Source organism: Flavobacterium olei (genome assembly GCF_039749035.1).
GTDB lineage: Bacteria > Bacteroidota > Bacteroidia > Flavobacteriales > Flavobacteriaceae > Flavobacterium > Flavobacterium olei.
Map to the genome: position 1 here is coordinate 576,713 of NZ_JBDKWC010000004.1, position 57,671 is coordinate 634,383.

The window sequence follows — 57,671 nt, forward strand, 5'->3', positions numbered from 1 at the left end:
CCTTCTTTTCCGAACCAGAAGGTAACTTCATTATCGCGTTGCACATAAGCGCGAACCAATCCATGTTTTATAAAATAAATATTCGGTTCTACTTTATTGGCTTTTAGCAATATATGACCTTTAGTAAATGCTATTTCGGTAATATTTTCCTGTAAAGCAAGTTGCGACTGCTCAGGAAGAGGGTGGATATGATGAAGAATATCTGAAATATTCATGCTGCTATATTTTGAAATTTTGAATAAAGATACTCGAATTCAAAAAAAAATCCCATTTCTAAACAGAAATGGGATATAAAATGACCTCTGCGATGAGCTATTATAAACAGAAACCATTTTTGACCAATATATAAACTAATTAACTCCTCCGCCTAAAGCTTTGTAAAGCAGTACCTGCGAATTGGCATTTCGCAACTGAATGTCCACAAAATCAAGTTCTGCCTGTAATTTATTTTTCTGCGCATTAATGATTTCCAAATAATTAGCGTAACCGCTTAAGTACAAATCATTAGAGACATTGACGGCAATTTCGAGATGGTCAATTTCTTTTAATTTGTATTTCAGAACATCCTGATACGCTTCATTTCTATGCAACAGAGCACTTAGTTCGTTAAATGCAGTGGTAATTGAATTTTGATACTGAAGAAAAGAAATTTCCTGTCTTCGGTTTGACACGTACATTTCCTGCTTAATCTGACCTTTGTTCAAAACAGGCGCTGTTAGTCCGCCGAGAATCTGCCAGGCAAAAGAACCGGCATCAAAGAAAGTATTGAAAGAAAAGGAGTTAAAACCGGCATATCCTCCTAGATTTAAAGTTGGAAAAAATGCTGCACGCGCTGCTTTTGCGTCAGCGTTGCTGGCCATCAATTCAAAATAAGCCTCAGAAACATCAGGTCTTTTATGAATAATAGAATCAACGCTTATTTTTTGATTTAAAACGTCTAAATGTCCGGCTAAAAAGTCGTTGCTTCTTTCGATTTTTCCGCCATATTCTCCTAACAATGTCAATAAAGCTTTTTCTGTCTGATCTATGCTTAATTTTAATTCTGAAGTTTCGGCATGAATATTATTGTTTTGGGCATTAAACTGCTGCACAGCCAATTCTGTAGCTTTTCCCACAGATCTTTGTGCCGAAACGATGTCCAGTGCGCGTTCCTGTGTTTTGAGGTTGTCGTCGTAAATCGCCGCCTGTTTGTCCAGGGCAATCAGTTTAAAATACAAATCGGCGACGTCTCCTAGAAGTCTGGTCTGCAACAATCGCATTCCTTGCTGAGAAGCAAAAAAACGTTGCTGTGCCGCCTTTTTTCGATTGCTTAATTTTCCCCAAATGTCGGCTTCCCAGGAAACTTTTCCACCCAGAAACAGGTTAGGAGTTACATCTTCATTTATACGTTGTCTTTCGCTAATATTTTGCGAAAAATTGGTATCATAATTACCAACTCCGTCCATGGTGTATTTCCCGTAATGTGTTCCGGAAGCATCTGCCACAAGATCTAAAGAGGGAAGAAGGGCTAGTTTTGCCACTTTTAAATGTGAATTGGCAATTAAGATTCGTTCCTGCATCATTAAATAATCAGGATTTTGGGTAATCGCCTTTTTTAATATTTGTTCCAATTTTGGATCTTTAAAAAAGGTTTCCGTCTTGAGCGGAATAAAGGCTGTCAGACTATCCACAGATTTTTTTGTTTTGACATCAAAATTCTCCGGTAATTTGGCAGCGCTTAACTTATCGCTGATTTTAGGTGCAGAACAAGCGGCAAAAGTGAGAACGCAGGTTATCACTAATGCAGTTGTTTTATATTGATTAAGTATATTTTTCATTATTAGATTTATTTATTCAATCTTCGTTTTTAAGTTTTTATTAAACACATACAACATAGATTTTTACTTTAAAAAGTGTCAGAAGGAAAAGTCCTAAAACATACTTTGTCTAAACTCGATTTTTACTTTATCAAAGTTTTAAACTTTGACAAAGTTTCTAACTTATAATTCGGTTTATTTGAACAGATGAAACGCCGTAACACTTTCAAAATTCTATATTCTATGTGTTTGAAAACTACACTAAGATTTATTCATTCTTTTTTCCAGTTTGGCAAATAAGATGTAAAGTCCCGGAATAATCACAAGACCAAACACAGTTCCAATTAACATACCTCCTGCGGCTGCCGTACCAATGGAACGGTTCCCTACAGCACCGGCACCACTAGCAATACAAAGCGGAATTAATCCTGAAATAAAAGCAAAAGAAGTCATCAAAATTGGCCTGAAACGAAGTCTTGCCCCTTCTATAGCGGCCTCTGTAATATCCCTCCCGATTTTGTGCTGCGCCATTGCAAACTCCACAATCAAAATTGCATTTTTGGCGAGCAGACCAATCAGCATGACGAGTGCCACCTGCGCATAAATATTATTGTCGAGTCCGACGGCTAAAAGTGCCAGATACGAGCCAAAAACTCCGACAGGAAGACTCAATAATACCGGAAACGGAAGCAGTAAACTTTCGTACTGTGCAGCCAGTAATAAGTATACAAATAGTATACATAATGCAAATATGTAGATAGTCTGGTTTCCGGACAAAATCTCTTCGCGTGTCATACCGGACCATTCCAGTTCAAAACGGCTTGGCAGTTTTTCTGCTGCGATTTTTTCTACTGCCGCAATTGCTTCTCCAGAACTAAAACCTTCTGCAGGTTCACCGTTAATCATTGCCGACATGTACATATTGTAACGCGTAAGAACTTCGGGACCGTAAACTCTTTCTAATTTTATAAATGTGGAAAAAGGAACCATTTCACCGGCATCATTTTTCAGGTACATGTCCAAAATGCTTTCCGGATTTTTACGAAACTGCGGACTCGCCTGAACCATCACTTTATACATTTGGGAAAAACGAATAAAATTGGTTGCATAAAACGAACCCAACATGGTCTGTAAAGTTGCCATTGCATTGTCTACAGAAATTCCTTTTTTCGCAGCCAGATCATAATCGATATGAATTAAATATTGCGGAAAAGTGGCATCAAAACTGGTAAAAGAGTTTTGAATTTCAGGCGAGGCATTCAATTCTTTAATGAAGTTTTTTGTCACTTCATCTGTATTGGTAATACTTCCTCCTGATTTATCCAGTAATCGAAGTTCAAAACCACTGGTATTACCAAAGCCGGGAACCGTTGGCGGAGCGAAAATCTCGATTTGTGCGTCACTAATTCCTTTTGTTTTTTCGGTTAGCTGTGCAATAAATTCTGTTACAGAGATATCACGCTCACTCCAGTCTTTAAGGTTGATCATCCCCATTCCGTAAGAAGCTCCGGCGATTTCGGTAACAATACTGTAACCTGCAAGTGTTGTTACATTGTCTACACCTTTAATTCCTTTTGCAATTCGGGTTACTTCGTCCAGCGCTTTTTCGGTACGTTCTACAGTGGCACCCTGTGGCGTAGTGATACTCACATAAACCATTCCCTGATCTTCTGAAGGAATAAATCCGGAAGGCAGGAACTTGCTTGTTCCCCACGTTAAAATGCAGAAAAGAACCAGCAAACCAACCGTAATGGAAGTTCTGTCTGCAAACTTTATTAATACTCTGATGTATTTTGAAGTCACATTATCAAACCAATTATTGAATCTCGCAAAAAAGCGATCCAGTACTGATTTTTTCTCCTTGTCAGGATCGTGTGGTTTCAGCATAATGGCACAAAGGGCAGGAGTAAGTGTAAGGGCATTGATTCCGGAAATGACAATACTAATTGCCATTGTCAGCGAAAATTGTCGATAGAAAACACCGACGGGACCACTTAAAAAAGCAACCGGAATAAATACCGCAGCCATAACAATAGTAATTGCGATAACAGCACCGGTTATTTCTTTCATAGCGCTTATGGTAGCTTCTAAAGGCGCCATGTGTTCTTCGGAGATTTTTACGTGAACGGCTTCGACGACTACAATTGCATTATCGACTACAATTCCGATAGAAAGTACTAAAGCAAAAAGTGTTAATAAATTGATTGAGAATCCCATCATCGACATAAAAGTAAACGAACCAATAAGTGCTACGGGAACGGCCAGTACGGGAATTAATGTTGATCTCCAGTCCTGCAGGAAAATGAAAACAACGAATGCGACTAATAAAAAGGCCTCAATTAAAGTTCTGATAACTTCATGAATAGAAGCATCAAGGAAACGGGACACGTCGTAAGCAATATTAAAATCCATTCCCGGCGGAAAAGAAGAGCCTTTCAATTCAGCCATTTTTTCTTTTACGCTTGCAATTACTTCAGAAGCGTTAGAGCCCGGACGTTGTTTCAGCATGATGGATGCCGATGGTTTCCCGTCGGTTTTAGAAACCATTCCGTAACTCATGGCACCAAATTCGATGTTGGCAATGTCTTTTAATCGCAGGATTGTTCCGTCGGCGTTTGCACGTAACGGAATCTCTTCATATTGTTTGGGTTCGAAGAATTTTCCTCCGTATTTAATTACATATTGAAGCTGATTGTCAAGCTGTCCGGAACCTTCACCGACTTTTCCGGGTGCTGCAGAAATGTTTTGTTTTTGCAGGGAAGCAATCACTTCATTGGCCGAAATGGTATAAGAAAGCATCTTTTGCGGATCCAGCCAGACACGCATCGAGTATTCTTTCTGACCCATGATTTCGGCTCGACCGACACCATCAATACGTTTTAATTCCTGAAGGATATTAATGTCCGTAAAGTTAAAGATAAACTGCTCATCCTGAGTTTTGTCTATACTGGTAATATTCAGATACATCAGCATACTGTTGACCTCTTTTTCGGTCGTAACTCCGGCACGAATTACTTCTTCGGGAAGTTCATCCAAAATGGTGGTCACCCTGTTTTGTACGTTTACGGCTGCCAGATCGGGATCTGTACCGACTTCAAAGAAAACCTGAATCAAGGTTAAACCGTCATTTGAAGTTACTGTAGACATATACGTCATTCCGGGAACACCATTAATGGCTCTTTCCAGGGGAAGCGCGACGGCATTGGCAGAAACCTCTGCATTGGCTCCCGTATATTTTGCTGTAACCGTTACAGAAGGTGGTACAATATCTGGAAACTGGGTAATAGGAAGCTGGAACAAAGCCAGTAATCCCAAAAGTACTATCATAACCGAGATGATTAATGACAATATTTTTCTTTTGATAAATAACTCTATCATTTTGTATATTTTAGGTAAATAATTGGATTTTTGTTAACGGCTTAAACCTACATTTGTTTAATGTTGATTTTATCGCCGTCTCTTAATGACTGGGTTCCTTCCTGAACAATCAGGTCATTGCTTTTTAGACCGTCGTTTAGAATGTAAACATCATCGAGAGTACTGCCAATGGTAACATTGGTCATTTTAACAACTCCATCTTTTTGTACCAGAAATACATATTGTTTGTCCTGAATGGAAAAAACAGCTTTTTGCGGAATTAGAATCGCAGCTGTTTTAGGCTGGGAAATAATTAGTTTTCCCGAAGTTCCGTGTTTGATAAATCCCTGCGGGTTATGAAATTTAGCTTTGTATTGAATAGAACCTGTTTCCCTGTTAATTTCTCCATCGGCAGTTCGCAGTTCTCCTTTTTTATCATAAACCAATCCGTTTGGCAGAACGAGTTTTATATCGCCTTGGTTGTTAAGGCTTTTGTCTTCCATCATCTGGAAATAAGTATTTTCGGGAATGGAGAAATACGCATAAACGTCATCCAGTTGGGAAACTGTGGTAAGCAGCGAACCGTTTTCTATTAAACTTCCTTCCTTAAACGGAATTCGGTCAACGGTTCCGGCAAACGGTGCGCGGATTGTGGTAAAACTAATTTGCTGGTTGATTGCTTTTTTTTCTGCGACAGCGTGGGCCACTTTCGCAGAAGCGGCTTCATATTTTGCTTTAGATAATTCTAATTCTTTATCTGCAATTACTTTTTTATTGAAAAGTGTCTGAGCCTGTTCCAGTTCGACACTTGCGATTCGTAAGTCGGCTTTGGCGCTTTTAAAAACGGCTTCTGCTTTTAAGAGCTGAATCTGAAGTTCGACATCGCTGATCTTGAAAAGTATTTGACCTTTTTTTACTTTTTGTCCTTCGCTAACATAGACTTTGTCCAGTAAACCGGGAATTCTTACGTGAATTTCGACATTGTTTTTGGCATGAACGTCGGCAACAAATTTACTTGAAACGATTGTATCTTTTAAGGTTACTTTATAAACGGGAACTGTTTTTATATTGTTTGAATTCTTTTTAGACTTATCCCCGCACGAGACTAAAACAAATAAGGCAAGTGTGCATAAAAGAAAATGATTTTTATATGTGTTCATAATTAGGCTTTTAATTTTTGAATAAATAAATGCTCTCCCATTTGTCAGACAAGGGAGTTGAATTTTGATTTTGAATTTGGTGCGTTTAGAAGGTTCTCCTTGAAGAAGAACTGTTTAGAAGTTATTTTATATGAGTATCAAAGGAAGAATCCGGAAAGATTTCACGAATTAGGTGTACATGAAAGTCTGTTCCAAAAGAAACTTCTGAAAAATTGAATTAAATAAAATAACGAAATGCTGCAGTCTAGAAAAGTTGATACAAATGAAGGTGCGTATGCCTTTGTATCTGGTATGTTGAAACTATACCATAAAACAAGCTCTTTTTATAAAGCCTGAAATTAATAAGGTTGCTAAAATATGGAGCCCTGATAGTACTTTGTTCTAAAGTGGTAGCTCTGTTTTTTATTTTCTTTTTAAGCTTGTAATGAACTTCAAGATTTTTAGAAGAAGAATAATCTGAAGACGGAGTGAAGGCGTCGTCTGCGGCAACGCTGTCTAAAGTAATACAATGATTAGAATGTAAAGGCTGCTGATACGTTTCGGTGCCTCTGAAAAAAGAAAGCAGCGAGAGTAAAACGATATATATGAACTTTTTGGGATTCATTTACAGTTAAGCAGATTTAATTTTGTTTCTAAAAAGTGGGCTTTTAGTTGTTATAGTGCGCCAAATATAGCAATTTGAAAAGTAAGGAGTCTTAAAATTTTTCTAAAAAGGACAAGATTTAAAAATTTGATAATAATTGATGTTGGTTTTTAGTGTTTTGATAAATGAAATAATTTCAGATTTAAAAAAAATAAAATTGCTACTTTTTACCTTCGCCGTTTCAAATTCTTCAATACGGTTGGTGTAAAATAAAATCATTAATTTTAAATTCATTAATCAAAGAACAGAAACATGTCAAATCAAAACGAACAAGTAATTACAAAAGCCTATAATGCTTTTAACGAAAGAAATATAGACAACTGCCTGTCAACCATGAGGGAAGATGTGCAATGGTCAAAAGCCTGGGAAGGCGGTTATATAAGCGGTCATGACGAGATTCGCCAATACTGGACAAGACAATGGACAGAGATCAATCCGAAAGTAGAACCGGTTGGTTTTGATGAAAGAGAAAATGGAAGTCTGGAGGTCACAGTCCACCAAAATGTAAAAGATCTGCAAGGCAATTTAATGTTTGACGGATTTGTAAAACACGTTTACACATTTGAAAACGGATTAATTAAAACAATGGATATTGAGTTGATCGAAAATTAGATTTATCTTGATTATATCTCTCTATAAAGCAAAAAGGTTATACTCTTATTTTGGAGTATAACCTTCTTTTTTATTGTAAAATAATAACCTTTTAATTTGTTCCGGCCGCCACTTTATCGACCAAAAACAATAAATCTCCCGAAACCGGTTTGATCAGTTGCATCGGATATAAAGCAGGATTGTATGCTCCGCTGGTTACTTCTTTTAAAGCGTTTATTTTTTTCTCTCCAAAAGCCACCACTACAATTTTTTCTGCTTTGTTAATTAAGGGAGCAGTCAGGGTAATGCGATACATTTTTTGTGGCGCTAAATAATAAGCGTCGACCCATTTAGTTTGCTCTTCTAAGACAGCTTCGCCAGGAAAAAGAGAAGCCGTGTGTCCGTCGTCTCCCATGCCTAACAGAATAAGGTCAAATTTTCCTTCTTCGCCTAAAATTTTTCGGATCGTCTGCTCGTACGTAGCAGCATATTCTTCGGGTGTTACGCCGTCTTTGTACATTTCAAAAATATTTTCCTGCGGAACAGGAACGTGGCTTAACAAAGTAGCATAAGACATTTTTGCATTACTCAAATCATCGTCAAGCGGAACCCATCTTTCGTCTCCCCAGAAAATATAAACGTTGCTCCAGTCTATTTTGTTTTTATAATCATCTGAAGCCAAAAGTTTGTAAATTCCTGCAGGAGAGGAGCCTCCTGTAAGAACTGCTGTAAATTTGCCTTTTGCAGCAATAGCTTTTTGGGCTAATTCTACAAAAAGTGCGGCAGCCGTAGTATTTATTTCGTCTGTATTATTGTAAATCTGTATCATTTAAAACTTCTTCTTTTGTTTGTGTATTCGGGATCCATTTGTGTCCCTGGCGTGCCAGTAATTCATCGGCTTCTGCCGGGCCCCAGCTTCCTGCTTTGTAATTTGGGAAATTAGTTGGTGCCGTAGTTTTCCAAACCTGCTGAATCGTATCTATTGCATCCCAGGCTTCCTCAACCTGATCCCAACGCATAAATAGGGTAGGATCTCCTGCCAAAGCATCAGCGATAAGAGTTTCATAGGCTTCAGGAGACATTGTAGAGCAGGCAAAATAATCAAAAACCATTTCAGCAGGTCTCAGCGCAAGCGAAAGTCCCGGCTTTTTGGTCATAAACTGCAATTTAATATCCATTGCAGGCTGAATATTAATAATAAGACGGTTTGGCGTCATGCCTTCTTTTCCATATGAAAATGAAGAATGCGGAACTGGCTTAAACTGAATGATAATAGAAGATTGTTTTTCTTCCATTCTTTTTCCTGAACGAAGATAAAATGGAATTCCCTGCCATCTCCAGTTGTCCAGATAGATTTTCATTGCCACGTAAGTTTCGGTATTAGAATCTGGTGCAATTCCTTTATCCTGACGATATCCCGGAACCGGAACACCTTTGATTTCACCGGCAGCATATTGTCCTCTTACGATATAATGATCCACTTCGTCGGGTTTGATGCGGCGAATGGATTTTAAAACATCGGCTTTACGATTTCGGATATCATCTGCATTTAAAGACGCAGGCGCTTCCATAGCGGTCATGCACAAAATCTGAAGCAAATGGTTCTGAATCATATCTTTCAGTGCTCCGACACCTTCGTAAAAACCGCCACGTTCTTCAACGCCGACTTCTTCTGCAACGGTAATCTGCACAAAATCAATAAAATTACGGCTCCATAAAGGCTCAAACATCGAATTTCCAAAACGGAAAGCCAAAATATTCTGAACCGTTTCTTTTCCTAAATAATGATCGATTCTGTAAATCTGTTCTTCTTTAAAAGTCTGCGAAAGCATTTCATTCAGTTCAATAGCAGAACTTTTATCATAACCAAATGGTTTTTCGATAATGATGCGATCCTGTTTCGGATTTGCCGCAAGACCGATTTTCTTGATATTGCTTGAAATCGTAGAAATGAAAGAAGGTGTGATCGAAAGATAAAAAAGACGATTGGCACGTTCGCCAAAAGCCAGGTCAAAATTGTTGATTTTTTCGTTCAGTCCGATATACGAATCTTCTTTATCGATGTCCAGGCTGTGATAGGTAATATGAGAAAGAAATTTTTCTGTCTGAGGATCAGAAAGTCCTTTTTTTCTTGAAAATGTATTTAGGTTTTCTAAGACATAGCTGCGAAAATCCTCATTGGTTTTTTCTGCTCTTCCCAGTGCAATAATCTGAAACTTTTCAGACATACGTCCGTCAAGGTACAGATTTTGAAAAGCGGGAAAGAGCTTTCTCTTGGCTAAGTCTCCGGTTCCTCCAAAAATAACAATGATTGTTGGATTCTTTAGTTTATTTTTAGTCATTGTATGTAGTTGTGTTGCTTTAAATTCTTATTCAGACCATTGTGTATGGAAAACACCTTCTTTGTCGATACGTTCGTAAGTATGTGCGCCAAAAAAATCACGTTGCGCCTGAATTAAATTTGTGGGTAGATTTGCAGATCTGTAAGAATCAAAATAAGCCAGAGAGTTCATAAGTCCGGCAACCGGAATTCCCTGCTGAACCGCAAACTGAACTACATTTCTCATTCCGGCCTGATGGTTAGAAAGGTCAGCAGCAATTCCGTCATCCAGAAGCAGGTTTGGTAAATCTGCTTTGACATTATATGCTTTTCTGAAATCCTCTAAAATTGCAGCACGAATGATACAACCTCCGCGCCAGATTTTGGCAACAGTTTCCAGATTTAATCCATAGTTGTATTCTTTTGAAGCCGTGTGAAGCTGAGCCAGACCCTGGGCATACGTTACAACAATAGCAGAATATAAAGCAGATTTTAAAGCTCCTATTGCCTCGCTTTGTTCAACTGCAGATTCATTTGGCGTCCAGACTAATTTTTTAGCAGCCTCCATTCTTTCAGGTTTGGTTTTAGACATGTCACGCATGAAAACCGCCGCATCGATAGTCGGAACCGGAACCTGTAAATCCATCGCATTTTGCGAAGTCCATTTTCCTGTACCTTTCGATCTTGCCCAGTCTGAAATTTTATTGATTAGCTGCGTTCCGTCTTCGTCTTTTTGTTTTAGGATTTTACCGGTAATTTCAATCAGATAAGACTTTAGTTCATGACTTTGGTTCCATTCTTCAAAAGTTTTCTGAATCGTATCATCATCCATTTTATAGCCTCTTTTCATCAGGTCATAAATTTCAGAGATCAACTGCATGATTCCGTATTCGATTCCGTTATGAACCATTTTTACGTAATTTCCGGCAGAACCGTTTCCAAGATATTCTACACAAGGTTCTCCGTCTACTTTTGCCGCAATAGCTTCAAAAATAGGACGCAGTCTTTCATATGCTTTCTGATCGCCTCCCGGCATCATTGCAGGACCAAAACGGGCACCTTTTTCTCCGCCTGAAATTCCCATTCCAAAAAAGTGGATTCCTTTTTCGGATAATTCTATAAATCTTCTGTCTGTGTCTGTAAAGTAAGTGTTTCCGCCGTCGATAATAATATCGCCTTTGTCCAAGTGAGGTAATAAGCTGGCAATAGCACTGTCTACCGGTTTTCCGGCAGGAACCAATAACATAATTGCTCGTGGTTGCTGAATAAGTTCTACAAAATGTTTAACATCTGTAGTGGCTTCAATGGTATGTTCAGAATCGGCTTCTTGTTGAAGAGAGTTTACTTTTTCGGTATCTAAGTCTAAACCTGCAGCCGCAAAGTTATGGCTGGCGATATTTAAAAGCAGGTTACGGCCCATTACCCCAAGTCCTACAATTCCAAAATCAAATTTGCTCATAGTTTTTAATTAACTAAATTATTAGAAAGATGTTTTTTGCAAAAAAGTAAGAGAAAAAACAGTAACGCTTTTTTATTCAGTGTTTTGCAGAAAAACAATGTTTATTTTAATCTTACATTTCAAAATGTAGTGCGTAAAGTTAGAGAAAAATGATGAAAAATGATGCAATAAATAGTTGTCTTTAAGCCTTTATTGTGATACTTTATACGTGTAAAAATCACGCTTATTTTGAACTCAGATTTACAAATCTTTACTTTTTTAGGCTATAACGAAATGGTTTTTGGTGTTATATGTAGAGGATATTTTTTGACCTGATAATATACATTTTGTATATTTAAATTGTCAAAGTTTATAAGTTTGAGATAATAGTAATCTGTAATTCTAATTTTGTCTTTTGATAATTAATTTACGGAGATTTGAAAGATCAGAGCCAATTTTGCAAGCTGAAATCAGTTCTAATTCTTCATTTATATAAACTATCACTTTAAGTGAAAAAAAATTAAGGATAAATCATCAGAAACATAAAAGCAAACAGATTTACCAGAAGCACAACACCATACACAATATTGGATTTTCCTTTACTTAGAGAAAGCATAACCGTAAAAACAGATAGTGCCAGTAAAACAATCGATTTAATGTCCAGACCCAAAACAATTGGCATATCCAGAGCAATACAAACAGCGGCAACACTCGGAATCGTAAGTCCGATACTGGCCAGAGCTGAACCCAAAGCCAGATTCAGACTCGTTTGTAACCTGTTTTTTCGGGCTGCAATTATAGCTGCAATTGCTTCCGGAAGCAGGATAATAATAGCAATGATTACTCCGACCAAAGATTTAGGAAGATTATAACCCACAATAATAGTTTCTATAGTAGGCGAGAGGGTTTTGGCCAGTAAAACTACAATTCCGAGACTCACTAATAAAAAAAGTAAACTGGTATAAAATGTCTTGTTGCTAATTTCGATGGGATGCGATTTTTCAGTTTCATCATCTCCATTGGCCAGAAAGTACTGTCGATATCCTTTGGTTTGTGCAAACAGAAAAGATCCGTAAATGACAATACAGGCAATCGAAGCAAAAATAAGCTGCGGAGTAGAATAAAAAGAACCGTGTACACTCTCGGTAAAAGTGGGAAAAACCAAAGTAAATACAATAATAGAAATTAGCGAAACCAAACCAATAGTAACAGACGAAGTAGAAAAATTCTGCTCGTAGTGTTTGATGCTTCCAATTAACAGACAGAGACCGATAATACCATTTAAGATTAGCATGGTTGCCGCATAAACCGTGTCTCTGGCCAGTGAAACCGCATCGGCGCCTTCAGATAGCATAAGTGAGACAATAATCGAAACTTCAATTACGGTGATCGAGATGGCCAGAATAATAGTTCCGTACGGTTCTCCAACACGTTCTGCAATAATCTCAGAATGATGCACTGCCGACATAACGCTTAAAATAAGTAAAATACTGGCAACAATTTGAAAGATACTGCTGTTTTCGACCCATCCGCTGAAGAAAAGAACCCACGATACAACGGGAATAATAACAGTCCACTGAAGTAATTGTTTCATTTTATAATTTTTAAATTTAAAGCAATTGTAATATAAGGATTTATTGCTAAAGATTACTGTAAAATTGCATTGAGAGTATATTTTTAAGGAGTTTTTAAGGAGCTTTCTAAACAAACAAAAGCGATCCGTGGAGATCGCTTTTGTATTTCAAATTAGTTTATTTTGAAAAAACATCCTTTAGAAAATGATAAATCCAATATGCTCCAAAAACTACTCCATTTGGATTTACAGCATTCCTTTAGTCCGTTTTGTTTATGTACGATAAGTTGGATATTATGGATCTGTTTTTTTCGTTAAAAAGATGCTAATTTTTCTTGTTATAAAAATAGCTAGTGTAAATTAACTTTGTCAAAGTTTTGAACTTTGACAAAGTTTTCATTAGAACTAAAAATAAAAACTCAGTACCTTAGCATCTTAGTACCTTAGAAACTATAAAAAATGACCATTCAGCAATTAAAATATATTGTAGCGTTAGATGAAGAGCGCCATTTTGCGAGAGCTGCCGAAGTTTGTATGGTAACACAACCCGGACTTACGATTCAGTTAAAGAATCTCGAAGAAGAAATCGGGATCAAGATTTTTGATCGCAATAAAGTACCATTGACACCCACAGTTCTTGGAATTGAAATTATAAATAAAGCCAAAAAAATTCTTCGTGAAGTGGATGAAATTCGTGATTTTGTCATTAACGAAAAAAATCTCTTAGAAGGAGAGTTAAAACTTGGAATCATTTCCACTTTATCGCCTTATTTGATTCCCCTTTTTATTCAGGCCATGAAGGAAGCGGCGCCAAATGTACATTTTATTATTAAAGAAGGATATACCGGGCATTTAATGCGCGATTTAGAAACCGGCGCCATTGACGTTGCCATTATGGCGACACCAACCGGAAACCCAAATTTAATAGAACATGTTGTTTTTAAAGAACCTTTTGTGGCTTATTTAAATCAGACCCATCCCATGGCGAATGAGGAGTTTTATGAAATGCAGCCCGGAGACAAAACCGAATTGTTATTGCTGCATCATGAATATTGTTACAATGCACAGCTTTTAGACATTTGCGGATTAAAAACATCTGATAAAATAAAAGAACAATTTACCTACGACATCAATTCGATCGAAACCTTAAAAAATCTGGTTCGGGCGCATCTCGGATTTGCGATTATTCCGAAACTTTCTACTATAAACGAATCAGGCGGACTTTTTAAACCTTTTAAAGAACCTGTTCCGGTCAGAGAAATTAGCTTAGTAGTTTCAGATTCCTTTTCGAAAAAGTTATTGTTAGAAAAAATGAACGAGGCGATCTGGAATTGTCTTCCTGAATCGCTCAAAAAAGATTTCAAGTATAAAAAAATCCGCTGGAACGATTCGCCTTATTTTATAAAAGCAGTTAGTAAGGTTTCATAGAAATTTAAAAACAAAAAATCCAAATTTCAATCTTAGCAGCGATCGGAATTTGGATTTTTTTTACTCTTAATATATGTGCTCCTGAGCGGAGTCGAAGGATCTCATGCTATATCCGCACCGTACTTTGCGCATCCTTCGACTTCGCTCAGGAAGACAAACTATTCAATTATGTTTGCCTGAAACTTAGAATTTGGAATTAATTTTTAGAAGCTTCAATAATCACATTTGCCACTTTTTGTGGTTGAGAAATAAACACTACGTGACTTCCTTTTATTTCAGTAATTTTTGTGTTAGAACGTTTGTACATGGCGTGTTGAATACTTGGAACAATACTTTTATCTTCAGTCGCTACAATTCCGTAAGAAGGCTTAGTTCTCCAGGCCGCTTTAGTTATAGGTGTTAAAAAACCTTGTGCATAAAAAGCACCTTGCGAAGCGAACATAAAATCAGCCTGTTCTTTGCTTAGATCTCCCGCAAAACCAGCGTGAAATTTCGCTTTATCATAATAAGCAATTCCTTTGTCATCCGGAGACAATACACCATTTTCGGGAGCAGGAGGCGCAGTCTGCAACCATTGAACAGAGTTTTCTCCATTATCAGGCTGTAAAGCCGCCACGTAAACCAAAGCGGCTACTTTTGGGTGATTTCCGGCTTCGGTAATTACAGTTCCGCCCCAGGAATGTCCGACTAAAACCGTTGGTCCGTCTTGTTTGTCCAAAGCCAGATTTGTCGCTCTTACATCGTCTTCCAAAGAGCTTAACGGATTCTGAACAATCGTTACATTATAGCCTTTTTTAGTTAAAATCTGATATAAACCCTGCCATCCGGAACCATCTGCAAATGCACCGTGAACTAATACCACATTTTTAATTTGATGAACTGTTTTTTGTGCGTTTGCATTTACTGTTGAAAGTAAAAAAGTAAAAAGTAGGACTGTGATTGCTAAAAAGCTTTTATATGTTGTTTTCATTTTTATTTATTTTAGATTGTTGATTATAGATTTTAGATGGAATAAAAATCCAATTTCTCACGATTTTGTCATTTCGACGGAGGAGAAATCTTCGCAAGTAACTCTACAAAGATTGGCTATATTCTTTGTGGAGTTTCTGGCGTGTCCTTCGACTTCGCTCAGGAAGACAAAGCCTTGTGCGAATTTGGAATTTTTGTATTGAAATTTAATTAAGTGTAACTGATAAAGTAATTTCAGTATTCAACAGCTTAGAAATCGGACAAATCTCTTTTGCTTTTTGTGCTGCTTTCTCAAAATCTTCTTCAGAAATTCCAGGTACTTTTCCGGTAAGTTCTAACTGAATTAAAGTAATCGTTCCGTCCTCAAAAGTTACTTTGGCCGTTGTGTCTAAATCTTCCGGTACAAAACCAGCTTCAGACAATAAAAAGCTCAATTGCATGGTAAAACAGCCAGAATGCGCCGCTGCGATTAATTCCTCAGGATTGGTTCCGACACCTTGCTCAAAACGGGTTTTAAAAGACAATTGTGCATTATCTAAAGTTGTGCTTTGTGTACTAACGGTTCCTTTTCCTTCCATTCCTGTACCTTTCCAGTTTGCGTTTGCTCTTCTTGTAAATTTCATGATTTTTATTTTTTAAGTTATTTTTTAAGATGTTCAAATCATTTCTTTGATTTTGATGAAGCAAAGGTATAGGGAAGGTGGTTATTAATCAAATTAATAATTTTTTGTAGTTATAAAAATAATTTATAATTATTAAAATTTAAGGAGGTGCAAGTTTATTGTAGAGAATAAAAAGCTCAAAGTTTAGAAACTTTGAGCTTTTATAAACATTATTTTCTCAACTTAATGGAATTAAATAAAGAGTTTTGTAATTCTGTTATCAGTTTTGTTTCCATTTCTAAACGTCCATAGTTCATGTGAACAAATGAAACGGATAAACTTTTTTCAAAGATATCGTCAAGTTGTTTTTCTATATCGGGATGATAAATGTTTTTTACTAATGTGCCATTTAATGAACGTCCTAATTTTCTTCTGAAAGAATGGTTATAAGTTTTGTGTAGTTCTTGCATTCTAGCTTTAAAATTAGCCGTTTCACCAATATACTTTAAATCATTATCAATAAAAATTCCATAAATACCCGGCAATGGTTGTAAAGATTCGCACCATTTTTCAATTTTATTAAATTTAAATTTTTGATTAGACAGTAATTCTAATTTTGCTTTTTTAAATTGATTTTCAAATTCTTGCTTAGTTAAGATCATTTTTTTTAAATTATATATATTAAAAAACTGCTTTTTAATGTCTTTCAATTCCTTTATTGAATGTTTATTAATATTTTATTAGAAATAAGACAAGTATGAAGTCTCAAGATTTGACACATTTATGGACGATATTATCAGGCACTAACAATTACATTAAGCTTTATTCCTGCATATTCCATTAAAAAATTTTCTGTAACACCTAATAAGGTAAGTATATTTTCTGAAGCATTCTGTTTAGATAAACTAGGTTGTACAATAAAAATTTCAAATTCCATCGGGATTTTAATTCTAGCAATATTTAGTAATTTTTCTATATCATCGGAAGTTCCTTTTATGATTCTTGAGCAAGTTTCATTATTTTTTGTTTTATTTTGTCTTCTTAAAAGATGTTCGAAAAAGTCTTTTCCGCTTTTATGCTTCCAATGAATTGATTTTTGTGCTTGTCCACAAACTTCATAAAAATTGCTAATTTGATTACTTACTTTACCATCTATCGCAAATTTCAGGTGATAAAAATTTACCTTTAACCTATCATCAAATCGTTTAATCGTTATTACATCAGCAATTTCTCCAGAATAATCATCATCATAAATTATATCCCAATCATCATTTGAAAGTTGAGAAATTACTTTGTATTGGATTGAATCATTTATTTTAGGATTAACTCCCTGCGATTCTTTTTTGAGATCAACATTACTCCAATCCCATATAATTAAGTTATTTTTTGGGTAAGGATTTATGAGCTGTTTTAATTCAATAAAATAATTACCAGTTAAAGATGAGCCATCTGCGAACCAAATGGTTGGTGTGTATTTGTAAAAGAAATCAGTTGACAAAGTACTCTTTGTTCCATATTCAAAATTGACTTTTTCATTGGAAACTTTAATTATTTCAAAATCATAAATTTCATCTTCAGCAGTTTTTGTAGTGAATAATTTTAATTTATAAATTATTGATTTTCTGTCGGTTTTTAATTCAAAAAACAATTCTCCAGATTCAGAAGGATTGATAATATTTATTTGAGTATTAGAAAGGTCTGTTTTATATCCATCAATGTTTATTTTAAATTTGATTTCAGAATGTTGATACAATTCTTCGTCCCAATCGATCCAAACCGGAAATGTATTAGGTCTTTTTGAAACAATTTTTGGAATTAATGTGTCTTTTAAAATCTGATTTGCATCAATAGTTGGGTCAGAAAGTTTATTTCCAATTTTTACACACCAATCCATAAACTGTTTTAAATCTCCTTTTAGATAACTCCAAATACGCCCCTTATAAGAACATCCTAAGGTGATTTTCTCTCCATTTTCATATCCTACACCAAAGACAAATGCTTTTTGACCTTTTTCCTTTTCTGCTATGCTAAGGGCTTCTTCGACATCTGTGCCTACACTCATTCTAAATCTTATATGTTTGCCTAAGAATTCCTTTAAACCAACATTTTGTAATGAAACTCTTTTTATATCATGAAATGCTTTAAAAACATTAATTTGATTTATTAACTCTGCTCTCTTTCCAATAATAGCTTCCGCGAGATCTTTGTACATTCCTGATTTGTCTGAGCCATGAATAAATAATAAATTCTTTTTTATTTCCCAAAAAACTATAGTAATATTCCATTCTAAACCATAAACTTCTTTAAAATTTCCCCATTCAACAGAAGTTTTTTGTGCAGTAATAATTATTAGAATCTTTTTTTCATTATTTAGGTCGTGAAATTTATAATCATAATTTTCATAGTCTGCAAAACCTTCTTTGAAATTATTAGGAAACCAATCTTTGGTATGGTTTTTATAAACTACAGTACTTAGTGCGGTCCTTATGTTTTGAAAAGGTATTGTTGAAGTATTTAAATTTTTAAATCCTTTAATAAAATCTTCATAATTTATTTCTTCATTAATCTCCTTAGTGCTTAATGTTGATAGTAATAAATTCCAATCAGCATCTTGCGCATATAATTCACTTAATTCATTATTAACATTAATATCGGCCAGATTTGCAATAAATGTTGCTTCTCCTAATTCTTCATCAAATTTTGTACGAGTAAATCTTCCTGCAAATTGAAGAGTTATTGGAAGACTTTTTCTTATGTCATGAAAAGCAGCAATTTTTAGTTCTGGCAAATCAAATCCTTCACCAAGCATATCTACTGCCACAATTATTTTGTGCTTTTTCTCAACTATGTTTTTTAAGACATCGTTTTTACCTGCAATATCAGAATGAACAATGATAGGATTTAAATCGGTGTGAACTTTGTAAAAGTTGAATATTTCTTCGGCTCTGGGCTTATTACTGCATCTTGCCATTAAAATATGGTTCTTTCCAACTTTTATATCATTCCTTAATTGCTCAACCGCGTTATCGGCAATTATTTTGTCCGCTTTAGATAGATCATATTCTCTTATAGGTTTAAAATTGATTTTTTTAAAATAACCCTGCTCTTGAGCTTTTTTAAGTGGAAAATTAAAAATTATTTTGCCTTCAAGTCTCTTTCTGTCATTTCTAAATGGTGTTGCTGTAAATTGAACTACTTTTTTAGGTAAGAATTTGTTTCTAAAATTATCCCAAGAAATAGCTCGAACATGATGAGCTTCATCAATAAATAAATGTGAGCAAATTTCAGATATTTTATCTTGATGAGAAGGACTACTATCAGCAACGATTGCCATCGAGCTTACTATCACATTGCATTTTTCAAAAAAAGATTGTAATTCTTCAACACTATTAAATTTCTGACGAATAATTCCAACTTTTGGATTGATCGCTTTTTCATTTATTACGTTGAATTTTTTTAATAATCCAAGAGTCAAAAATTTATTAAAAATTTGACTTCTTAAAGCATCGGAAGGTACTGTAACCAAGAGTTTAGTACATTGATTTGCTATAAGGGCCGAGAGCATCGTTTCGGTTTTTCCTGTTCCCGTTGGCATTACAACTGTGGCTGTTTCGTCAGATATTTTTAAATGCCCAAGCAACGAATATAATGCTCCTATTTGAGGTTCTCTAAGTCCCTGTGTTTTAGTTACAATATCTTCTTCTAAAAAATTAAAACTAGCTTTCCAACTAGAGATTATCTCATCATTATTACTATTCTTAAGTTTTGGATGTTTTATCCAATTTTTAAATTTAATTTCTCCTAATTTTAATTTTTCAAAGGTTGGTTTCTTATCTGATAGTAGTACAAACTCGCAATCTGGATGATAAATATTTTTATTACCTGTTATGCAATAGCAAATTGTTTCATAATTTATAACTATATAAGATTGAGTATCTTCAATTAAATTTAGTTCAATATTAATTTCATTAGCTAAATGTTGCTTAATAAAGTTCTTATTACCTTTTTCAGACCAAATCAAATTTTCAAGAGAGGGAAGAGTAATGTTCATATTTTATTAAATATTTAGAAAGATTAAACAACAAAGATTACTTTTTCATAATCAATTACTTTACGGAAATCCATAAAATGGGAAAAATAAAATTATACAATTGTAATAATATTAAACCCCAAAACAACAAGTACTTCTACGGGATTTTTTCAGGAAGAAGTAAAAAAACAAAACCCTCAATCTTAAAAAGATCAAGGGTTTTACTTTTTCAAAAAGAAACCTTATTCCAAATCCAGATAAGGATTTAAAGTTTCGGCTAATTCATTGAGCCAGATAAAGCTCTCGCGCAATGTTTTTTCGGGTGCGACGGTTGGTTCGCCCATTGCATTTAGGGCAAGATTAAAATTAACGAGTCGCAATGCTTTTGCCATTGAAACAGGATCAATTCTGTCATTGAAAAAAGTCAACAGCCTGATTTCGGCTTCTTTTGAAAGGGTGTTGGTACTCATAACTTTACTTTTAGGGAAATATAAAACCCGCATAGCTTAGGTGTCCTACGCTGTAAAGTGAGCGTTGCGGTTGTTTCCAATACCGCCACCATACCACACGGGCAAACTTTTTCTGTGTTCATAACTTTACTTTTAGGACTGTAAAGATATCAAAAAAGTAAAAATATTGAAAGAAAAATAATACGTTTTTAAGTTGTTTGTTTAAGAAAAGAGAATCTTTATCTGTAGTTTATGGAATTCTTTCATACTCAAAACTCTTTCCTGAACTTTCTACATTTAAAACCAATTTTACTTTCGTAAGCTCTTTAATTTTAAAAGTCAGGCTTTCATTTGGAAGCGTGATTGTGAGGTTATTATCTGATCTTAAAAAAGTTCCTTCGGCAGCGGTAAGATTACAGTTAGATTCTGAAATTTCTGCAGCTTTTGTAGTCGCTATTTTAGTACCTTCAAAAAACATGTTTTCATTCAGACGGCATTCGCTCAAAGGTTGTCGAACCATTTCATGATATTCGGCTTTCAATATCCATCCTCCAGAAATGTTTCCAGAAGTATCGTCGGGAATTATGTCGCTGTCTCCTGAGCAAGACAATAAGACGCTAAAAAACATTGACAGCAACACTGTTTTTTTCATGGTATTTGATTTTTGAGGATTTGATCCAAATATAGGATAAATCTTGTAATCAATACAAGCAGTTTAAACTTTAAACAAACTCATGAATACTTCAAAATAAGAATCTCAATTTTTTATAACTTAAACCCTGTCCACTTCAACCCAAAATCTGTCCGTTTCACCTATTTTCTGATTTCGTTAGAACCCTTGTCGAGATACTTTTGACGAAGAAATTAACGAAAAACAAATAATTTAAATCAGAAGTTATGGAAACGAAAAAACAAAAAACAGGAGTTATTATCGCGATTATCATTTTAGGAATTATTGCTTTCCTGGTTCCGAATCAGATCGCGGCACAAACAGGAATAAAACGTACTGATTTGCAAAAGCACGATCTAAGCGTTCCGGGACGCGAAACGATTCAGGCCAGAATCGATTTTGATGCGCATTCCGCATTTGGAAAACATTTTCATCCGGGAGAAGAAGTGATTTATGTTCTGGAAGGTTCTTTAGAATATCAAATTGAAGGTGAAAAACCAGTTACGCTAAAAGCAGGAGAAGCACTTTTTATTCCGGCAGGAGTGGTGCATTCTGCCAAAAATAATACAAATGTAAAAGCTACAGAATTGGCAACTTATATTGTAGAAAAAGGAAAACCCATCCTGACGTTGAAAAAGTAGTTTCAAGTTTAATGTTTCAGGTTGCATGTTGAATGCGTGTGAGTTTTAACCAGAAAGTGCGCAAGGTTTTTTTACCTATTGGACTTTGTAAAAACGCAAAGAGCGCAAAGCCAGACGAAATAAAACTATGCGTCCTTGCGACTTTGCGATATTAAAAAAACTTGCGAACCTTGCGTAAACCTTAGCGTGCTTTGCGGTTAAATTATCACAATGTAAAGCCTGTCCGTTTCAGCCGCTACTTTGTCCAATTCACCTTTTTTATGCTTTTAAAACAAGCATTGTCAAGATACCTTTGACGAATAAATTAACTGATAATCAAGTAATAAAAAACTAATAATTATGAAAACGATAGTAAAAATCACCAACAATATTTTAGCAAAAACATTCTTAATCGCTATTCTTTTTATGAATGTAAATGTAGCTCAGGCACAAACTTCAACACAGAAAACGATTGAAGTTAGCAGTTCATTAGGAACTTTAAAACAAATCAATGCCGGATTATTAAATGTGGGTTACACCGAAGCTGGTCCGTCAAACGGAACGCCGGTGATTCTACTTCACGGCTGGCCTTACGACATTCACAGTTATAATGAAGTGGTTCCGATTTTGACAGCAAAAGGGTATCACGTTTACACACCTTATTTACGCGGATTCGGAACGACGACTTTTCTTTCCAAAGATACGTTCAGAAACGGTCAGCAGGCGGCTTTGGCAAGTGATCTTATCGCCTTTATGGATGCTTTAAAAATTGACAAAGCCGTTATTGGCGGTTTCGACTGGGGCGCGAGGACGGCAGTTGTGGTAGCGGCGCTTTGGCCGGAACGCGTAAAAGGGCTGGTTTCGGTAAGTGGTTATCTGGTGGTGAATTTAGAAGCAAATCTAAAACCGCTTATTCCAACAGCTGAACTAGGTTGGTGGTATCAATATTATTTCGCAACCGAAAGAGGAAAACAAGGTTACACACAAAATACCTACGATTTTAATAAACTGATCTGGAAAATCGCTTCTCCGTTATGGAATTTCGACAAAGCGACGTACGATCAAACGGCACAGTCTTTTGACAATCCGGATCATGTGGCGATTGTGATTCACAATTACAGATGGAGACAATCTTTGGAAGAGGGAGAATCGAAATACGATAATCTGGAAAAACGACTTTCTGCAAGACCAGAAATTAAAGTTCCAACGATTACAATAGGAAGTGATTTTGACGGCGCTTTCGCGGATGGAAAAGCATATGCCAATAAATTCACAGGAAAATACGAACACAGAATCTTAAAAGGAATCGGACATGATGTACCGCAGGAAGATCCAAAAGCATTTGCACAGTCGATAATTGACGTTGCTCAGCTGAGATAATTAACGAATGAGATAATTAGATAATTAGTCAATTGGAAAATTCATTAGCAAATCAATATTAATAAACATATAAAGACATAGCTTTTAGCATAAAAGGCATTTCATTTTATATAAATACACTAGCTATGTGTTAAAACAAAAATCGATATAATAAACATTTCACTTTTTTACAAATAACATTTTACACAAAAAACATGGAAACAAAAGTTTTATACACAGGAAAAACACACACAACAGGTGGCAGAGAAGGAGTTTCTCAGAGTTCAGACGAACAATTGAATATCAAATTAAGTGCGCCGGGATCTTCGGGTCCGGGAACCAATCCGGAGCAGTTGTTTGCTGCGGGATGGTCGGCTTGTTTTATTGGCGCTTTGGGAATCGCAGCATCTAAACTTGGCGTTAAACTTCCGGCTGAAACTGCCGTTGATGCTGAAGTAGATTTATGCCTAACGGAAGGCGAATATTCTTTACAGGCTCGCTTAAACATCAGCTTTCCCGGAATAGATTTTGAAACTGCCGAAGCTTTGGCAGCGCAGGCACATCAGACTTGTCCGTATTCTAAAGCAACAAGAGAAAATATAAACGTAGAGATTAATATTCTTTAAAATAGTTATGAATTATTGGTTATGAGTTATGAGTTTTTGAAAAGCTTAACTTTTAGCTCTTAACCTTTAATTATTAATTTAAATAATTTAAAAATGAAAAAATTACTAATCGTTTTTGTAGTGCTTTTTTTCCTGGATGGAAATAGCATTTTTAGTCAGAACGCTGAGAAAAAAAGTTTTGCACTTTTGGAATTGTATACTTCTGAAGGCTGTTCGAGTTGTCCGCCGGCAGATGAATTGCTGGGGAGAATTCAAAACGAATATCACGATAAAAATGTTTTTGTACTGGCTTATCACGTAGATTATTGGGATAAACAGGGATGGAAAGATGTTTTCAGCAATGCCAGTTTCACTAAAAGGCAATACGATTACGCACAATTTTTGGGAAAAGAACCCATTTATACGCCTCAGGTAATTATTAACGGAAAAGCAGATTATATCGGCTCTCAGGAAACGAGTCTGAGAAACGGAATTAAATCCGCACTTTCCAGACCTGCCGTTTTAGAATTAGCTTTAGAAACGAAACAGCTAAATGATAAATTAACGCTCCATTATACTATCAGTGGAGCTTTTAAAAACAGTCGTTTAATGGTCGCTGTGGTTCAGAAATCGGCTAAAAGTGATGTAAAAAGAGGAGAAAATGCGCATCGTGTTTTATCGCATTACCAAATTGTACATCGTTTGCAGGCTATTGATTTAAAAGCTGTGAAAGGAAGCTCAACAATTGCATTACCCAAAAATTACAATTCACCGGATTTTGAAATTATTGGTTTTGTGCAGGATTTGAAGTCTGGAGTTATTTTGGGAGTTAACAGAATTTAGATTTTGTTTGCTCAGATAATGTGAACTGCTTCGTGCAGTTGTCATTCCGAGGAACGAGGAATCACACGCGGGATTCGACAAAGATTGGAGATTAACTTTGCGGAGTTTCCAGTGTGATTCCTCGTTCCTCGGAATGACAAACCAGACTTATAAATTGTAGATATTTAAATAATAAAAATCTGCTGAATCTGTATAAATCTTTTTAAATCTGCGTGAAATATTTTTTTCAAAATAAAACTATCTTTGACAAGCAAGAACAATAAAATCCAAATTATGGAAAAAACAAAACGTTTTCAGGTTTCCCGCAAAGTCATTTGGGGAAGTTCTGTTTCGCTCGCGATTCTTGCCTCTATTCCAAAATTATTCGATACCGTTTCAACGCCTCGTGATATCGTGATCAATTCTTCGATCACCCTGATGTTTTCCCTTTTTATATGGTATTACAATATTTACAGTCTTCCAAAATTTTCCTCGCAGCGTACAGGCCAAAAACTATTTAACGGAAAACTTTTACTGAGTGTTCTCCTGGGAATCGCAATAATGGTGGTACTGGTAATTGCGCATCAGGAATTGTTTCAGGTGGCCCAAATGGATGCTCCGATTATGTTTGAGCTTCGCGGAATTTTGATCAACCTGATCGTGTATATGTTTCTGCATCTGCTTTTTCAAAATTATCAGACACAGCAAATGGGAGTTGAACTGGAACGGACCAAAGCTGTAAATCTCGGTGCTCAGTACGAATTATTGAAACAGCAGGTCAATCCGCATTTTTTATTTAATAGTCTGAACACCTTAAAATCAATGGTGGATATGCAGGATCCGCAGAGTTCTGATTTTATCTTAAAATTATCTGATTTTTATCGTTTTACATTAGAAAGCCGTAAGATGGATCTGATTTCGCTTCGCGAAGAACTGCAGATTCTGGACTCGTATGTTTTTTTGCTAAAAGCCCGTTTTGAGGATGGATTTACTTTAGAAAATGAAATCGAGCCTAAGCAATATGATTTGGCTATTCCGCCTTTTTCTTTGCAGTTGTTAGTAGAAAATTGCATCAAACACAACGTAGTTTCTTTAGATAAACCTTTAAAAATAAGACTGTATACAGAAAATGAATTTGTAGTGATCGAAAATAAAATTCAGCTGAAAAGAGGGGCAGTTTCCACCGGAGTTGGTCTGGATAACATCAACCAGCGTTTTATCCACCTGATTCACAAAGAAATTGAAATCGATAAAGATGAAAGCACTTTTAAAGTAAAAATACCACTCCTTTATGACTATCATAATAATTGAAGATGAAGTAAAAACGGCCAAAGCTCTTGGCCAGCTTATTCTGAGCATCAGACCGGATGTTCAGATTTTGTCTTACATACAAAGTATTGACGGCGCTGTCGAGTATCTTTCGGAAAACGATCAGCCGGATTTAATTTTTATGGATATTCAGCTCGCAGACGGACAGTGTTTTGAGATTTTTAAAAACGTTGAGGTTTTATCGCCGGTTATTTTCTGTACAGCTTTTGATGATTATGCAATCGAAGCTTTCAAGTCAAACGGAATTGATTATGTGTTGAAACCTTTTTCGAGAGAAAGCATTTCCCAGGCTTTAAAGAAGGCAGGAGAACTGAAGAACTTCTTCCAGCGAAATAAAAAAGCCATGACCGATTTTGAATATCTGTTAACCAGAAATGGCGAAAACAAAGGAAAAAGCAGTTTTTTGGTTTTCAAAAACAATAAATACCAAACGGTTTTAACAGAGAATATTGCGTTTTTCTATATCAAAAATGAAACGCCGACGATAATGACTTTAGATAAAAATGAATATCCGTTAACGCAATCGTTAGACGAAATTCATAAACTTTTATCACCCATTCAGTTCTTTAGAATCAACAGGCAATATTTGGTCAATTTTTCGGCAATCAGAGAAGCAGAGCATTATTTTTCGCGTAAAATAATCGTGAAATTAAGTGTTCCCACAGAAGAAAAATTATTGGTGGGAAAAGAAAAAGCAACTGCGTTTTTAAGTTGGCTGGAAAACAGATAAAACCAATTAATTTATCTCAGAAACAGATAAATTAATTGGAGATTTTTTATAACCACAAATCGACTCCGGGAAACATAAAACAGCTCAAAAAGAAAAGCGCCGATAGTATAAAACAGATGATGAGGATGATTTTTTTCATGATTTTACGAAATTATAAAATGCCTGATACTATTTTATCAGGCATTTTTGTTTTATTTAGTTCTTAATTTGATGCTGTATAAGTTGCTGTGTATAATTTTCTAAACATAGCATATGTGACACTCACCATTACAAACGCAATAATCGCATCGATTGTCGCACCGAAACCTAGAACGGCCAATTTAGAAAAGAAGGCAAAAATGATATCGAAAAAGACACCTGCGAAAACCCACTCTTTCAGTCGTAATAGTTTATTCGGAATCAAAAGCGTGATAACACCCGATAATTTGAAAACACCGAGGATATAAATAAAATGTGCCGGATATCCCAATTGTTGTGTAATTCCCCAAACCAATGGATTTTTTGTTAGTTCGAAAAAACCGCTTGCACCTAACCATAAAGAAGTTAGTACAGCACCGGTCCAATAGATAATTTTTGTTGTTTTTGAGTTCATGATTTTGATATTTAAAGTTATTTAACGGTACAAATGTGCGTTGAAAGCCTTAAAAACGAAATCGAAAATATGTTGAAACGGACAAACTTTAGGGTGAAATGGACAGTGGTTTGTGTGAGGGTTTTACCGCAAAGAGCGCAAAGGATCTTTCGCAAAGAGCGCTAAGCTTTTAAGCAGATTTGAAGAAAAGTTCACAAAGCTTGGTATGAATAATCGATGAGTTTTTAATCTCGCAAAGTCGCGAAGTCGCAAAGTTTTTTAAGATTATTTCACGCTCCCGATAGCTATCGGGATAAAAAGATCCAGGCAAATGCAATTGATTATTTATAAAAATCTTTTATATCTGCTCAAATCAATAGAATCTGCGTGCAACAAACTTTGCAACTTCGCGACTTTGCGAGCATTTTCTCTTAAGTTTTGTTCACAAAGCTTTGCGAACTTAAAATAAACTCAAAGTATATAAAAAATATCTTAGCGTGCTTTGCGTTAAGAAAAATGCCGCAAAACTAAAGCCATCAATCAAGGCCTGCATCAATTCGGCAGCTTTATGGTGTTTTAAATTGCTTGTATTTTGTCCAGACCAAAAACTAATCATATCGGTTCTTCCCTGCGCAAGTGCAGCGACTTTTAGAGGTGCAATTAATTTAGTCTGAAGCAGAAACGGGAGTACTTCTTAAGTGCGCAAAGTTTTGTGTTTACTATTGGTAAGTTTTTAATCTCGCAAAGTCGCGAAGTCGCAAAGTTTTTATATTCTTTGCGACTTCGCGACTTTGCGAGCATTTTCTCGTCAGCGTATTCATAAAGCTTTGCGAACTTAAAATAAACTCAAAGTATATAAAAAAAACTTAGTGCACTTTGTATTAAAAAAAATCGGACGTTTCGCTAATCAAAGCCTGCATCAATTCGGCAGCTTTATGGTGTTTTAAATTGCTTGTATTTTGTCCAGACCAAAAACTAATCATATCGGTTCTTCCCTGCGCAAGTGCAGCGACTTTTAGAGGAGCAATTAATTTAGTCTGAAGCGGAAACGGGAGTACTTCTGTCTCAAAAGGTACAGCATCAGAAATTTTGTTCGAAATCATTCGGCCCATTTTTTAAAAGTTTCCGTCTTAAAGTGCGAATAAAAATAATCAAACTGTTGCTCGGTCAGTTCAACATTTTTAGTATTATGTTCTTTTAAAAGAATTTTGGCGTCCATCAGAAAAATGTATGATTCAGGTAAAAGTACTAAATATTAGAATAGTCAAATGCGTTTATTTTTTCTGGTTTTTTAAGTACGAAAAACAAAATGGGAAAGCTTGTTTTTTCGGTAACGAAATTTTACGGTTGAGCAACGAATAGTGTCTGTTCGGCTATTAAAAATAGAAGAGAAGGGATTAAATCGGCAATTTTGCACTATATAATACCAAATACAATTTTATGATTTCACCTCTTACTATAATCGCCGCGACTAACTTTTCTGCTATCGCCAACAATGCAGTCTCTTATGCAGCTGGACTTGCAAAATCTACAGGATCAAAATTAGTTTTGTTCAATTCGTTTTCCCTAAGCGTGCACAGTGCTAATTCGCATATAACAGCAGATGCGATGCAGCAACAAATTAATAAAGCAACTTCCAAACTTGGAAATTTAGCCAAAGAAATAGCCGATTCTTTTAAAATCGAAGTTGATTATATCTGTAATTTTTCTTTTTTGGAAGATGAATTGCCAAAAATAATCGATCAGACAAAAGCAGATGTCGTGGTAATGGGAATGGCAGAACGCTCTTTCGAACAGGAATTGTTAGGTAATTCTACTACTTCGGCCATTAAAAACCTTAATATTCCCGTATTGGCTGTTCCCGGAAATGCACGTTTTCAGGATATTAAAAAGGTATTGTTTGCCTGTGATAATCTGAGCTTTTCGGCTATTAATAAATTCAGCTGGATCAAAAATGCACTCGGAGATTTAGGATCTGAAATAGAATTTTTTAGTGTAGATGATAAATTAGACGACTTAAAGGAAGAACAACACAGAATTTTAATGAATTCCAACCTTGAAAAAGAGTTCGAAGATGTAAAATATTTATATAAAACGGTTAAATCGAATGCTGTAATTAACGAAATCAAAAAAGAAATCAAAAATTATGAAGCAGATATCCTGATAATGATCCCGCAGAAGTACGGATTCTGGGACTCTTTGGTTCATAAAAGCAAAACCAGAATTATGGCTGCAGGATTAGACATTCCTTTATTATCGTTTCCGAATTATTAATAGTATTTTTGCAGCGTTTAAATTCCAAGACAATGAATGCAGTTATAACAGCTATAGGTGGTTTTGTACCATCATCCATCCTTACCAATAAAAAGATTTCAGAAACTGTTGATACATCCGAAGAATGGATTATCAAAAGAACCGGAATCAGAGAGCGCAGAATTGCAGACGATGACACCGCCACGTCTGATCTTGCCGCTGCTGCAATTGAAAATCTTTTAGAAAACTATAATGTTGACCGCGAAGAAATTGAGGCTTTACTGGTTGCAACAGCAACTCCAGACCATATTCTGGCACCAACGGCCAGCATTGTATGCGATAAAAGCGGACTTACAAATGCTTTCGGAATCGATATGAATGCAGCCTGCAGCGGTTTTTTATACGCACTGGAAATGGGTGCTAACATGATCGAAAGCGGACGCTACAACAAACTAATTATCGTTGGCGCCGACAAGATGAGTTCAATTGTTGATTATGAAGACCGTAATACCTGTATTCTTTTCGGAGATGGAGCAGGAGCAGTTTTACTGGAAAAAACAGAATCGGATAACGGATTGATGAAAACCATTTTGAAAACAGATGGAAGCGGAACTTCTTCTCTGGCAGTGCCCGCAGGTGGTTCCAGAAATCCTACTTCGATGCAGAGTCTTTTGCACAGAACACATTACCTCAAACAAGACGGCGCTTTTGTATTTAAAAAAGCTGTTTCTGCAATGAGTCAGGTTTCTCAGGATGCATTGCTTAAAAACGAATTAGAGGCAGAACAAATTGACTGGGTAGTTCCGCATCAGGCAAATTTAAGAATAATTACGGCGGTTAGCGAAAGCCTTAATATTGATTTTGAAAAGGTTAAAGTAAATATCGACCGTTACGGAAATACAACTTCGGCAACAGTTCCTCTATGTTTATGGGATTTTGCAGCCGATTTTAAAGAAGGACAAAATATACTGATCACTACTTTTGGTGCGGGTTTTTCATGGGGAGCGACGTGTTTGAAATGGGGCGTTATGCGCGAAAAAAAAGCAGTAAAAGTGAACACATCAGAACATAAATTAGAAAATGTTTTAGTTGAGCATTAAATAATATCAGCTTTTGCAGTTGAAGGATAAATGAAAGGTAAAAAAGGAAATAAAAAATCAGGCAAGAATTTTTTCTATAAATATTACAGGGTTATAGTAATTCCGGCTGTTTTTCTGGTTTATCTGGCTTCATATTATTTTTTAAATCCTTATCGGAATTTTGAAGAAGATGGCCTGCTCGATTTAGATCAGACCTTTGATATCTTTATTATTCTATTGTACTGCGCCATATTAACAGAACTAACCCTTTTTGTTGGAAGAAGGTTAAATTACTACATCAGATGGGAACAAAATCCTGCATTTAGGGCAATTTTACAATTTGTTTGTCTTATTGCCGGGAATATTATACTTAATTATTTTTTTTCCTGTTTATGGGATTATTTCTATCCTCGAACAACTTTGCAGGAAAACGAATTGGTAATTATCTGGCAGTCTAAAATTATGGCCGCTGTTATTTCGTTGTTTATCAGTGCTATTCATACAGGGATATTTCTTTTGAACAGGTGGCGTCTCAATTCTGAAGAAACAGCCGAATTACGAATCAGGGCTTCTGAACTTCAGGAAGCCGTGACCAGATCGAAACTGGAATCCCTTAAAATGCAGCTGGATCCGCATTTTGTTTTTAATAATTTTAGTACGCTAACCGAGCTGATTTATGAAGATCAAAACGAAGCGGGTTCTTTTTTAGAAAACATTTCAAGGGTTTACCGATATATGATTTCCAATTCAAACAAGGATACAATTACGGTTAAAGAGGAAATAGAATTCTTAAACGCTTATTTTTATTTATTAAAGAAAAGATTAGGAGATAAAATTGATCTTAAAATCCAGATTGATCAGTTGTGTCTTGCAATGCACATGCCGCCTTTAACGTTACAATTACTGGTAGAAAATGCTGTAAAACACAATATGGCAACATTGGCTAGTCCGCTTACCATTTCTGTCTATTCTGATTTGGGAAATATAGTGGTTCGAAATAATTTGCAGCGAACAGCAGGAAAAAGTCTGACTTCTACCGGAATCGGGATTAGAAATATTGAATTCCGATATAAAATATTATCAGACCGCATGCCGGTTTTTTGCGAGTTTAACGGGTTTTATTACGTACGTCTGCCATTAATGTAAAAGTTATGAAAATTTTAATTGTAGAAGATGAAAGCATAAATGCCAGCCGTTTAAAAAGACTGCTGGAAGAACTGGAACCTGATTGCGAAATTTTAGAAATTATTGATACTGTTGTAGAAACTGTTGCATGGTTAAAGTCTAATCCCGCTCCGGATTTGATTACAATGGATATCCGTTTAGCAGATGGATTGAGTTTTGCCATTTTTGATGAAATCAAGATCACTTGTCCTATTATTTTTACCACCGCTTATGATGAATATGCAATACGTGCTTTTAAGGTAAACAGCATCGATTATCTCATGAAGCCAATCGAGAAAAATGAACTCAAATACGCCCTGAAGAAGTTTAAAACTCTTTCTAAAACAGAAAATACCGTTACCGATATTGCAGGAGTTCTTAAAGAACTTATTCACAAACCGGTTTACAGGCTTCGTTTTCTGGTCACTTTTCGGGATGGTTATAAAAGTATTGATGTTACTGATATCGATTTTGTATATTCTGAATTTAAAACAAGTAATCTTGTTTTAAAATCAGGAACTGTAATTGCAATTCCACAAACAATGGAAGAACTGGAAAGCGAATTAGATCCGGATATCTTTTTTCGGGCTAACAGACAGTTTTTTATCCGTGCAGAAAGTATCAAATCTATTGCAAACTATTTTAATGCAAAACTAAAAGTCCACCTTAAAGCAGATCCCGACCGTGAAGTGATTATCAGCAGGGAAAAAACACCTTTCTTTAAACAGTGGATGGATAGGTGAGGTTCTTAGGCTGGAGATGTTGAGGTCCTCAGATCCCGAAATTCTGAGAATTGTTACAGTTCTTTGTGCAGCGAAACTTTATTAACATATAAAACAAAAAAGCTGTCCTTTTCAGGACAGCTTTCAAAAATAGTTGTGTTGGGATAAACCCGATTTAGTGTGAATTAATTTAATTTAACCAAATGTGCCTCAATTGCAGCTCTTTGAGATTCATATTGAGCAGGAAGTTTTAAGTTTTGACCCAATTCTTCCAAACTTTCATCTACTGTAAATCCGGGATTGTCGGTTGCGATTTCAAACAAAACTCCGCCTGGTTCTCTGAAATAAAGAGAATGGAAATACTGTCTGTCGATTTGTGGTGTAATGGACAATCCGTAAGTTTCGATTTTTTCACGGAAGTGCATTAAAATTTCATCATTCTGAACTCTGAACGCAACGTGATGCACAGATCCGTTGGCAACATGGCCTCTTTTTTCGTCTGTCAGTTCTACTAAATCCACAATCGCTGCATTATCTACCGCGGTGGTCGCATAACGGTAACGGTTTACGTCCTGATCAATTAATTTATAACCAAAAATCTCGGTTAAAATTGCTGCAGTTGGCTTAATATCGTTTAGGGTCAAAGTAATGTTATGGAAACCTTTTGTCGCAACATCTGCTTTTACTTCTTCTGTTTCCCAGCCTTTTCTGGTATCGTCTGTTTTAGACTCTATCAGCTCTAATTTTAAACCATCCGGATCTAAAAAAGTAAGATATTTTTCTCCGAATTTTTCAGCCGGTTTGTTATAAATAACATTATATTGCTCAAAACGTTTTTGCCAGAAATCCAAACTTCCTTTTGGAACAGAATAACCAATTTCAGTTGCCATTCCCGAACCTTTTCTGCCTTGCTGAATGCCTTCTCCCCAAGGGAAAAAAGTTAAGATTGTTCCCGCACTTCCTACTTCGTCACCAAAGTAAAAATGGTACGTTCCCGGATCATCGAAATTGACCGTTTTTTTGATAAAACGTAATCCTAAAATTTTTGAATAAAAGTCGAAATTGCGTTTCGCGTCACCTGCAATTGCAGTAATATGGTGTAAACCTAAAATTTTATTTTCCATGGTATTTTATATTAAATTGTTATTGATTTTCTTTTACAAATTTACGTCCGTTATGGCTGTGCATCGATTAACCTAGATTAAGAAATGAAAAACCAAAATTTTTCCGGAATGCAATGGAGTAACCAAATAATATTCCTATTGTTTTAAGTTATTGAATAACAAGGTTTTTGACACGAAATCCGTTTTTCAATTATACGATATATCGTAATTTTATGATTCGAATTCAATTATTTAAACAATATGATAGTAATTTAATTAAGCCTGTTTCTTAAATTTACCTTTTACTTCAAGAAATACCACCAGATTACCACTTATGGAAAAGCCAACTGATAAAACTGCAATTCTGATTAACAGGCTGCAGGAAAGAGAAAGAGAACAAACGCTTATTTTAGCTATTTGCACAGCGCTTTCTCAGGTTTTAAATAAAAAGGATTTTAATGATGTGGTACATGGGATATTACAGGAAAATTTTCAATTTGATGATTTTGTTCTGGCTTCATCCAATGAAACAGAAACAGAATATCTTCTTTTTTATGAGTTTTCCGCTAAAGCTTCACAACAAAAAAATTATATCCTAAACGACGGTTTTTTTGATCATTGTATGAATTCTGCTGAAAGCGTTATTTTTGACCTCACAACTTCCGACAAAAAGAATCCTGACTTTATTGAGGCAATTCATAAAAAAGGTTTAAAAAACGGAATCGGGATTTGCCTTCCTTACATAAAAGACAGCAGAAACGTACTTTTTCTATTTTATAAAAATCACGTGACCTTTAGCAGGGAATCGAATCGGATATTGAAAGGAATTGCGATGCAGCTTTCGATCACAATCCGGAATATTCTTTTAACGGAGGAAAATGAAAAGAATAAAGAAGGACTAAAAGCATTGAAAATTCCCGAAAACACAAATGAGGAAAAAGCTTTTAGTCTTCAGGGTTTTAACGGAATTATCGGAAACAGCGATTTGATGCAGGAGGTTTACGAATTGATTTCGAACGTAGCCGCTTCGCAGGCAACGGTTCTAATTTTTGGTGAAACAGGAACCGGAAAAGAACTGGTTGCCAGCGCTATTCATAATTTATCTCCGGTTTCTAAAAACAGGATGATTAAAGTAAATTGTGCTTCCATTCCCGAAAATTTGATTGAAAGTGAATTATTCGGACATGAGAAAGGGGCTTTTACCGGAGCTTCAGAACAAAGAATCGGGAAGTTTGAACAAGCGCAAAACAGTACCATTTTCCTGGACGAAATAGGAGAGCTGCCTTTAGAATTACAAGGTAAATTACTTCGTGTCTTACAGGAGAGAGAAATTGAAAGAGTAGGTGGAAATAAAACCATAAAAATAAATGTCAGGGTAATTGCAGCTACTAACAAATCACTGGAAAAAGAAGTGGCTGAAGAACGATTCAGAAGTGATTTGTATTACCGACTGAATGTTTATCCTATTCCATTGCCTGCCTTACGCAACCGTTCTGAAGATATTGAAGTCCTTGGTCATTTTTTTCTTAAAAAACACACCGAAAGAACCGGAAAGAAAATAAAAGGATTTTCTAAAAAAGTACTTAACAGCATGATGGCATATTCGTGGCCTGGCAACGTGCGCGAGCTAGAAAATATGATCGAACGAAGTATTCTGTTTGCAAAAGAAGATGTGATCAAAGAAATGGCTTTTCCTGAGATTTTTACATCCGAACCTGCTGCTTCTGAAAAAGATTTTCAGATTAAAACCCTGCGAGAAGTAGAGAAGGAGCATATTCTGAAAGTGATAAAAAAGTGCAACGGACGAATTTCCGGTCCGCAGGGCGCAGCAGTTTTATTAGGTTTGCCGTCAACTACTTTAGCATCACGAATACAGAAACTCGGAATTAAAAAAGAACATTTTTTAGATTGAATTTATTCTTTAACCATATTAATTTTGCCGGAAGAAATGGCCCAGTAAACTAGTAAAAGCATACAGATTACTAAAGCGATTGAAGGAAATTCAAATGAAATTCCAAAGGCCATCAGATACGTTGGGAAGCCGTACAAATAATTATTCCTGATCTTTTTTATAGCAGAATTGGTAATGCCCGGACGCAAAAGCTTTTTGTTCTGACTGGCAACGAACCACAATAAATTGTACGAAATACTAATAAGAACAAAAATTCCGGTATAGATCGCAACCGCAATATTCGAAGCTTCACCGCCAAAGAAACGCGCCAGTAAAGCTGTTGGATAAGAAACGGCGGTAACCAGAAAAAGAATCAGTCCGTTAGAAAACATGATGGCTGTATTACGGCTGTATATTTGTTTAAAAATTTTATGGTGATTGACCCACATGATAAAAATGCTGAAAAAAGAAAGGGTAAAAGCCAGATAAGCAGTCCATTCTGTTTTTAGATAAGTCAATAATTGTGAACCCGTTTTTACTACATCTGCGTCCGGCGCATGAAGATCGAGTACCAAAAGTGTAATTGCAATTGCAAATACACCATCGCTGAATCCTTCAATTCTTCCCGTTTCCTTTTCCATTTTTATAATTTTATAAATATTGATTTTCTAATTTTATCTTCAATATTTTTTGTTTTGTGTCCTTTACCGATTGTATCTTCTAATAGTAAAACCGAACCGGTATTAAATGTTCTTTTTTCTCCTAATGAGGTCTCTATTTCAACTCCGCCATCCAGCAAAATAATATACTGACGATCGGGAGCATTGTGAAAATCGTAATCGTAAGAAGGATTTACTTCTCTAAAAACGATAGATTTAGCAGTTTCATCTTCAGATAAAAATCCGATTTCACCCTTGTTTTGCAACGGGACTTCAAAGTCTTCAAAATGACTGTCTCCGTTGCTGTCGCTGTAAACTCTTGTAATGGTTATCATTATTTATTGAAGATGAATTCGTTTGCCAGATTAATTTCATCCTGGCTAATAGTGTGCCCCATATTTGGATAGATTTTTTTCGTCACCGAGGCGCCCATTTTACTCATAAGTGTTTCAGTATCATTAACTCTTTCTACCGGAACATGAAAATCAGGATCACTTGTCCCGATAAAAACAGGTGTGTTTTCAAAGTTTCCGTGATAATGTTCTTCGTAGACTTTATCGCCAATTAAGCCGCCGGTAAAAGCGACGATTCCGCCATATTTCGAGGCATTTCTGGTAGTAAATTCCAACGCCAGACATGCTCCCTGAGAAAATCCGAGAAAATAGATGTTTTCTTTTTCAATTCCGTTTTGCTGAATTGCGACCACAACCTGATGAATAGCTTCAATAGAATTTGAAAAAGAAGGTTCGTTTTGGGTAATTGGAGCTAAAAACGAATACGGATACCAGGTTCTGTTTTCGGCTTGCGGTGCTACTAATGCAAAATCTTTAACGTTAAGATGTTTGGCCAGCGAGAGAATATCATGAGCGCCTGCACCACGCCCGTGGATCATGATTAATGCTTTTTTGGCTTCGTGTAAAGGAACGCCGTCTGTTATAATTTCTGTATTCATAATATTATATTTTTAAATGAAAGAAGATTTTTAATACAATTATTTTTTCCAGATATCCTGATATTCATCCGGATGTCTGGTGAATTGCGCATGAACATACGGACAAAGTGCTTTAACCATCATTTTATGTTCGCGTACATACGACACCATTTCTTCCAGAAGTTTTTTGGCATAGCCTTTTCCTTCTGCTTCCGGTTCAACGCCTGTATGGTAAACGGTTAATAAGTCGTCTTGTAAGCTTACCACCATTTCTCCTAACTTTTTACCCTCCGCGTAGAGATTAAAAGCGCCATGTTTTTTCTCATCTAATTCCAATTGTATTGTTTCCATAATTTTTGGTTTTAATTTTTAATATAATGGCAAAGTTCGGGAAGCTTGTGATAAAGTCAGCTTAATGTAGATTAATTATATCCCTGTTTAATTCCTAATTTTTTCATTTTTGAATACAAAGTCTGTGGCTGCATTTTTAATAATTCTGCGGCGCCTCCGCTACCGGAAACTTTTCCGTCGCAAAGATGTAAGGCATTCATAATGTGTTCTTTTTCCATGTCTTCCATCGACTTTAGTTTACCCATATGAACCTCAAACGGCACCGGATTAGTAACAGTTGACGGAAGATCAAACTTTTCAATTTCAGTGGTTTTGGCCAATAGGACATTTCTTTCCATTAAATGTTCCAGTTCGCGAATATTTCCCGGCCAGTTGTAATTTTTCAATTGTTCTAAAGCAAATTGGCTGATGGAGTTTACATTTTTACGGGAACTTGCCGCATATTTTTTCATAAAATGATAAGCGAGAGCTTCAATATCTTCTGCACGTTCTTTTAAAGTTGGTAACTGAATCGGAAACACATTTAGCCGGTAATACAAATCCAGTCTGAAACGGCCTTCTGCAACTTCTTTTTCAAGAGATCTGTTGGTCGCCGCCACAATTCTCACATTAATCTTGATTGTTTTATTTCCGCCAAGGCGCTGTATTTCTTTTTCCTGCAGGACACGCAGTAATTTCACCTGAGAATCGAGTGGCAATTCACCAATTTCATCCAGAAAAATAGTGCTGTTATTAGCTTGTTCAAACTTTCCGATTCGCAATGCGTTTGCTCCTGTAAAAGCGCCTTTTTCGTGGCCAAAAAGTTCCGATTCGATTAAAGACTGTGGCAGTGCTGCACAATTGACCACGACAATCGGATTCGATTTATTTTCAGAAAGATCGTGCAGGGCATGGGCTACTCGTTCTTTTCCTGTCCCGCTTTCGCCTAAAATTAAAACAGAAGTTGGAGCAGGGGCAACGATTTTTATCTTTTCAATCACGTCTTTTAAAAGCGGACTTTTACCAACAATTCCTTCGATTTCCTCGATTTCAGGTTTGCTTTGATTTTCTTCCAGAACGCCATTTTCCTCATTAAAACGGTATTTTGCAATATCCAGCATTACAATAAGATCCCTTTCGCGGAAAGGTTTTACCATAAACCCGTACGGTTGTGTGGCTTTTACAGCTTCCAGTGTACTTTGATTAGTATTGGCAGAAATATATAGAAAAGGTACATTCATTTCCCGAAGTTCCCATGCGAGATCGATTCCTGTTAAGTCGCCCTTTAACATAATATCGAGTAAAACCCAGTCCGGATTTTTATCAGCAATAAGTTTTCTGGCCTGAATGACAGATGAAGCAATGCCAACAACCTGATAACCTGCTTTGTGCAGCATGATTTTTAAATCGTTTGCTACTATGAATTCATCTTCAACAATTAGAATTTTCTCCTTCATTTTACTGTTTATATGATTTCAGAACTTTCGGCAGAAGCTTCAAACTCTGTATTTCTTGTGAATGTAATTGTAATTTTCAGTCCGTTATCATTTTTCATTTCAAAAGTTCCGTCAATCTGATCGCTCAGTCCCATCATCAAATTCATTCCCAGCGAATCTCTTTCCGTTTCTTCAAAATTAACAGGAAGACCAACGCCATTGTCTGCTATTTCAAGTCTGTAATTGTTGTTTCCTGTATTTTTTAGTGTGATCATTATTTCTCCTTTTCGGTGTTCCGGAAAAGCATATTTAATCGCATTATTGATGGCTTCATTAATAATGAGTCCCATCGGAACCGCTTGTGCAACATCAAGATACGTTTTTTCTACGTCTAACACAAAATTGATATTACGATCGGTATCAAAACATTCTTTCATATAATTAATCAGTTCATAAATGTACCACGACATATCGATATTCGCCAGGTTATCAGACTGATATAATTTTTGATGAATCAAAGACATTGCGTGCATCCTGTGCTGACTGTTCTGGATCGCCATAAGAGCATCTTCATTATCCAGATAAGCCGACTGTGTATTTAGTAAACTAATGACAATTTGAAGGTTATTCTTAACACGATGATGAATCTCTTTTAAAAGCCATTCTTTTTCCAGCAGCATTTTTTTGTTGAGTTCGTTCTGCTCATTCAGTTGCTGACGCTTGATTTCCAGTTCTTCGTTCTTTTTCTTTTTTATTCTGAAACTGTTGTAAAGAAGCCCCAGAAAAAGTATCAAAACCAAAACACTTCCGATAAAAACATATTTTACAACTGTATCTTTCTGAATTTGAATTTGCTGTGTTTTGGCCTGCTGTTGCAGCAAATCGATATTTTTGTCTTTTTTGTCACTTTCAAATTCAATTTGCAGACTGCTGATCTGCTTGCTTTTTTCTCCTTTAAAAACCGAATCTGAAAGGCTTTTATACAATTGATAATGTTTAATGGCATTAATGTAATCCCCTCGGGAAGAGTCGGCTTTAAACCAGATTAAGTAACTTTCGGACCGGATTAAATTATTTCCTGCAGCTTCAGCCAAAGAATCCAGCCGCTGTATATTTTTATAAAATTCCTTGTAATTTTTTATTTGAAAATGATAGGAAGCAAAACTTCGCAATATCGCAATACTGTTTCCGTTTTTATCGGCATTTGCGCCATAAAAATCAACCAGTTTCTTATAATAAATTGTTGCTGTTTTGTTGTTTCCCAAAATTCTGTAAATGTTGAACAGCAAATAATTTTCTTTCATTATTCGTTCAACATTTGAGCTCGGAAATTTTTGCTGCATTTCCTTAATAAGTTCCAAAGCTGCTTTTTCTTTCTTTTGCCTGATCAGCAGCGAACACAAATTTTCTCCAATCGTTCTGACGTATTCTGTATCGTTATGATTTTTAGCAATTTCAAATGCTTTGTACCAGTATTCCTCTGCATCATTATTTTGGCGTAAATAATAATAAACCAGTCCAACATGATTGTAAATAGAACTCAGCTGCAGAGAATTATCATTCACAGAAATAGCAGTTTTTTCTGCTAAAAGTGCATATTTCAGCGACTCCGGATAATTTCCTTTTTGTGTATAAACTTCAGAAAGCAGATTGTAAACTCCTTGTAATTTCTTGTATTTAATGGATTTGTAAACTTCCAGAGATGCTTTAAGAAAAGATTCTGCCTGGTCCGGATTTTCGTTTGTACTGTACAATTCGCCAAGCTCTTTTAATGTTGTTGCCTGTTGTTCTACAGCTCCGGCTTTTTTAAATAATTGAATAGCAAGCTGTTTGTGTTTTGCCTTTTGTTCGATTTCTGCATCGTAAAGGGAGAGTTCACTGTAACTTTCTGCCTGTATTTTTGTTAAATTGTTGTTTTTAGAATAGGCAATTGCATTTTTTGTTTTTTCTAAAGCATTTTCAGAATCTCCTTTTTCCCTGTATATCTGAGCTCCTAAAAGAATAGATTTTCCTGTGCCGGTTTTATATTTTAAACGTTCACTTAAAAGTTTTGCCTGTGTATTAATGCGGTCCGCGTTATCAAGGTCTGTTTTATCTTCTCCCGTCTTGGTGAGATAATAATGACTTAAAGCCAAAAGTAATTCCACTCTCTGAGGATTACTTTCAGCTTTAGCAATTTTATTTTTCAATACATTGGGATCTTCGTCAGATTGCGCACTCATACCGGTACTTAGCAATACAAGAAAAGTCACTGTAAGATAGACAGGTAAGTGGTTTTTAACAGAAAAATAAGAGAGGAAATTCATTTTTTAAAGATACTATATTATCATAAATCTGCAATCTGAAGGGTGTGTTTGTCTAGCTTTTGCGATGGTAGGAGTAACAAATTATCATTGCTGCCCCAGGCAGAATTAAAGTACCCAATCCGAAAAATTTTCCTGCAACGGCTCCCAGAAAACATCCAACCAAAAATCCAATTATGGTAACTAATTGTTTTTTAAAACTTAAAAGAACATCAACGTCTTTAAGTCCGTTTTTTAATAAGTTACCTAAATCCAAAGAAGCTTGTGTAACATTTCCCGTCATCATGGTTGTAGGACCGTGAGTTTCTTTAGCATATAATTTTCCAAAAGCATTCTGAAGTCCCATCGCGAAAACAGTTGTCATGGCAACGACATACATTGTCCATTCTGCAAAGTTTTCTAAATAACCAAAAACGTAAGAGGCGATTCCGCTTAAAACCAGCAATATTCCTTCCCAAAACAAGAGAGTATAACGATTGGTACTTTTTAAAGCGATTCTTCCGCCGGTAATTACGGCAATAATAAAGATGGGAAAAGTGAGAAGCTTAATCCACGCGTGAACATCTGAGCCTTTTACGATCTGATACGCAAAAACAATAAAGTTACCCGTTACGTGTGCCGAAAATATCGAGTCGGCTGCGACAAAAGTCACCGTATCGCAATACCCTGCTATTATGGTTAGCAGCAGGGTTACGTACCAAATGTTGTTAGTTTGTTGTATTTCCATAATTTTTTATTTTAAATGGGCACGAAGCATCCACGCCATTTTTTCGTGATTTTCGACCAAACCTGTTATAAAATCACTTGTTCCGGTATCTTGTAAATCGTTGGCGATATAATTGATATTTTCACGCAAATAAATAATGATACTTTCGTGATCGATCAGTAATTCTTTAATAAAGCCGGTACTGTCGTTTTTCTCCTGTAATTCTTCTGAAAGATGTGTCAGTGCCAGAAAGCTTTTAAGTGTTGCCGGTGCATAATGTCCCAACGCTCTGATTCTTTCTGCCACGGTATCAACAATTTCATCAATGGCATCGTATTGCTGTTCAAAGAAAAGATGTTTATTATAGAAATCCGGGCCTTCAACATTCCAGTGTGCTCTTTTTGTTTTTGTATAAAGTATAAATTCGTCTGCAAGAACTTTAGTTAAAACATCTACAACTTTTGAGATGTTTTCTTGTTTGATTCCGATGTTTGTTTTCATTTTTAAATTAGGTTTAATAAATAATAATCAAGTGAGTAAGTTCCGGCGCCAAGAGCCAAAAGCAATAACAGGGATAAGGTGTACATGTACGGCACGTCGCGCACTTCTGGCGAATCGTTTTTGTGAACTACAAAGTACCCAATAGCGGTTACACCCATTGTTGGTAATACGGCAAGTCGGGTGCCGATGCCCAGAATAATTAAAAACGGAACAATAGTGTCTGAAAACGTTGCTACCAGTCCGTTTAGTTTTTCGGGCAGATGCAGCGGATTCGGAACATGTTCTTTTTGTCCATTTTCAACTCTGAATTTTTTCATTCCGTGTACTCTGAATAATTCCACGGCCAGTAAAACCCTAAAAATTAAAATAGCGCCGTTGTTAAGTGAACTTCCTAAATCAGAATACAGGATTTGTTTTATAATGTCTATCATTTTTTTTTGTTTTAAAAAGCAAAGCAAGAACAGCCAAGAGCGCCCCAGAATGCGTTGTAATTATTGACCGGAACGTTGCTCATTCTTGCTATATCATGACTGTGCGCATGAACATCGCAACTGCCGCTGCAACTGTGAATCTGCGATGTCAGACCTGGTTTTGCGTGTAGATTTGCATTTTTTTCAACAGTACTCTGAAAGCTGTTTTTCGAAGGATAACCATTGTAGATATTCGTTGGCGACCAATCTGGTAAAATCGGAATATGTGGTGGCGAAAATGAAGAGAAATCACCATTTGCATAAACAATTTTCCCATCAACAATCGTTAAATCTGCTTCTATTTTTTTGATTTCTTCATCGTCAATTGAAAAATAATCACGGTCTAAAACCACTAAATCTGCAAACATTCCGACTTTAATATCACCTTTTTTGTTTTGTTCCTGAGAAAACCATGCACTTCCTCTGGTGTACAATTCCAGAGCAGTTTGTCGGTTTAATCTCGTTTCGTTGTACAATTGCAAACCTCCAACGGTTTTTCCAACTGTCATCCAGTACATGGAAACCCAGGGATTATAACTGCTGACACGTGTCGCATCTGAACCGGCGCCAACCGGAACTTCCATTTCAAGCATTTTCTTGATTGGAGGTGTATTTTCGGCCGCTTTTGCTCCGTATCGGTCTGTAAAATATTCACCCTGATACGCCATTCTGCTTTGTACTGCGATTCCGCCGCCAAGCGCTTTGACACGTTCGATGTTTCGCTCGTCAATAGTTTCAGCGTGGTCAAAGATCCATGGAAGTCCGTTAAAAGGAACATCCTGATTTATTTTTTCGAAAACATTCAGAAATCGCGTAATGCTTTCATTATAAGTGGCATGAAGGCGGAAAGGCCAGCGGTTTTCTACCAAAAGGCGAACCACTTTTTCCAATTCAGCTTCCATGTTTTCCGGAAGATCGGGTCTTGGCTGGAGAAAATCTTCAAAATCAGCGGCAGAAAAAACCAGCATTTCTCCGGCTCCGTTATGGCGGTACATATCATCGCCCTGATATAATTTTACCGTATCAATCCAATCTGAAAAATCTTCAAATTCATGTTTTGGTTTTTGTGTGAAAAGATTATAGGCAATTCTCACAGTCAATTGCTTTTTATCGTTCAGCTCGTTTACCACTTTATAATCGTCGGGAAAGTTTTGAAACCCACCCCCGGCATCGATCACGCTGGTAATTCCGAATCTGTTTAGCTCTTTCATAAAATGACGCGTCGAATTGATCTGATGTTCATAAGAAAGCGTTGGACCTTTGGCTAAAGTCGAATATAAGATCATCGCATTTGGCGTGGCAATAATAAGTCCGGTTGGTTCGCCATTGGCGTCGCGTTCTATATGCCCTCCGGGAGGTGCAGGTGTATTTTTGTTGTAACCAACTGCTTTTAAAGCCGCTCTGTTCATAATTGCCCTGTCGTACAAATGCAGGATAAAAACAGGAGTTTCCGGCGCAATGGCATTGATTTCTTCTAAAGTCGGCATTCTGCGTTCAGCAAACTGAAACTCCGACCAGCCGCCCACAACGCGAACCCATTGCGGATTTGGTGTGCGGTCAACCTGTTCCTTCAGCATTCGAAGCGCATCTGCCAATGAAGGCACACCATCCCAGCGTAATTCTAAATTGTAGTTTAATCCGCCACGAATAAGGTGAATGTGCGAATCATTAATGCCCGGAACAACCCTTTTTTGCTGAAGATCAATTATTTTGGTTTCTTCAGAAGCAAAAGACATGACTTCGCTGTCATTTCCAACAGCAATAAATTTTCCGTCTTTAATCGCAACTGCTGTTGTATTTGGAGTTTCGGAATTGAAACTATGAATTTTTCCGTTGAATAAAATTAAATCTGCTTTCATAGTTTTTTATTTAGAGTTTAATTGAGTAATTGCCTCTTTGATCCCTTCTCCGGCAACCGTATAAAATGCTGGTCCGGCTAGCAGAATAACTTTCGTTAAAGGTTTGTAATTAGCTAGTTTTTTGTCTTTTAAATACGCTTGTGTCCTGTAAGTTTCAAACGAACCCAAAACTACATTTTTAGCAATTAAAGCCGTTGGCGAATCAATTCCTGCATCTTTAATATCGCTTGCAAACGAATAATCAGAAACTCCCAGGCGCAACGCTTCGCGCATTGCAGTGCTTCCGACAGAAATCATTAAATCGGGAGTAAATTTATTGCGGTCTCCCAATCCGATCAATAATAATTGCCTGGAAGCGAGAGTACCCTTTGGTGGTGTAATAAGTAAGGTTTCAAGGGAATGACCTGTAAATTTGCCGGTTTTTCGTAATTCGGTAATAATGCCTTTTAACGCATCATCCAAATGAACCATTCCGTTTAAGTTAGCGGGAAGGGCAGGAGGGTTAAAAATATCCCCTTCGGTATATTCAAAAACGCAGGCTACCTGTAAGTCCGCTTTTGCTGCAGATGGTCCCTGAACCAATCCGTTAATCGCAACTCCGTCTACTTTTCCCCAGGTCGTAGTTGATCCGAGTGCAGCATTTTGCGCAAAAGCGCTGTTAGTTAAACCTGCTGATAGTAAAAGAATCAGAACCGTTGTTCTAATGCTGTATTTTTTGAAAATAGCTAAGTTTTTCATATTCTAAAATTTAGTTGTTGTTGATTTTTTAAACACATAGAGACATAGATTTTGACGCGGATCATACGGATTCGCTATCGCTAAGACGCTGATAAAAACGGATTTTTAAATAAAATCCTAGAAGAAAAAATCTCTGTAAATCCGCATCTTCGCGATAGCGAATCCCTTTTATCCGTGTCCTAATTTATTCAGAATGTATTTTTTTGTTTTTAAAATTTAAATCCAAGTCGGGCATTAAAGAAAACACCATCTTTAGAATTGGGAATAATATCGTTGATAAAAGCGCCTGTTTTAAAGTATTGAATACCACTCACAACCGAAATATATTGGTTTATACTATAGGTGAAATTGGCCAGATAGGCGGTTCCGATATATTTCTCGTCAGAAGCGCTTCCGCGGAGATTGAGCATGCCGCTGGGTCTGTAGACACCGTCTTGTGTGGAATAACGCCAGTTTAAAACAACATCGACCTGCATCTTTAGATTCGACAGTAAATCCATAGTGGCATACGGATGAATATCGATAAGGTTTACCGGACCAACCTGCGGACTAAAACCGAAATAACCACCTTTTGGATATAGCGGATTAAAAGTCTGAAGGTTTCCATTTCCCTGATTTTTATCTCCGGAAATATAATCGTTTCGAAGATTTACGGTAGGTTTAAATTTGATGTTTTCAAACATGTACCCAATATCAACAGATCCCGTCCAGGCGTTTATATTTCCGGAGCCAAAAGATCCAAACTGATAGGCCGCTTCAAGATTGTAAATAAAACCCCCACCGTATTTCCAGAATCGTGTACCAATGGTATGACGTCTTTCCGGTGCTGCTCCTTCCTCAAAAAGCGATTCATCTCTTCTGATTCCCAGATAGTAAAGATCAAGATTTCCTGATTTTGGCAAAATTATTTTAGAATAAGCGCCCCAAAGATTGAGTTGTTTTGACATTTTATTGTCAAAAACTCCAGTGTTAATCGTATCGGCCATCATTGCGAAAGCATCTACAGATAATCGCGATGAATTGTACATTATTTTTCCTCCTGTAAAATAAAGTCTCGCATTTGGACCTTCGCGAACAGAGATCAATCTTCCGGAACCGTAATCCAATTCCTGTCTTCCGGCACGAATCGTTATTTTTTTGTCTTCTTTCTGCCAGAGATTCACATCCAAAAATAAATTCTGGACATTAAGCTGATCTTCATCAATACCACGCGGACCGTTAATTCGTCCGTCCTGCAGGGCACTTCTTAACTGTGCAAATATTCTAAAGGTTTTCCCCAAATGAATATCGGCATGCAGATCATAGCGCTGCAGCAGAAAATTGTTTCGGCCAATGCCTAATCTTCCCCAATCTTCATTATTGAAATCAACATATTCATATCGCGCTTCGCCTCCAAAAGACAGGTAAAAATTTTTCTCTTCATTTAACGGTATGAATTTTAATCGTTCGTAAAAATTCCGGTTAGAATCTTTCAGGAATTCATAATTTTCGTCGTAACGCAAAAGCTTAAAACTTTGAGCTGTTGCCAGATTTCCAATTACTAGAAAAAGAAAAAGTAACTTGGCGTGGTTTGATATGTTTTTTGTTGATTCCAATAGGATGAAGCGTAAGAAATTGGTAAAAATTTTGAAAGTTGAATTAGTGTTTCAACATATTGTGTGCATAGTGAATTCCCAAACCGTAAGAACCACCATATTTTTTCATCAGATTAGTTACAGGAACATACGTTTCTTCGCGCGCCCAGTCTCTTTGCAGTTCCAGTAGATATTGAATAGATGTAATAGGCTGTGCACCAACCTGAATCATTCTTTGTACCGCACGCTCGTGTGCTTCTGCACTTACATCTCCACAGGCATCAGTAATTACATATACTTCGTAACCTTCCTCAATTGCAGATAAAGCCGGTCCGACGATACAAACACCTGTCCATAATCCGGCAAGAACTAATTTCTTTTTATTTTTTCCAGTAATCGCTTTATATGCATTTTCATCTTCCCATGTATTCATTGTAGTACGATCGACATAACCGGAAGTGGCAATGGGATAAAATTCTTCAATTTCCGGAAAAACAGGTCCTGCGAAACTTTCTTCTGCAACAGTTGTTACAACGGTGTCCACATTAAATATTTTAGAAGCTCCGCAAATAATAGCGACATTATTACGAAGTTCACTCAAAGCGATATTGCTTGTTGCAAAAGCCATTTGTCCTTCAAAATCGATTAATACTAAAGCATGATTGTCTGGTGATAATAAGTTTGCTGATGGTTTCATAGTTTTATTTTTTAGATTTATAATTTTAGACTTTTTAAAAAGCCTGCTGTTTGTTGAATATTATTTGAATTTGATTTAAAACACAGTAGTGATAATATCGCTATTACACGATTATGCCTTTGTTTTTAATGTGTTGAAAGTTTTCTGATCATTTCGGCAGAAACGGCATCGGCATAGATTCCGAATGCGCTCGTTAATACACCTTTTATATCATAGATTTCAGAGGTAATTCCGTACACGATATCTTCGTCTCCGGGATCGGTATCGCCTTCAAAACGAAATAAATATTCAATTTTAAATTCGTCCGGTGACATGGTTTGTGTATTGTTGTTGTATCGGATACAGTTTTCGTCAAGATTAAAATTCTCGGTAAAACCTTGTGTCGTAAGCCATTGCAAAGCTTCTGTAACGGTATCAAAAGAGGGTTGTTGAAATAAACTCATTAGAATGTTGGTTTAAAAACTGCCTTAAAAAGATCCTTTAAAAGACAGTTTTTTGATTAGTTTATTTATTTATTTAATGAAAGCTAAAATATCGTTGTTGATTGTTTCTGCTTCTGTAGTTGGCATTCCGTGAGGAAATCCAGGGTAAGAAATCAGTTTTCCGTTTTTCAGGAGTTTTGCCGCTCTTGGTGCCTGACCGTAAGGAACAATCTGATCATCTTCTCCGTGTAAAACCAAAACCGGGATATCTAAACTTTTCAGGTCTTCTGTAAAATCTGATTCAGAAAATGCTTTTATTCCTTCATAGTGTGCCAAAACAGAACCCATCATTCCCTGACGCCACCAGTTGTGTTTGATACCTTCCTGAACTTCCTGACCTTCGCGGTTCCATCCGTAAAACGCAATTGGAAAATTATAAAAATATTGTGCTCTGCTAAATCCTGTTCCTTGTCTGATTTCGTCAAAAACAGATAATGGAACTCCCTCGGGATTGGATTCGTTCTGAATCATAATTGGTGTTACAGCACTAATTATAACCGCTTTTGCAACACGCCCTTTTCCGTATTTTGCAGCGTAACGAATCACTTCACCACCTCCGGTTGAATGCCCAACGTGAATGGCATCTTTCAAATCTAAAGCTGCAGTTAATTCAGCAATATCAGAAGCATACGTTTCCATGTTGTTTCCTTCGGAACTTTGACCAGAGCGCCCGTGTCCGCGGCGGTCATGTGCAATAACTCTGTACCCTTTTTGAAGGAAAAACATCATTTGTGCATCCCAGTCATCACTTGATAAAGGCCATCCGTGATGAAATACGATTGGTTGTCCAGTTCCCCAATCTTTGTAATAAATTTGTGTTCCGTCTTTTACTGTAAATGTGCTCATGGTTTTTCGATTTATTGATTATTTATTTATATTTTGTAATTGAAATTCGTTTTTAAGTTTAAATGTTAAACTAATATGTTGTTTTATGTTTTATTCTTAATGATTATACTGCAAATTTATTACAGAGTGAAAGCTTAATCGATTAATCTAGATTAAGAAGTAAAAATTTTTATCTGCATCTACTGTTTTTCATTTTAACTGTTGATGCCAGATACTAGCCAATTAATATGCCTTTATATTTAATTGATTTATTTTAAAGGGATTGATGAATTATACAGTTTTTTTTCTTTACGATATTTCGTTATTTTATGAAATGCCCGTTGTTTTTTAAATAATTAGATCGAAGAAAATATTTTAGAAGACTATTTTTATTACCAGATGCCATTTAGACTTATCAATTTACCTTTTTGGCTACATTCGAAAGATGAATTGGGAGCAATTTTACAGTGTATAATTTAAAACACTACAAAATGAAAAAGACTATTTTTATTACAGGAGCGTCATCGGGTTTAGGAAAAGCTGCAGCGCTATTATTTCAGGCAAATGGATGGAAAGTAATTGCAACAATGCGTAAGCCGGAGAATGAGGTAGAATTAACAAATTTGGAAAACGTGAAAGTTGTGCAGCTGGATGTTACAGATTCAAGTCAGATCAAAGAAACGATCAGTAAAATTCTGGAAACAGACCCCGTTGATGTTGTTTTAAATAATGCCGGTTACGGTCTAATTGGCCCGTTGGAATCTTTTAGCGAAGTACAGATAAACGATCAGATTCAAACCAATCTTTTTGGCGTTATAAATGTTACTAAAGCCTTTGTTTCTAATTTTAGAGAAAGAAAAGCAGGCATATTTATAAATATTACTTCTACTTTTGGTTTATTAGGTTATCCAAGCTGTTCGGTTTACAATGCTTCTAAATTTGCAGTTGACGGCTTTTCAGAAGGTCTGGCTTACGAATTAGCGCAATTTGGCATTAAAGTAAAAGTAGTTGCGCCGGGAGGAATGCAGACCGATTTTGCAGGGAGATCTTTGCAGGGTGGACTACACGAAGCTTACAGCGATTTGATTGCCAAAGTTGCCGAGGGTTACAGCGAGGAACAAATTGCAAATTACACCAAAGCAGAGAATGTGGCATCAATTATTTATGAAGCGGCCAGTGATGGAAAAAATCAATTGCGATATATCGCAGGAAACGATGCAAATCAATTATATGAAGAACGTTTGTCTCTTAAACCTGAGAATCAATTTCAGAAATATCGTGCTCAGTTTGTGATGTAGTTTTAAAATGGAAATTAATTTTGTGAATGATTAGATTTGTTATCAAATGAAAAAACAACCCGTTATATTCAATTCGCTATCCCAATTGCATAAAGCGATGGGACAGCCGGCGCCGCTTCATCCTCTAATCAGTATTATCAATTATGGTCAGGCTGAGTTTGATGCTGCAGATCTGGAAGCAGGCATTATCCTTAATTTTTATAAAATCTCTTTTAAGACAAAATTTTCAGGAAAATTAAAATACGGTCAGGGATTTTATGATTTTGAAGAAGGAGGAATGTCATTCGTTGCGCCGGGACAATTATTGCGCATGCAGGAAGAAGAGGCAGATTATGATGGAATGTCGCTCCATATTCATCCCGATTTATTGCGAAATTATGCCTTAGATTCACATATCAGACAGTATGGGTTTTTCAGTTATTCTGCTGCAGAAGGACTCTACCTTTCCGAAAAGGAAAAAAAAACAGTACTCAGTATTTACCAGTTTATTGAGGATGAATTGAACGAAAGAATCGATAAATTCAGTCAGGATGTAATAATCTCACAAATTGAATTGCTGCTGAACTACGCTAATCGATTTTATGATCGCCAGTTTATTACCCGAAAGGCAGTAAATAATGATTTGCTTTCTAAACTTGAGGAACATCTTGAAATTTATTTTATAGAAGAAAGATCTTTGATTAACGGACTTCCTTCTGTAAATACTATTGCAGAAAGTTTAAATGTGACACCGCGCTATCTGAGTGATTTACTCCGAAATCTGATTGGATTGAATACCCAACAATTTATTCATGAAAAGGTGATCGAAAAAGCAAAAGAATTTCTGGCAAAAGATCAAATGACAATAGCACAAATTGCGTATTATTTAGGCTTTGAGCATTCCCAGTCTTTCAATAAGCTATTTAAAAGAAAAACCAATCAGTCGCCTTCCGACTATAAAAAAAGTCTTCTAAATTAGAAGAATAACCAGACTAATTACAATGAACATACCTAACTTTATAAACGAATGGCTTGCCGCCAGTAATGCTTTTGATACGCAAAAATATCTTGAATTTTATAATGATGACGCTATCTTGGATGATCCTTCTGTACGAAAACAATTTAAAGGACATGAGGGAATAAAAGAGTATTTTGACAATTATTTTATTGGCTATAATACCGATACTCAATTGGTGAACCTGAATGTTAAAGGAATAGAAAGTGCACATTTGGAAGTAAATTTTACTGGAACCTTTGCAGAAGGCACAATAGGAGGGATATTCGATTTTAAATTTAAGAACGAAAAAATCATCTTCGTAAAAGCCGATTTAATTCATTAAAAACAGAAAGGCTAAACATATCCGTTTAGCCTTTTTAATTTAGTCATGTTTAAATGAATTAAACTTTCCATTTCATTTAAGTGTATCGAATGGCGCTTAAGTTTCCCATTTAAAATCCTCATACTAATTGAATTATAAGTATGCAAAAGATAGTTCTCACAATGAGAAAACAGCAAATAAGATAATTTTGTCTTTTATTGAATAAAAAATCATATTTAGTTAAAATAAATACAAAATTGTACGTACTTTTGTGACTGATATATTTACAAGCAGTTGAAAAGATTAATAATCATAGCACTTTCTATATTAATTCTGTCGCCCTCTTTTGGCAGTCTGTTTGTATATGCTTCATTTAAAATCAACCAGAAAGAAATTGCCCAGACCATTTGCGTGCAGCGTAAACAGGCTTTCAATAGCTGTAACGGACGATGTGAACTTCAAAAAAGCATCAAAAAATATTCTGATAACGAAAGAAAAATGCAGGACCGCTTAAAAGAAAAATCTGAGCTGGTATATGTTCAAAATACTGCTGAAATTGATTTTAGCATTATTCCTGTTATCGAATCCAAACAAAATTCTTCCATTTTATTTGCAAAGAAACCTGTAAAGGCTTCGAGTCTTACTTTTCATCCGCCGCTCAGTGTAGTGTAGATTATTATTTCAGTTTTAATTTGATAGAAAAATTCCACTTTGAAATTTGGTCCAATCTATGGGTATAATTTTTTGTAATGAATATTCTAAATAAATCATAATTAAGAAATGCCTATAGGTATTTTCTAAAACTGATATTTTAATCTTTTTTTATATCGAAGAATACGGTATTCTACTTCATCTATAAAATATTTTTATTCATTCCGGCATCGGTTAACTTTCTTTCACGCGAAACCGCTTGCTGATTTTAAACAGTCTTAAAAACATTCATTGCAATGAAATCTTTCACTTTTTTAATGATCGCACTCTTTTTGGCGATTACTTCCTGCACAATCGACAAAACCGATTACGCAGCCGAAATTGGAACCGAAGTTCCTGATAATTATGAATTTAAAGAAGTTACATCGGTTACAGCCGGAACCTATAAAATAACGATATACGCCTTAAACGGAACGTTATATAAAGGTTATAATGAATTTCATCTGAAGATTACAAATACGCAGAACAGCCAGGAAATTACAAATTCTTCGGTAACCTTTTTGCCTATATTAAGTAATGCCGACGGAAGCAAAAGTTCTTGTCCGCATGATTATGATGTGTCTTATGATGCAGCAAACAAATATTATTCGGGTTATTCGGTTTTTACAGGGGAAACTTCTACAACTGCGAGTTGGAAATTATATATCAGTTTTACGGCTGATAATCAGAAATATGAAATTTCTAAAGATATTTCTGTAGAGAAACAAAGCAATAAAAACCTGAATATGAACGCTTTTACAGGAAAAGATAATGAACAATATATTATCGCGCTTGTTGCTCCGCTAAAGCCAACGGTTTCAGAAAATGCTTTGGTGGCCGGGATTTACAAATACAATAAACCGACAACGGCTGCGGGAACTTTTCCGGATCCAACCCAGTTTTCTTATTCAGAAGTTACGGGTTATACTTTAAAATTAGATCCGAGAATGCCCGAACCCTCTATGGGAAATCATTCGTCGCCAAATAATAAGGATTTAATTCAGCAAAATGACGGTTTGTACCACGGTGTTGTCAATTATACGATGACCGGAAATTGGACTTTGAACTTAATTATGATGAACCAAAATGGTCTGATCATAAAAGGAACGGTAGTTCCAACCGACTTTACGCCAGGTACTGAAGGTGTAAAAAGTGAACTATATATTGATACTTTATTCTAATCACATGAAATATATTATAATGCTGCTTTTTTTGGGAATGTCTGTAACAGCTCAAAATCCGCATGCACAACACGACAGCATAAAAAACCTGAAAGAAGTAATGGTGAAAAATGCTGCAAAAAAGAAAATAGAAACTGAGATGAAAATGGCTGTTTCAGTTGATGAATTTTTATCATCTAATGAAAATATCAGTTTTATCAAGCGCGGTGCTTATGCCTGGGAACCACTGCTAAACAATATGAGTACAGAACGTTCGACGGTTACAATCGACGGAATGCATGTTTTTGGAGCCTGTACCGATAAAATGGACCCGATCACGTCTTATGTAGAAAGCAATAATCTGGCGTCAATTGATATTAAATCCGGACAGGAGGGAAGTCTTCATGGCGCAACAGTTGCCGGTAGTATCGACTTAAAACGAAAAATTACCCCTTTTGGTCTGGAAAAGAAATGGAACGGAACCTATCAAACCGGATTTGAGTTTAATAACAAACAGTTTTTCAATTTGGGAAATGTCTCTTACTCCGGCAGTAGATTTGTGGCCGATGGAAGTATATCGTACCGGACGGCAGATAATTATTCGGATGGAAATAATGATGAAGTAAAACATTCTCAATACAATAAATTCAATACTTCATTAGGTTTAGCCTATAAAACCAGTGATTTATCAGCAATTCGTTTTGATGCCATTTTTGATGTCGCAAAAGATGTGGGTTATCCTGCTTTGCCAATGGATTTGTGGCTTTCCAGAGCTTTAATTACCTCTGCATCTTATAAACAATTGTTTGAAGAAGGCCTCGTAAGAGCTGTTGATACTAAGATATATTTTAATGCAATCGAGCATTATATGGATGATACGACGCGTCCTGAAAATCTCGTTCACATGGATATGCCGGGATGGAGCACAACCTATGGCCTGGTATCTAAAGCTAATTTAAAAAAGAATGCTTATTCTTCTGAAATCCAGTTGAATGCTTATGATAACCTCTCTATTGCAGAAATGCGCATGTATCCTCAGGATCGAAGCGAGAGAACGATGTTTGCTTACAGCTGGCCTTGGGTAACGACTCGTTTTGCGGGACTTTCCATGAATAATTCCTGGGATATTTCAGAGAAAAGTCAGGTAAATTTAGGCGGTTCTTTGGGAGTCAATTACAATTATTCAAAATATGTCGAATTCAACTGGATTTTTCATCCGGGAGCGCCTCAGGAAAAAACCAGATTCTTACCCAGTATCAATGCCGGTTATCATTTAAACATCGATCAGTTTAATTTTTCTGTCGGAACGGGTTATGGTCACAGAGCGCCTTCTGTTTCTGAAGGTTATGGTTATTATATTTATAATAGTTTTGACCGCTACGATTACATTGGAAATCCGGATCTTAAGAATGAGGTTTCGTATGAAGGAAATGCGAGCGCAGGTTTTAAAAACGAAAAATTGAGCATTCAGGGAAAAATAAATTACTTCTATATTGAGGATTACATTATTGGAAGAATATTGAGTATGGGAAGTCCGATGAATTATCAGTCTGTTGGTGTAAAAGGCTATACGTCTTTAGATTATGCAACACTTTTAAATATGTCAGCAAATGTGAGTTACGATATTTTGGAGCACTTACACTGGAAGGGTACCTTGACCTACGCACGCGGAATGGATGATAAAGGCGGAAATCTACCATTTATCCGTCCGTTAAGTTATTTGACTTCACTTCATTACATGTATAAAAATTTCGGAATCCAGACTTCTGTTAACGGAGATTTTGAACAGATTAATTACAGTCCGGAATATGGAGAAGATCTTACGGGGGCGTACACCATCTGGAATATTTCTGCAGATTATTCCTTTCATATAAATAAAGTAAAAAGCACCATTCAGGTGGGAGCAGAAAATTTATTAAATGAATATTACAGCACATATGCCGACTGGGGTAATATCCCGAGAATGGGGCGCAATATTTTTACTTCATTAAAATTGAATTTCTAAGCAGATGAAGAAAGTTTTTAGTATCACTATGACAATTTTGTTCTTGTTGGTTTCTTTCCAGCAGGCGCTTATTGTAGTGCACTTTAAACTGAACCAAAAAGCAATAGAAAAAGAATTTTGTGTCAATAAGGCCAAGCTAGAATTGCAATGTCATGGAAAATGCCATTTGAAAAAGGAATTGCAGGAATCTGAAAAAAAACCGGATTCGGAATCAGCGGGTTTAAATAAAAAGATTGATATTGCTGTGAATCAAAATATGGAGTTTACAGTTTGTATTCCAAAAAACATTCATTCTAAAGAAATTTTCTTTTATAAAAAAACTGCATTGTCAGATCCTTGTCTGGAGATTTTTGTACCGCCGCCTATTTTATAATTATTTTCTCAATTAATAAAATAGAATACAAAAATTTAAAAAGAATTAAAATGCAAAACCTTAAAAAATACCTTTTCGCTTCAGTTGCCGCGCTGGCATTCGTATCATGCTCAAATGACGATAATAATCCCGCTGCAAATAATGTAACCTTAGAATTTAATAATACTTTTAAAGATAAAACGATTGTTTTAGGTGATGGGGCATCCGCTTCAGCAACCACAAACACTTCTGCAGCGGGGCAAGTGCACCATTTTTCTGAATTAAAATATGTAATCAGCAATATTCGTCTTATCAAAGATGATGGAAGCGAAGTTCCGTACAATGTAAATGATTTGGATAAAGGCGCTACGGTAATTGACCAGGCCAAAACCGCAACTTTGAATTATATTTTGAGCAATGTGCCGGCTGCGAATTACAAGCAGATCAAATTTGGTCTGGGTATTAAACCGGAACAAAACACTTTAGATCAGGTGCGATTTCCAAAATTCTACGCTGCAGCCGGAGCAAATGACACGGCAATGATGTGGGAATGGGGAAGTGGTTACCGTTTTACAAAAGTAGAAGGTTTTTATGACACCGATAATAAAGCCATGTCCATACACACCGGAAGTACCGTTGAAGGAACCAGGGGAAATCCGTCCAGTTATACTCAGGGTGTAAATGCTTACAGGGATATTACATTAAATCTTACTACAAATGCGGTTGTAGGAAGTAAAGCTCCAAAGATTAAAATCAAAGCTGATTTTGATAAATTATTGAGCGGAAAAATTAATACCATTACTTTATCGACCGGAACAGGAGATAATGATAATGCAACACCAAATGTGCATACGGCGACGCAAATGGTAAAGTTTGTGGACAATCTGGGAGGAAACGGATCAAGCGATATCACAGGAATGTTTTCTGTTACAAGTGTAGAAAACTAAAATCATATTTCAGGGCCGTCCGGAATTAAAGACGGCTCTGTTTTAAATTTCATTAAATGAAAAATATATTTGTTCTCCTGTTATTGACATTGATATTGACTTCGTGCAATACCGATGATGCTGATATGATTTCGTATGAAAATCCGGAACTTGCTATCCATATTCCAGCCGGTTTTCCTGAAGTGAATAGTTACGTAAGTTTAAATAAACCAACGAAATATGGTGTCGAATTAGGAGAAAAACTTTTTTCTGAAAAAAGATTCAGTGCAGACAATACCATTTCATGTTCAAGCTGCCACATTCAGGCAAATGCTTTTGCAGATCATAATCCGCAGGCGATTGGAGTTGAAGGAAGAATTGGTTTAAGAAATGCACCGCCACTGCAGAATTTAATGTTTTTAAAATTTTTTAACTGGGATGGCAGTAAGCTGCAATTAGAAACACAGCCTTTGGTTCCTATTATAACGCATGAAGAAATGGATTCGTCTATTTTGGATGTCATAGAGAAAATCAAAGATGATGCGTATTATAAAACTTTATTTCAAAAAGCATTTGGAGATGAAAACATTACACCCGACCGAATTTATAAAAGCATTGCGCAATTTGAATATACTTTAATTTCTGCTAACAGTAAATACGACAAGGTTAAACGAAACGAAGGGCAGACTTTTACAGAAAATGAAGCAAAAGGTTACGAAACTTTTCAACAAAAATGTGCCAGCTGTCATAGTACAGAATTGTTTACAGATCAGAGTTTTAGAAATATTGGATTTCCATTAAACCTAAATACAAACGAAGCAGGCCGCGGAAGAGTAACCGGAATTTCGGCTGATTTTATGAGTTTTCGTGTCCCAACGCTTCGAAATATAGAATATACAGCACCTTACGGAAGTTTTGGTCAGTTTGCCACTTTAAGATCTGTACTTGATTATTTTGATAATGGTGTTTTGGCTGCTAATAATCTTGACCCGGTTTTTAAGAATAATGGAAACAGAATTCCGCTGACAGATGTTGAAAAAGAAAATCTTATCGCTTTTATGAAAACATTAAGCGATAAAGAATTTACAGGGAATTAATGTAAAAAATCAGCTTATTTCTTATTCTTTTTTATTTCTTTAAAAGTGAAAAACTATGTT

At 36.0% G+C, this 57,671-nt stretch carries 55 protein-coding genes (1 of these 55 cut by a window edge); 22 read left to right on the plus strand and 33 right to left on the minus strand.

Annotated features, from left to right (window positions below; translation table 11 throughout):
- The 5 genes from ABEB31_RS13390 to ABEB31_RS13410 all read right to left on the minus strand — a co-directional run.
- Positions 1-215, minus strand: the start of a protein-coding gene (locus tag ABEB31_RS13390; protein ID WP_347052127.1) for a Crp/Fnr family transcriptional regulator. The gene continues 346 nt to the left of window position 1, outside the view; 215 of the gene's 561 nt are visible here — the first part of the coding sequence; the start codon lies at positions 213-215; the stop codon falls past the left edge of the window.
- 135 nt (positions 216-350) lie between these two features.
- Positions 351-1,817 (minus strand): TolC family protein, encoded by a 1,467-nt coding sequence (locus tag ABEB31_RS13395; protein ID WP_347052128.1) that lies wholly within the window; start codon positions 1,815-1,817, stop codon positions 351-353.
- Between the two features lie 240 nt (positions 1,818-2,057).
- Entirely contained in the window at positions 2,058-5,174 is a 3,117-nt protein-coding gene (locus ABEB31_RS13400; protein ID WP_347052129.1) for an efflux RND transporter permease subunit, read from the minus strand.
- 47 nt (positions 5,175-5,221) lie between these two features.
- Positions 5,222-6,313 (minus strand): efflux RND transporter periplasmic adaptor subunit, encoded by a 1,092-nt coding sequence (locus ABEB31_RS13405; RefSeq protein WP_347052130.1) that lies wholly within the window; start codon positions 6,311-6,313, stop codon positions 5,222-5,224.
- Positions 6,314-6,557: 244 nt separating this feature from the next.
- The gene (locus ABEB31_RS13410) at positions 6,558-6,917 is read right to left on the minus strand and encodes a hypothetical protein (protein ID WP_347052131.1); all 360 of its coding nucleotides are present in this window, start codon (positions 6,915-6,917) and stop codon (positions 6,558-6,560) included.
- A gap of 291 nt (positions 6,918-7,208) precedes the next feature.
- On the opposite strand from ABEB31_RS13410, the gene ABEB31_RS13415 reads away from it, so the two are divergent.
- Positions 7,209-7,568, plus strand: coding sequence for a nuclear transport factor 2 family protein (locus ABEB31_RS13415; RefSeq protein ID WP_347052132.1), 360 nt, complete (start codon positions 7,209-7,211; stop codon positions 7,566-7,568).
- A 91-nt stretch (positions 7,569-7,659) separates the two neighbouring features.
- Here ABEB31_RS13415 and pgl read toward each other — a convergent pair whose 3' ends face one another.
- The 4 genes from pgl to ABEB31_RS13435 all read right to left on the minus strand — a co-directional run bounded on the left by pgl (position 7,660) and on the right by ABEB31_RS13435 (position 12,899).
- A complete protein-coding gene (pgl, locus tag ABEB31_RS13420) occupies positions 7,660-8,376 on the minus strand; it encodes a 6-phosphogluconolactonase (RefSeq protein WP_347052133.1) in 717 nt (238 codons plus the stop codon).
- Positions 8,357-9,889: a glucose-6-phosphate dehydrogenase gene (zwf, locus tag ABEB31_RS13425; RefSeq protein WP_347052134.1), complete on the minus strand. Its 1,533-nt coding sequence runs from the start codon at positions 9,887-9,889 to the stop codon at positions 8,357-8,359. The genes pgl and zwf overlap by 20 nt, the downstream gene beginning before the upstream one ends.
- A gap of 27 nt (positions 9,890-9,916) precedes the next feature.
- Positions 9,917-11,326, minus strand: a complete 1,410-nt coding sequence (gene gndA / locus ABEB31_RS13430) for an NADP-dependent phosphogluconate dehydrogenase (RefSeq protein WP_347052135.1) — start codon at positions 11,324-11,326, stop codon at positions 9,917-9,919.
- Between the two features lie 499 nt (positions 11,327-11,825).
- Positions 11,826-12,899, minus strand: coding sequence for a calcium:cation antiporter (locus ABEB31_RS13435; RefSeq protein ID WP_347052136.1), 1,074 nt, complete (start codon positions 12,897-12,899; stop codon positions 11,826-11,828).
- 438 nt (positions 12,900-13,337) lie between these two features.
- On the opposite strand from ABEB31_RS13435, the gene ABEB31_RS13440 reads away from it, so the two are divergent.
- Positions 13,338-14,306 carry a hydrogen peroxide-inducible genes activator gene (locus tag ABEB31_RS13440; protein ID WP_347052137.1) on the plus strand — a complete coding sequence of 323 codons (969 nt, stop codon included), beginning with the start codon at positions 13,338-13,340 and terminating at the stop codon, positions 14,304-14,306.
- 196 nt (positions 14,307-14,502) lie between these two features.
- Here the strand turns inward: ABEB31_RS13440 and ABEB31_RS13445 are convergent, their stop codons facing one another.
- From ABEB31_RS13445 to ABEB31_RS13470, 6 genes are all read right to left on the minus strand, one after another.
- Positions 14,503-15,276 carry an alpha/beta hydrolase gene (locus tag ABEB31_RS13445; RefSeq protein WP_347052138.1) on the minus strand — a complete coding sequence of 258 codons (774 nt, stop codon included), beginning with the start codon at positions 15,274-15,276 and terminating at the stop codon, positions 14,503-14,505.
- A gap of 205 nt (positions 15,277-15,481) precedes the next feature.
- Positions 15,482-15,898: an OsmC family protein gene (locus ABEB31_RS13450; protein ID WP_347052139.1), complete on the minus strand. Its 417-nt coding sequence runs from the start codon at positions 15,896-15,898 to the stop codon at positions 15,482-15,484.
- 209 nt (positions 15,899-16,107) lie between these two features.
- Positions 16,108-16,587, minus strand: coding sequence for a hypothetical protein (locus ABEB31_RS13455; protein WP_347052140.1), 480 nt, complete (start codon positions 16,585-16,587; stop codon positions 16,108-16,110).
- An 86-nt stretch (positions 16,588-16,673) separates the two neighbouring features.
- Positions 16,674-19,928, minus strand: a complete 3,255-nt coding sequence (locus tag ABEB31_RS13460; RefSeq protein ID WP_347052141.1) for a DEAD/DEAH box helicase — start codon at positions 19,926-19,928, stop codon at positions 16,674-16,676.
- Positions 19,929-20,149: 221 nt separating this feature from the next.
- Positions 20,150-20,377, minus strand: a complete 228-nt coding sequence (locus ABEB31_RS13465) for a hypothetical protein (protein WP_347052142.1) — start codon at positions 20,375-20,377, stop codon at positions 20,150-20,152.
- Between the two features lie 229 nt (positions 20,378-20,606).
- Positions 20,607-21,008, minus strand: a complete 402-nt coding sequence (locus tag ABEB31_RS13470) for a lipocalin-like domain-containing protein (RefSeq protein WP_347052143.1) — start codon at positions 21,006-21,008, stop codon at positions 20,607-20,609.
- Between the two features lie 245 nt (positions 21,009-21,253).
- Between ABEB31_RS13470 and ABEB31_RS13475 the strand changes: the two genes are divergently transcribed.
- From ABEB31_RS13475 to ABEB31_RS13500, 6 genes are all read left to right on the plus strand, one after another.
- Entirely contained in the window at positions 21,254-21,667 is a 414-nt protein-coding gene (locus ABEB31_RS13475; protein ID WP_347052144.1) for a cupin domain-containing protein, read from the plus strand.
- 339 nt (positions 21,668-22,006) lie between these two features.
- The gene (locus tag ABEB31_RS13480) at positions 22,007-23,026 is read left to right on the plus strand and encodes an alpha/beta fold hydrolase (protein WP_347052145.1); all 1,020 of its coding nucleotides are present in this window, start codon (positions 22,007-22,009) and stop codon (positions 23,024-23,026) included.
- Between the two features lie 194 nt (positions 23,027-23,220).
- Entirely contained in the window at positions 23,221-23,631 is a 411-nt protein-coding gene (locus tag ABEB31_RS13485) for an organic hydroperoxide resistance protein (RefSeq protein ID WP_347052146.1), read from the plus strand.
- 93 nt (positions 23,632-23,724) lie between these two features.
- The gene (locus tag ABEB31_RS13490) at positions 23,725-24,453 is read left to right on the plus strand and encodes a DUF1223 domain-containing protein (RefSeq protein ID WP_347052147.1); all 729 of its coding nucleotides are present in this window, start codon (positions 23,725-23,727) and stop codon (positions 24,451-24,453) included.
- A 273-nt stretch (positions 24,454-24,726) separates the two neighbouring features.
- Positions 24,727-25,743 (plus strand): sensor histidine kinase, encoded by a 1,017-nt coding sequence (locus tag ABEB31_RS13495; protein ID WP_347052148.1) that lies wholly within the window; start codon positions 24,727-24,729, stop codon positions 25,741-25,743.
- Positions 25,724-26,491: a LytR/AlgR family response regulator transcription factor gene (locus ABEB31_RS13500; protein WP_347052149.1), complete on the plus strand. Its 768-nt coding sequence runs from the start codon at positions 25,724-25,726 to the stop codon at positions 26,489-26,491. The genes ABEB31_RS13495 and ABEB31_RS13500 overlap by 20 nt, the downstream gene beginning before the upstream one ends.
- A 202-nt stretch (positions 26,492-26,693) precedes the next feature.
- Here ABEB31_RS13500 and ABEB31_RS13505 read toward each other — a convergent pair whose 3' ends face one another.
- Positions 26,694-27,083, minus strand: coding sequence for a DoxX family protein (locus ABEB31_RS13505; protein ID WP_347052150.1), 390 nt, complete (start codon positions 27,081-27,083; stop codon positions 26,694-26,696).
- 860 nt (positions 27,084-27,943) lie between these two features.
- Positions 27,944-28,165 (minus strand): nitronate monooxygenase family protein, encoded by a 222-nt coding sequence (locus ABEB31_RS13510; protein ID WP_347052151.1) that lies wholly within the window; start codon positions 28,163-28,165, stop codon positions 27,944-27,946.
- A gap of 337 nt (positions 28,166-28,502) precedes the next feature.
- Between ABEB31_RS13510 and ABEB31_RS13515 the strand changes: the two genes are divergently transcribed.
- Genes ABEB31_RS13515 through ABEB31_RS13530 form a run of 4 tightly spaced genes read left to right on the plus strand, consistent with a single transcriptional unit; the run spans position 28,503 to position 32,301 of the window.
- Positions 28,503-29,336, plus strand: a complete 834-nt coding sequence (locus ABEB31_RS13515) for a universal stress protein (RefSeq protein WP_347052152.1) — start codon at positions 28,503-28,505, stop codon at positions 29,334-29,336.
- Between the two features lie 32 nt (positions 29,337-29,368).
- Complete coding sequence (locus ABEB31_RS13520) at positions 29,369-30,415, plus strand: beta-ketoacyl-ACP synthase III (RefSeq protein ID WP_347052153.1); 1,047 nt, start codon at positions 29,369-29,371, stop codon at positions 30,413-30,415.
- 30 nt (positions 30,416-30,445) lie between these two features.
- Positions 30,446-31,540 carry a sensor histidine kinase gene (locus ABEB31_RS13525; RefSeq protein ID WP_347052154.1) on the plus strand — a complete coding sequence of 365 codons (1,095 nt, stop codon included), beginning with the start codon at positions 30,446-30,448 and terminating at the stop codon, positions 31,538-31,540.
- 5 nt (positions 31,541-31,545) lie between these two features.
- Complete coding sequence (locus ABEB31_RS13530; RefSeq protein ID WP_347052155.1) at positions 31,546-32,301, plus strand: LytR/AlgR family response regulator transcription factor; 756 nt, start codon at positions 31,546-31,548, stop codon at positions 32,299-32,301.
- A 164-nt stretch (positions 32,302-32,465) separates the two neighbouring features.
- Here ABEB31_RS13530 and ABEB31_RS13535 read toward each other — a convergent pair whose 3' ends face one another.
- A complete protein-coding gene (locus ABEB31_RS13535; RefSeq protein WP_347052156.1) occupies positions 32,466-33,404 on the minus strand; it encodes a ring-cleaving dioxygenase in 939 nt (312 codons plus the stop codon).
- A 313-nt stretch (positions 33,405-33,717) separates the two neighbouring features.
- Here ABEB31_RS13535 and ABEB31_RS13540 point away from each other — a divergent pair, with 313 nt between their 5' ends.
- Positions 33,718-35,295: a sigma 54-interacting transcriptional regulator gene (locus tag ABEB31_RS13540; protein ID WP_347052157.1), complete on the plus strand. Its 1,578-nt coding sequence runs from the start codon at positions 33,718-33,720 to the stop codon at positions 35,293-35,295.
- A gap of 2 nt (positions 35,296-35,297) precedes the next feature.
- Here the strand turns inward: ABEB31_RS13540 and ABEB31_RS13545 are convergent, their stop codons facing one another.
- The 15 genes from ABEB31_RS13545 to ABEB31_RS13615 all read right to left on the minus strand — a co-directional run bounded on the left by ABEB31_RS13545 (position 35,298) and on the right by ABEB31_RS13615 (position 48,806).
- Positions 35,298-35,915 carry a TMEM175 family protein gene (locus ABEB31_RS13545; RefSeq protein WP_347052158.1) on the minus strand — a complete coding sequence of 206 codons (618 nt, stop codon included), beginning with the start codon at positions 35,913-35,915 and terminating at the stop codon, positions 35,298-35,300.
- Between the two features lie 2 nt (positions 35,916-35,917).
- Positions 35,918-36,268, minus strand: coding sequence for a cupin domain-containing protein (locus tag ABEB31_RS13550; protein WP_347052159.1), 351 nt, complete (start codon positions 36,266-36,268; stop codon positions 35,918-35,920).
- Entirely contained in the window at positions 36,268-36,885 is a 618-nt protein-coding gene (locus ABEB31_RS13555) for an alpha/beta hydrolase (RefSeq protein ID WP_347052160.1), read from the minus strand. Before ABEB31_RS13555 ends, ABEB31_RS13550 begins: the two co-directional genes overlap by 1 nt.
- Before the next feature lie 39 nt (positions 36,886-36,924).
- Positions 36,925-37,215 carry a GNAT family N-acetyltransferase gene (locus ABEB31_RS13560; protein WP_347052161.1) on the minus strand — a complete coding sequence of 97 codons (291 nt, stop codon included), beginning with the start codon at positions 37,213-37,215 and terminating at the stop codon, positions 36,925-36,927.
- 71 nt (positions 37,216-37,286) lie between these two features.
- A complete protein-coding gene (locus ABEB31_RS13565; RefSeq protein WP_347052162.1) occupies positions 37,287-38,651 on the minus strand; it encodes a sigma-54-dependent transcriptional regulator in 1,365 nt (454 codons plus the stop codon).
- Positions 38,652-38,659: 8 nt separating this feature from the next.
- On the minus strand, positions 38,660-40,936 hold the full coding sequence (locus ABEB31_RS13570) for a tetratricopeptide repeat-containing sensor histidine kinase (RefSeq protein ID WP_347052163.1): 2,277 nt from the start codon (positions 40,934-40,936) through the stop codon (positions 38,660-38,662).
- A gap of 52 nt (positions 40,937-40,988) precedes the next feature.
- Positions 40,989-41,660: a YoaK family protein gene (locus tag ABEB31_RS13575; protein ID WP_347052164.1), complete on the minus strand. Its 672-nt coding sequence runs from the start codon at positions 41,658-41,660 to the stop codon at positions 40,989-40,991.
- Between the two features lie 6 nt (positions 41,661-41,666).
- A complete protein-coding gene (locus ABEB31_RS13580; RefSeq protein ID WP_347052165.1) occupies positions 41,667-42,140 on the minus strand; it encodes a Dps family protein in 474 nt (157 codons plus the stop codon).
- 2 nt (positions 42,141-42,142) lie between these two features.
- Positions 42,143-42,571 carry a DoxX family protein gene (locus ABEB31_RS13585; RefSeq protein ID WP_347052166.1) on the minus strand — a complete coding sequence of 143 codons (429 nt, stop codon included), beginning with the start codon at positions 42,569-42,571 and terminating at the stop codon, positions 42,143-42,145.
- An 11-nt stretch (positions 42,572-42,582) separates the two neighbouring features.
- The gene (locus tag ABEB31_RS13590; protein ID WP_347052167.1) at positions 42,583-44,469 is read right to left on the minus strand and encodes an amidohydrolase; all 1,887 of its coding nucleotides are present in this window, start codon (positions 44,467-44,469) and stop codon (positions 42,583-42,585) included.
- A gap of 6 nt (positions 44,470-44,475) precedes the next feature.
- Positions 44,476-45,207, minus strand: a complete 732-nt coding sequence (locus ABEB31_RS13595) for a M17 family peptidase N-terminal domain-containing protein (protein ID WP_347052168.1) — start codon at positions 45,205-45,207, stop codon at positions 44,476-44,478.
- Positions 45,208-45,416: 209 nt separating this feature from the next.
- Positions 45,417-46,802 carry an alginate export family protein gene (locus ABEB31_RS13600; RefSeq protein ID WP_347052169.1) on the minus strand — a complete coding sequence of 462 codons (1,386 nt, stop codon included), beginning with the start codon at positions 46,800-46,802 and terminating at the stop codon, positions 45,417-45,419.
- A 43-nt stretch (positions 46,803-46,845) separates the two neighbouring features.
- Positions 46,846-47,478, minus strand: a complete 633-nt coding sequence (locus tag ABEB31_RS13605) for a hydrolase (RefSeq protein ID WP_347052170.1) — start codon at positions 47,476-47,478, stop codon at positions 46,846-46,848.
- Between the two features lie 125 nt (positions 47,479-47,603).
- Complete coding sequence (locus tag ABEB31_RS13610; RefSeq protein ID WP_347052171.1) at positions 47,604-47,921, minus strand: phosphoribosylpyrophosphate synthetase; 318 nt, start codon at positions 47,919-47,921, stop codon at positions 47,604-47,606.
- A 69-nt stretch (positions 47,922-47,990) separates the two neighbouring features.
- Positions 47,991-48,806: an alpha/beta fold hydrolase gene (locus ABEB31_RS13615; protein WP_347052172.1), complete on the minus strand. Its 816-nt coding sequence runs from the start codon at positions 48,804-48,806 to the stop codon at positions 47,991-47,993.
- A gap of 470 nt (positions 48,807-49,276) precedes the next feature.
- Between ABEB31_RS13615 and ABEB31_RS13620 the strand changes: the two genes are divergently transcribed.
- The 9 genes from ABEB31_RS13620 to ABEB31_RS13660 all read left to right on the plus strand — a co-directional run bounded on the left by ABEB31_RS13620 (position 49,277) and on the right by ABEB31_RS13660 (position 57,611).
- Positions 49,277-50,083: an SDR family oxidoreductase gene (locus ABEB31_RS13620; RefSeq protein WP_347052173.1), complete on the plus strand. Its 807-nt coding sequence runs from the start codon at positions 49,277-49,279 to the stop codon at positions 50,081-50,083.
- Positions 50,084-50,129: 46 nt separating this feature from the next.
- Positions 50,130-51,041, plus strand: coding sequence for a helix-turn-helix domain-containing protein (locus tag ABEB31_RS13625; protein WP_347052174.1), 912 nt, complete (start codon positions 50,130-50,132; stop codon positions 51,039-51,041).
- Positions 51,042-51,063: 22 nt separating this feature from the next.
- Positions 51,064-51,402 carry a nuclear transport factor 2 family protein gene (locus ABEB31_RS13630; protein ID WP_347052175.1) on the plus strand — a complete coding sequence of 113 codons (339 nt, stop codon included), beginning with the start codon at positions 51,064-51,066 and terminating at the stop codon, positions 51,400-51,402.
- Positions 51,403-51,675: 273 nt separating this feature from the next.
- Positions 51,676-52,053 carry a hypothetical protein gene (locus tag ABEB31_RS13635; protein ID WP_347052176.1) on the plus strand — a complete coding sequence of 126 codons (378 nt, stop codon included), beginning with the start codon at positions 51,676-51,678 and terminating at the stop codon, positions 52,051-52,053.
- Positions 52,054-52,328: 275 nt separating this feature from the next.
- Entirely contained in the window at positions 52,329-53,252 is a 924-nt protein-coding gene (locus ABEB31_RS13640) for a hypothetical protein (protein ID WP_347052177.1), read from the plus strand.
- Between the two features lie 4 nt (positions 53,253-53,256).
- Entirely contained in the window at positions 53,257-55,236 is a 1,980-nt protein-coding gene (locus ABEB31_RS13645) for a TonB-dependent receptor plug domain-containing protein (RefSeq protein ID WP_347052178.1), read from the plus strand.
- Positions 55,237-55,240: 4 nt separating this feature from the next.
- On the plus strand, positions 55,241-55,609 hold the full coding sequence (locus tag ABEB31_RS13650; protein ID WP_347052179.1) for a hypothetical protein: 369 nt from the start codon (positions 55,241-55,243) through the stop codon (positions 55,607-55,609).
- A gap of 50 nt (positions 55,610-55,659) precedes the next feature.
- Positions 55,660-56,535, plus strand: a complete 876-nt coding sequence (locus tag ABEB31_RS13655) for an MbnP family protein (protein WP_347052180.1) — start codon at positions 55,660-55,662, stop codon at positions 56,533-56,535.
- A gap of 56 nt (positions 56,536-56,591) precedes the next feature.
- The gene (locus tag ABEB31_RS13660) at positions 56,592-57,611 is read left to right on the plus strand and encodes a cytochrome-c peroxidase (protein WP_347052181.1); all 1,020 of its coding nucleotides are present in this window, start codon (positions 56,592-56,594) and stop codon (positions 57,609-57,611) included.
- Positions 57,612-57,671 lie beyond the last annotated feature (60 nt).

What these genes read in the sequence shown, in the direction of transcription:
- ABEB31_RS13475 (WP_347052144.1), top strand. Translation starts at nt 21,254, where the DNA reads ATGGAAACGAAAAAACAAAAAACAGGAGTTATTATCGCGATTATCATT.
- ABEB31_RS13460 (WP_347052141.1), bottom strand. Translation starts at nt 19,928, where the DNA reads ATGAACATTACTCTTCCCTCTCTTGAAAATTTGATTTGGTCTGAAAAA.
- ABEB31_RS13640 (WP_347052177.1), top strand. Translation starts at nt 52,329, where the DNA reads ATGAAATCTTTCACTTTTTTAATGATCGCACTCTTTTTGGCGATTACT.
- ABEB31_RS13535 (WP_347052156.1), bottom strand. Translation starts at nt 33,404, where the DNA reads ATGGAAAATAAAATTTTAGGTTTACACCATATTACTGCAATTGCAGGT.
- pgl (WP_347052133.1), bottom strand. Translation starts at nt 8,376, where the DNA reads ATGATACAGATTTACAATAATACAGACGAAATAAATACTACGGCTGCC.
- ABEB31_RS13405 (WP_347052130.1), bottom strand. Translation starts at nt 6,313, where the DNA reads ATGAACACATATAAAAATCATTTTCTTTTATGCACACTTGCCTTATTT.
- ABEB31_RS13620 (WP_347052173.1), top strand. Translation starts at nt 49,277, where the DNA reads ATGAAAAAGACTATTTTTATTACAGGAGCGTCATCGGGTTTAGGAAAA.
- ABEB31_RS13590 (WP_347052167.1), bottom strand. Translation starts at nt 44,469, where the DNA reads ATGAAAGCAGATTTAATTTTATTCAACGGAAAAATTCATAGTTTCAAT.
- ABEB31_RS13605 (WP_347052170.1), bottom strand. Translation starts at nt 47,478, where the DNA reads ATGAAACCATCAGCAAACTTATTATCACCAGACAATCATGCTTTAGTA.
- zwf (WP_347052134.1), bottom strand. Translation starts at nt 9,889, where the DNA reads ATGACTAAAAATAAACTAAAGAATCCAACAATCATTGTTATTTTTGGA.
- ABEB31_RS13485 (WP_347052146.1), top strand. Translation starts at nt 23,221, where the DNA reads ATGGAAACAAAAGTTTTATACACAGGAAAAACACACACAACAGGTGGC.
- ABEB31_RS13630 (WP_347052175.1), top strand. Translation starts at nt 51,064, where the DNA reads ATGAACATACCTAACTTTATAAACGAATGGCTTGCCGCCAGTAATGCT.
- ABEB31_RS13580 (WP_347052165.1), bottom strand. Translation starts at nt 42,140, where the DNA reads ATGAAAACAAACATCGGAATCAAACAAGAAAACATCTCAAAAGTTGTA.
- ABEB31_RS13415 (WP_347052132.1), top strand. Translation starts at nt 7,209, where the DNA reads ATGTCAAATCAAAACGAACAAGTAATTACAAAAGCCTATAATGCTTTT.
- ABEB31_RS13545 (WP_347052158.1), bottom strand. Translation starts at nt 35,915, where the DNA reads ATGGAAAAGGAAACGGGAAGAATTGAAGGATTCAGCGATGGTGTATTT.
- ABEB31_RS13560 (WP_347052161.1), bottom strand. Translation starts at nt 37,215, where the DNA reads ATGGAAACAATACAATTGGAATTAGATGAGAAAAAACATGGCGCTTTT.
- gndA (WP_347052135.1), bottom strand. Translation starts at nt 11,326, where the DNA reads ATGAGCAAATTTGATTTTGGAATTGTAGGACTTGGGGTAATGGGCCGT.
- ABEB31_RS13625 (WP_347052174.1), top strand. Translation starts at nt 50,130, where the DNA reads ATGAAAAAACAACCCGTTATATTCAATTCGCTATCCCAATTGCATAAA.
- ABEB31_RS13540 (WP_347052157.1), top strand. Translation starts at nt 33,718, where the DNA reads ATGGAAAAGCCAACTGATAAAACTGCAATTCTGATTAACAGGCTGCAG.
- ABEB31_RS13655 (WP_347052180.1), top strand. Translation starts at nt 55,660, where the DNA reads ATGCAAAACCTTAAAAAATACCTTTTCGCTTCAGTTGCCGCGCTGGCA.
- ABEB31_RS13650 (WP_347052179.1), top strand. Translation starts at nt 55,241, where the DNA reads ATGAAGAAAGTTTTTAGTATCACTATGACAATTTTGTTCTTGTTGGTT.
- ABEB31_RS13645 (WP_347052178.1), top strand. Translation starts at nt 53,257, where the DNA reads ATGAAATATATTATAATGCTGCTTTTTTTGGGAATGTCTGTAACAGCT.
- ABEB31_RS13490 (WP_347052147.1), top strand. Translation starts at nt 23,725, where the DNA reads ATGAAAAAATTACTAATCGTTTTTGTAGTGCTTTTTTTCCTGGATGGA.
- ABEB31_RS13495 (WP_347052148.1), top strand. Translation starts at nt 24,727, where the DNA reads ATGGAAAAAACAAAACGTTTTCAGGTTTCCCGCAAAGTCATTTGGGGA.
- ABEB31_RS13595 (WP_347052168.1), bottom strand. Translation starts at nt 45,207, where the DNA reads ATGAAAAACTTAGCTATTTTCAAAAAATACAGCATTAGAACAACGGTT.
- ABEB31_RS13435 (WP_347052136.1), bottom strand. Translation starts at nt 12,899, where the DNA reads ATGAAACAATTACTTCAGTGGACTGTTATTATTCCCGTTGTATCGTGG.
- ABEB31_RS13585 (WP_347052166.1), bottom strand. Translation starts at nt 42,571, where the DNA reads ATGATAGACATTATAAAACAAATCCTGTATTCTGATTTAGGAAGTTCA.
- ABEB31_RS13465 (WP_347052142.1), bottom strand. Translation starts at nt 20,377, where the DNA reads ATGAGTACCAACACCCTTTCAAAAGAAGCCGAAATCAGGCTGTTGACT.
- ABEB31_RS13505 (WP_347052150.1), bottom strand. Translation starts at nt 27,083, where the DNA reads ATGAACTCAAAAACAACAAAAATTATCTATTGGACCGGTGCTGTACTA.
- ABEB31_RS13530 (WP_347052155.1), top strand. Translation starts at nt 31,546, where the DNA reads ATGAAAATTTTAATTGTAGAAGATGAAAGCATAAATGCCAGCCGTTTA.
- ABEB31_RS13450 (WP_347052139.1), bottom strand. Translation starts at nt 15,898, where the DNA reads ATGAAATTTACAAGAAGAGCAAACGCAAACTGGAAAGGTACAGGAATG.
- ABEB31_RS13510 (WP_347052151.1), bottom strand. Translation starts at nt 28,165, where the DNA reads ATGATTTCGAACAAAATTTCTGATGCTGTACCTTTTGAGACAGAAGTA.
- ABEB31_RS13515 (WP_347052152.1), top strand. Translation starts at nt 28,503, where the DNA reads ATGATTTCACCTCTTACTATAATCGCCGCGACTAACTTTTCTGCTATC.
- ABEB31_RS13660 (WP_347052181.1), top strand. Translation starts at nt 56,592, where the DNA reads ATGAAAAATATATTTGTTCTCCTGTTATTGACATTGATATTGACTTCG.
- ABEB31_RS13445 (WP_347052138.1), bottom strand. Translation starts at nt 15,276, where the DNA reads ATGAAAACAACATATAAAAGCTTTTTAGCAATCACAGTCCTACTTTTT.
- ABEB31_RS13525 (WP_347052154.1), top strand. Translation starts at nt 30,446, where the DNA reads ATGAAAGGTAAAAAAGGAAATAAAAAATCAGGCAAGAATTTTTTCTAT.
- ABEB31_RS13395 (WP_347052128.1), bottom strand. Translation starts at nt 1,817, where the DNA reads ATGAAAAATATACTTAATCAATATAAAACAACTGCATTAGTGATAACC.
- ABEB31_RS13610 (WP_347052171.1), bottom strand. Translation starts at nt 47,921, where the DNA reads ATGAGTTTATTTCAACAACCCTCTTTTGATACCGTTACAGAAGCTTTG.
- ABEB31_RS13500 (WP_347052149.1), top strand. Translation starts at nt 25,724, where the DNA reads ATGACTATCATAATAATTGAAGATGAAGTAAAAACGGCCAAAGCTCTT.
- ABEB31_RS13615 (WP_347052172.1), bottom strand. Translation starts at nt 48,806, where the DNA reads ATGAGCACATTTACAGTAAAAGACGGAACACAAATTTATTACAAAGAT.
- ABEB31_RS13440 (WP_347052137.1), top strand. Translation starts at nt 13,338, where the DNA reads ATGACCATTCAGCAATTAAAATATATTGTAGCGTTAGATGAAGAGCGC.
- ABEB31_RS13555 (WP_347052160.1), bottom strand. Translation starts at nt 36,885, where the DNA reads ATGAATACAGAAATTATAACAGACGGCGTTCCTTTACACGAAGCCAAA.
- ABEB31_RS13575 (WP_347052164.1), bottom strand. Translation starts at nt 41,660, where the DNA reads ATGGAAATACAACAAACTAACAACATTTGGTACGTAACCCTGCTGCTA.
- ABEB31_RS13410 (WP_347052131.1), bottom strand. Translation starts at nt 6,917, where the DNA reads ATGAATCCCAAAAAGTTCATATATATCGTTTTACTCTCGCTGCTTTCT.
- ABEB31_RS13565 (WP_347052162.1), bottom strand. Translation starts at nt 38,651, where the DNA reads ATGAAGGAGAAAATTCTAATTGTTGAAGATGAATTCATAGTAGCAAAC.
- ABEB31_RS13550 (WP_347052159.1), bottom strand. Translation starts at nt 36,268, where the DNA reads ATGATAACCATTACAAGAGTTTACAGCGACAGCAACGGAGACAGTCAT.
- ABEB31_RS13470 (WP_347052143.1), bottom strand. Translation starts at nt 21,008, where the DNA reads ATGAAAAAAACAGTGTTGCTGTCAATGTTTTTTAGCGTCTTATTGTCT.
- ABEB31_RS13570 (WP_347052163.1), bottom strand. Translation starts at nt 40,936, where the DNA reads ATGAATTTCCTCTCTTATTTTTCTGTTAAAAACCACTTACCTGTCTAT.
- ABEB31_RS13480 (WP_347052145.1), top strand. Translation starts at nt 22,007, where the DNA reads ATGAAAACGATAGTAAAAATCACCAACAATATTTTAGCAAAAACATTC.
- ABEB31_RS13520 (WP_347052153.1), top strand. Translation starts at nt 29,369, where the DNA reads ATGAATGCAGTTATAACAGCTATAGGTGGTTTTGTACCATCATCCATC.
- ABEB31_RS13400 (WP_347052129.1), bottom strand. Translation starts at nt 5,174, where the DNA reads ATGATAGAGTTATTTATCAAAAGAAAAATATTGTCATTAATCATCTCG.